This is a genomic window from Bradyrhizobium sp. Ken51 (assembly GCF_055807435.1).
In genome coordinates this window covers 1-57,236 of the sequence record NZ_JBVVPB010000032.1, presented here as the reverse complement: position 1 = coordinate 57,236, position 57,236 = coordinate 1, and the positions used below count along the sequence as shown (strand labels likewise).

52 protein-coding genes and 3 pseudogenes are annotated in these 57,236 nt (G+C 60.9%); 12 read left to right on the top strand and 43 right to left on the bottom strand.

Going from position 1 to position 57,236, the window contains the following annotated elements:
• Window positions 1-1,672 precede the first annotated feature (1,672 nt).
• The gene (locus AC0L27_RS34230) at window positions 1,673-3,193 is read right to left on the bottom strand and encodes a porin (RefSeq protein WP_473322161.1); all 1,521 of its coding nucleotides are present in this window, start codon (window positions 3,191-3,193) and stop codon (window positions 1,673-1,675) included.
• A gap of 459 nt (window positions 3,194-3,652) precedes the next feature.
• Here AC0L27_RS34230 and AC0L27_RS34225 point away from each other — a divergent pair, with 459 nt between their 5' ends.
• Window positions 3,653-4,135, top strand: coding sequence for a MarR family winged helix-turn-helix transcriptional regulator (locus AC0L27_RS34225; protein ID WP_473322160.1), 483 nt, complete (start codon window positions 3,653-3,655; stop codon window positions 4,133-4,135).
• 63 nt (window positions 4,136-4,198) lie between these two features.
• Here AC0L27_RS34225 and AC0L27_RS34220 read toward each other — a convergent pair whose 3' ends face one another.
• From AC0L27_RS34220 to ald, 3 genes are all read right to left on the bottom strand, one after another.
• Window positions 4,199-4,525, bottom strand: coding sequence for an acetate--CoA ligase family protein (locus AC0L27_RS34220; protein ID WP_473322159.1), 327 nt, complete (start codon window positions 4,523-4,525; stop codon window positions 4,199-4,201).
• 481 nt (window positions 4,526-5,006) lie between these two features.
• Window positions 5,007-6,050 carry an alpha/beta hydrolase family protein gene (locus tag AC0L27_RS34215; RefSeq protein ID WP_473322158.1) on the bottom strand — a complete coding sequence of 348 codons (1,044 nt, stop codon included), beginning with the start codon at window positions 6,048-6,050 and terminating at the stop codon, window positions 5,007-5,009.
• A gap of 431 nt (window positions 6,051-6,481) precedes the next feature.
• Window positions 6,482-7,594, bottom strand: coding sequence for an alanine dehydrogenase (gene ald, locus AC0L27_RS34210; RefSeq protein WP_473322157.1), 1,113 nt, complete (start codon window positions 7,592-7,594; stop codon window positions 6,482-6,484).
• 1,300 nt (window positions 7,595-8,894) lie between these two features.
• Here ald and AC0L27_RS34205 point away from each other — a divergent pair.
• From AC0L27_RS34205 to AC0L27_RS34195, 3 genes are all read left to right on the top strand, one after another.
• On the top strand, window positions 8,895-9,623 hold the full coding sequence (locus AC0L27_RS34205; protein WP_473322156.1) for a helix-turn-helix transcriptional regulator: 729 nt from the start codon (window positions 8,895-8,897) through the stop codon (window positions 9,621-9,623).
• Between the two features lie 94 nt (window positions 9,624-9,717).
• Entirely contained in the window at window positions 9,718-10,350 is a 633-nt protein-coding gene (locus tag AC0L27_RS34200; protein ID WP_473322155.1) for an acyl-homoserine-lactone synthase, read from the top strand.
• Window positions 10,351-10,419: 69 nt separating this feature from the next.
• Window positions 10,420-11,370 (top strand): LysR family transcriptional regulator, encoded by a 951-nt coding sequence (locus AC0L27_RS34195; RefSeq protein WP_473322154.1) that lies wholly within the window; start codon window positions 10,420-10,422, stop codon window positions 11,368-11,370.
• Here AC0L27_RS34195 and AC0L27_RS34190 read toward each other — a convergent pair.
• The 15 genes from AC0L27_RS34190 to AC0L27_RS34120 form a co-directional block, all read right to left on the bottom strand.
• A complete protein-coding gene (locus AC0L27_RS34190) occupies window positions 11,343-11,585 on the bottom strand; it encodes a DUF2274 domain-containing protein (RefSeq protein WP_473322152.1) in 243 nt (80 codons plus the stop codon). The two genes, AC0L27_RS34195 and AC0L27_RS34190, sit on opposite strands and share 28 nt — an antisense overlap.
• Window positions 11,585-12,793 (bottom strand): TraB/TrbI/VirB10 family type IV secretion system protein, encoded by a 1,209-nt coding sequence (locus AC0L27_RS34185; protein WP_473322150.1) that lies wholly within the window; start codon window positions 12,791-12,793, stop codon window positions 11,585-11,587. Before AC0L27_RS34185 ends, AC0L27_RS34190 begins: the two co-directional genes overlap by 1 nt.
• The gene (gene trbG / locus AC0L27_RS34180; protein ID WP_473322147.1) at window positions 12,790-13,764 is read right to left on the bottom strand and encodes a P-type conjugative transfer protein TrbG; all 975 of its coding nucleotides are present in this window, start codon (window positions 13,762-13,764) and stop codon (window positions 12,790-12,792) included. The genes AC0L27_RS34185 and trbG overlap by 4 nt, the downstream gene beginning before the upstream one ends.
• 2 nt (window positions 13,765-13,766) lie before the next feature.
• Window positions 13,767-14,447: a conjugal transfer protein TrbF gene (gene trbF, locus AC0L27_RS34175; protein ID WP_473322145.1), complete on the bottom strand. Its 681-nt coding sequence runs from the start codon at window positions 14,445-14,447 to the stop codon at window positions 13,767-13,769.
• Between the two features lie 51 nt (window positions 14,448-14,498).
• Window positions 14,499-15,734, bottom strand: coding sequence for a P-type conjugative transfer protein TrbL (gene trbL / locus AC0L27_RS34170; RefSeq protein WP_473322143.1), 1,236 nt, complete (start codon window positions 15,732-15,734; stop codon window positions 14,499-14,501).
• 3 nt (window positions 15,735-15,737) lie between these two features.
• Window positions 15,738-16,109, bottom strand: coding sequence for a putative entry exclusion protein TrbK-alt (gene trbK-alt / locus AC0L27_RS34165; protein WP_473322141.1), 372 nt, complete (start codon window positions 16,107-16,109; stop codon window positions 15,738-15,740).
• Window positions 16,109-16,843: a P-type conjugative transfer protein TrbJ gene (gene trbJ, locus AC0L27_RS34160; protein ID WP_473322139.1), complete on the bottom strand. Its 735-nt coding sequence runs from the start codon at window positions 16,841-16,843 to the stop codon at window positions 16,109-16,111. The genes trbK-alt and trbJ overlap by 1 nt, the downstream gene beginning before the upstream one ends.
• Complete coding sequence (trbE, locus tag AC0L27_RS34155; protein ID WP_473322137.1) at window positions 16,840-19,281, bottom strand: conjugal transfer protein TrbE; 2,442 nt, start codon at window positions 19,279-19,281, stop codon at window positions 16,840-16,842. Before trbE ends, trbJ begins: the two co-directional genes overlap by 4 nt.
• A gap of 10 nt (window positions 19,282-19,291) precedes the next feature.
• On the bottom strand, window positions 19,292-19,555 hold the full coding sequence (locus tag AC0L27_RS34150; RefSeq protein WP_007600323.1) for a VirB3 family type IV secretion system protein: 264 nt from the start codon (window positions 19,553-19,555) through the stop codon (window positions 19,292-19,294).
• Window positions 19,555-19,881 (bottom strand): TrbC/VirB2 family type IV secretion system protein, encoded by a 327-nt coding sequence (locus tag AC0L27_RS34145; RefSeq protein WP_473322135.1) that lies wholly within the window; start codon window positions 19,879-19,881, stop codon window positions 19,555-19,557. Before AC0L27_RS34145 ends, AC0L27_RS34150 begins: the two co-directional genes overlap by 1 nt.
• Window positions 19,878-20,798 (bottom strand): P-type conjugative transfer ATPase TrbB, encoded by a 921-nt coding sequence (gene trbB, locus AC0L27_RS34140; protein ID WP_473322133.1) that lies wholly within the window; start codon window positions 20,796-20,798, stop codon window positions 19,878-19,880. Before trbB ends, AC0L27_RS34145 begins: the two co-directional genes overlap by 4 nt.
• A gap of 246 nt (window positions 20,799-21,044) precedes the next feature.
• The gene (locus tag AC0L27_RS34135) at window positions 21,045-22,364 is read right to left on the bottom strand and encodes an MFS transporter (RefSeq protein ID WP_473322131.1); all 1,320 of its coding nucleotides are present in this window, start codon (window positions 22,362-22,364) and stop codon (window positions 21,045-21,047) included.
• Window positions 22,365-22,437: 73 nt separating this feature from the next.
• The gene (locus tag AC0L27_RS34130; protein ID WP_473322128.1) at window positions 22,438-23,100 is read right to left on the bottom strand and encodes a ribbon-helix-helix domain-containing protein; all 663 of its coding nucleotides are present in this window, start codon (window positions 23,098-23,100) and stop codon (window positions 22,438-22,440) included.
• A gap of 388 nt (window positions 23,101-23,488) precedes the next feature.
• Window positions 23,489-23,911, bottom strand: a complete 423-nt coding sequence (locus AC0L27_RS34125) for a CopG family transcriptional regulator (RefSeq protein ID WP_473322126.1) — start codon at window positions 23,909-23,911, stop codon at window positions 23,489-23,491.
• 10 nt (window positions 23,912-23,921) lie between these two features.
• Entirely contained in the window at window positions 23,922-25,898 is a 1,977-nt protein-coding gene (locus AC0L27_RS34120) for a conjugal transfer protein TraG (RefSeq protein WP_473322125.1), read from the bottom strand.
• 1,045 nt (window positions 25,899-26,943) lie between these two features.
• Here AC0L27_RS34120 and AC0L27_RS34115 point away from each other — a divergent pair.
• Window positions 26,944-28,101, top strand: a complete 1,158-nt coding sequence (locus AC0L27_RS34115; RefSeq protein WP_473322124.1) for an aminotransferase-like domain-containing protein — start codon at window positions 26,944-26,946, stop codon at window positions 28,099-28,101.
• A gap of 68 nt (window positions 28,102-28,169) precedes the next feature.
• Here the strand turns inward: AC0L27_RS34115 and AC0L27_RS34110 are convergent, their stop codons facing one another.
• The 9 genes and pseudogenes from AC0L27_RS34110 to AC0L27_RS34070 all read right to left on the bottom strand — a co-directional run bounded on the left by AC0L27_RS34110 (window position 28,170) and on the right by AC0L27_RS34070 (window position 35,697).
• Window positions 28,170-28,301: a hypothetical protein gene (locus AC0L27_RS34110; protein WP_473322173.1), complete on the bottom strand. Its 132-nt coding sequence runs from the start codon at window positions 28,299-28,301 to the stop codon at window positions 28,170-28,172.
• Window positions 28,302-28,622: 321 nt separating this feature from the next.
• Window positions 28,623-30,269: a thiamine pyrophosphate-binding protein gene (locus AC0L27_RS34105; protein WP_473322122.1), complete on the bottom strand. Its 1,647-nt coding sequence runs from the start codon at window positions 30,267-30,269 to the stop codon at window positions 28,623-28,625.
• Between the two features lie 107 nt (window positions 30,270-30,376).
• The gene (locus tag AC0L27_RS34100) at window positions 30,377-30,466 is read right to left on the bottom strand and encodes a hypothetical protein (protein ID WP_473322121.1); all 90 of its coding nucleotides are present in this window, start codon (window positions 30,464-30,466) and stop codon (window positions 30,377-30,379) included.
• Between the two features lie 312 nt (window positions 30,467-30,778).
• Window positions 30,779-31,729 carry a LysR family transcriptional regulator gene (locus AC0L27_RS34095; protein WP_473322120.1) on the bottom strand — a complete coding sequence of 317 codons (951 nt, stop codon included), beginning with the start codon at window positions 31,727-31,729 and terminating at the stop codon, window positions 30,779-30,781.
• A gap of 356 nt (window positions 31,730-32,085) precedes the next feature.
• Complete coding sequence (locus AC0L27_RS34090) at window positions 32,086-32,769, bottom strand: aspartate/glutamate racemase family protein (protein WP_473322119.1); 684 nt, start codon at window positions 32,767-32,769, stop codon at window positions 32,086-32,088.
• Window positions 32,770-32,854: 85 nt separating this feature from the next.
• Complete coding sequence (locus AC0L27_RS34085; protein WP_473322117.1) at window positions 32,855-33,064, bottom strand: hypothetical protein; 210 nt, start codon at window positions 33,062-33,064, stop codon at window positions 32,855-32,857.
• A 311-nt stretch (window positions 33,065-33,375) separates the two neighbouring features.
• Window positions 33,376-34,614: a serine hydrolase domain-containing protein gene (locus AC0L27_RS34080; protein ID WP_473322115.1), complete on the bottom strand. Its 1,239-nt coding sequence runs from the start codon at window positions 34,612-34,614 to the stop codon at window positions 33,376-33,378.
• 166 nt (window positions 34,615-34,780) lie between these two features.
• Window positions 34,781-35,014: pseudogene (locus AC0L27_RS34075) on the bottom strand (aspartate 1-decarboxylase); the annotation flags it as partial.
• Window positions 35,015-35,367: 353 nt separating this feature from the next.
• Entirely contained in the window at window positions 35,368-35,697 is a 330-nt protein-coding gene (locus AC0L27_RS34070) for a hypothetical protein (RefSeq protein WP_473322114.1), read from the bottom strand.
• A gap of 5 nt (window positions 35,698-35,702) precedes the next feature.
• On the opposite strand from AC0L27_RS34070, the gene AC0L27_RS34065 reads away from it, so the two are divergent.
• Entirely contained in the window at window positions 35,703-36,332 is a 630-nt protein-coding gene (locus AC0L27_RS34065; RefSeq protein ID WP_473322112.1) for a polysaccharide deacetylase family protein, read from the top strand.
• A gap of 318 nt (window positions 36,333-36,650) precedes the next feature.
• Window positions 36,651-36,920, top strand: coding sequence for a hypothetical protein (locus AC0L27_RS34060; protein ID WP_473322110.1), 270 nt, complete (start codon window positions 36,651-36,653; stop codon window positions 36,918-36,920).
• Between the two features lie 43 nt (window positions 36,921-36,963).
• On the opposite strand, the gene AC0L27_RS34055 is transcribed toward AC0L27_RS34060, so the two are convergent.
• The 4 genes from AC0L27_RS34055 to AC0L27_RS34040 all read right to left on the bottom strand — a co-directional run bounded on the left by AC0L27_RS34055 (window position 36,964) and on the right by AC0L27_RS34040 (window position 40,806).
• On the bottom strand, window positions 36,964-38,691 hold the full coding sequence (locus AC0L27_RS34055; protein ID WP_473322109.1) for a relaxase/mobilization nuclease domain-containing protein: 1,728 nt from the start codon (window positions 38,689-38,691) through the stop codon (window positions 36,964-36,966).
• 241 nt (window positions 38,692-38,932) lie between these two features.
• Window positions 38,933-39,832, bottom strand: a complete 900-nt coding sequence (locus AC0L27_RS34050; protein ID WP_473322108.1) for a lytic transglycosylase domain-containing protein — start codon at window positions 39,830-39,832, stop codon at window positions 38,933-38,935.
• A 3-nt stretch (window positions 39,833-39,835) separates the two neighbouring features.
• A complete protein-coding gene (locus AC0L27_RS34045) occupies window positions 39,836-40,342 on the bottom strand; it encodes a S26 family signal peptidase (protein ID WP_473322106.1) in 507 nt (168 codons plus the stop codon).
• Window positions 40,342-40,806 (bottom strand): DUF2840 domain-containing protein, encoded by a 465-nt coding sequence (locus AC0L27_RS34040; protein WP_473322105.1) that lies wholly within the window; start codon window positions 40,804-40,806, stop codon window positions 40,342-40,344. The genes AC0L27_RS34045 and AC0L27_RS34040 overlap by 1 nt, the downstream gene beginning before the upstream one ends.
• 279 nt (window positions 40,807-41,085) lie before the next feature.
• Here AC0L27_RS34040 and AC0L27_RS34035 point away from each other — a divergent pair, with 279 nt between their 5' ends.
• Both AC0L27_RS34035 and AC0L27_RS34030 read left to right on the top strand, forming a co-directional pair.
• Window positions 41,086-41,211 (top strand): hypothetical protein, encoded by a 126-nt coding sequence (locus tag AC0L27_RS34035; RefSeq protein WP_473322103.1) that lies wholly within the window; start codon window positions 41,086-41,088, stop codon window positions 41,209-41,211.
• 120 nt (window positions 41,212-41,331) lie between these two features.
• The gene (locus tag AC0L27_RS34030) at window positions 41,332-41,739 is read left to right on the top strand and encodes a transposase (protein ID WP_473322101.1); all 408 of its coding nucleotides are present in this window, start codon (window positions 41,332-41,334) and stop codon (window positions 41,737-41,739) included.
• A 587-nt stretch (window positions 41,740-42,326) separates the two neighbouring features.
• Here AC0L27_RS34030 and AC0L27_RS34025 read toward each other — a convergent pair.
• The 5 genes from AC0L27_RS34025 to AC0L27_RS34005 all read right to left on the bottom strand — a co-directional run bounded on the left by AC0L27_RS34025 (window position 42,327) and on the right by AC0L27_RS34005 (window position 44,835).
• Entirely contained in the window at window positions 42,327-43,229 is a 903-nt protein-coding gene (locus AC0L27_RS34025) for a replication initiator protein A (RefSeq protein ID WP_473322099.1), read from the bottom strand.
• A 3-nt stretch (window positions 43,230-43,232) separates the two neighbouring features.
• Window positions 43,233-43,511 (bottom strand): helix-turn-helix transcriptional regulator, encoded by a 279-nt coding sequence (locus tag AC0L27_RS34020; protein ID WP_473322097.1) that lies wholly within the window; start codon window positions 43,509-43,511, stop codon window positions 43,233-43,235.
• A 124-nt stretch (window positions 43,512-43,635) separates the two neighbouring features.
• Complete coding sequence (locus tag AC0L27_RS34015; protein WP_473322095.1) at window positions 43,636-44,157, bottom strand: DUF2285 domain-containing protein; 522 nt, start codon at window positions 44,155-44,157, stop codon at window positions 43,636-43,638.
• A gap of 58 nt (window positions 44,158-44,215) precedes the next feature.
• A complete protein-coding gene (locus AC0L27_RS34010; protein WP_245286103.1) occupies window positions 44,216-44,338 on the bottom strand; it encodes a transcriptional regulator domain-containing protein in 123 nt (40 codons plus the stop codon).
• A 218-nt stretch (window positions 44,339-44,556) separates the two neighbouring features.
• Window positions 44,557-44,835, bottom strand: a complete 279-nt coding sequence (locus tag AC0L27_RS34005) for a DNA -binding domain-containing protein (protein WP_473322093.1) — start codon at window positions 44,833-44,835, stop codon at window positions 44,557-44,559.
• 162 nt (window positions 44,836-44,997) lie between these two features.
• Between AC0L27_RS34005 and AC0L27_RS34000 the strand changes: the two genes are divergently transcribed.
• The gene (locus AC0L27_RS34000) at window positions 44,998-45,249 is read left to right on the top strand and encodes a helix-turn-helix domain-containing protein (RefSeq protein ID WP_473322092.1); all 252 of its coding nucleotides are present in this window, start codon (window positions 44,998-45,000) and stop codon (window positions 45,247-45,249) included.
• 206 nt (window positions 45,250-45,455) lie between these two features.
• On the opposite strand, the gene AC0L27_RS33995 is transcribed toward AC0L27_RS34000, so the two are convergent.
• Window positions 45,456-45,776: a DUF736 domain-containing protein gene (locus AC0L27_RS33995; RefSeq protein ID WP_473322090.1), complete on the bottom strand. Its 321-nt coding sequence runs from the start codon at window positions 45,774-45,776 to the stop codon at window positions 45,456-45,458.
• A 395-nt stretch (window positions 45,777-46,171) separates the two neighbouring features.
• On the opposite strand from AC0L27_RS33995, the pseudogene AC0L27_RS33990 reads away from it, so the two are divergent.
• Window positions 46,172-46,339: pseudogene (locus AC0L27_RS33990) on the top strand (DUF736 family protein); the annotation flags it as partial.
• A gap of 185 nt (window positions 46,340-46,524) precedes the next feature.
• On the top strand, window positions 46,525-46,881 hold the full coding sequence (locus AC0L27_RS33985; protein WP_473322088.1) for a hypothetical protein: 357 nt from the start codon (window positions 46,525-46,527) through the stop codon (window positions 46,879-46,881).
• Window positions 46,882-46,950: 69 nt separating this feature from the next.
• Here the strand turns inward: AC0L27_RS33985 and AC0L27_RS33980 are convergent, their stop codons facing one another.
• From AC0L27_RS33980 to AC0L27_RS33960, 5 genes and pseudogenes are all read right to left on the bottom strand, one after another.
• Window positions 46,951-47,871, bottom strand: a complete 921-nt coding sequence (locus tag AC0L27_RS33980) for a DUF2493 domain-containing protein (RefSeq protein ID WP_473322087.1) — start codon at window positions 47,869-47,871, stop codon at window positions 46,951-46,953.
• 327 nt (window positions 47,872-48,198) lie between these two features.
• On the bottom strand, window positions 48,199-49,260 hold the full coding sequence (locus AC0L27_RS33975; RefSeq protein WP_473322086.1) for a DUF7146 domain-containing protein: 1,062 nt from the start codon (window positions 49,258-49,260) through the stop codon (window positions 48,199-48,201).
• Entirely contained in the window at window positions 49,260-53,582 is a 4,323-nt protein-coding gene (locus AC0L27_RS33970; protein ID WP_473322084.1) for a strawberry notch-like NTP hydrolase domain-containing protein, read from the bottom strand. Before AC0L27_RS33970 ends, AC0L27_RS33975 begins: the two co-directional genes overlap by 1 nt.
• 184 nt (window positions 53,583-53,766) lie before the next feature.
• Window positions 53,767-55,883: pseudogene (locus AC0L27_RS33965) on the bottom strand (ParB/RepB/Spo0J family partition protein).
• 108 nt (window positions 55,884-55,991) lie between these two features.
• Entirely contained in the window at window positions 55,992-56,948 is a 957-nt protein-coding gene (locus AC0L27_RS33960) for an ArdC family protein (protein WP_473322082.1), read from the bottom strand.
• Window positions 56,949-57,236 lie beyond the last annotated feature (288 nt).

The window sequence follows — 57,236 nt, the reverse complement described above, 5'->3', positions numbered from 1 at the left end:
TGACTGGAACAGCCCCGTGCCCGGCTTCTGCGAGGTCGACATGGTCGCGCATGGCGGCACGTCGGTAGCCAGCTCGTTCATCCAACCCCTGACGATGTCGACGTCGCCACCGGCTGGACGGAGTGCCTGCCATTGCTGACGCGGGAAGGTTAGCTCGTCGTCGAGGCGATCAACCGCGGCCCAGAGCCTGTTCCCCTAGTTGTTGCGCGGCGTGGACCTCGACAACGACAACGCCTTCATGAACGATGTTGTTGTGCCATGGTGCCAAAGCTCGAAGTCACGCGCTCGCGCGCCTACAAGAAGAGCGATCAAGCGTTCATCGAGCTGAGAATGGTTCCGTCGTCCGCCGGCTCATGGGCTATGGCCGCTTCGATGGCGTCGAGACGGCCCGTGTGATGGGGCCGCCTCTATGCGGCGGCACGGCTCTACGTCAACTTCTTCCAGCCGTCGTTCAAGCTGAAGGAGAAGCGCCGCGAAGGGGCTAAAGTGATCAAACGGTATCATCTCCCATCGACGCCCTCTGAGCGTGCATTGGCGCTGCGATCGGTATCGCTCGCTCGATCCGGTCGTGCTGTAGGCCGAGATTCGCGCGACCCAGGACAAACTCGGCAATCCGCGTCGATCGTCGTGCCGGACAGGCGCGCGGCCTGCAATGCCCCAGCACGATCTCCACCCGGGGACCGCAGGCACTTTCGCGAGGACGCTCGCCAAGACAGTGACTGCCGGTGAGCCGCGTGCCACGCACCGGCGAACTCATCGGCCCATAAAACCAGGATTCGCATGCCGTCGAAGCTCGGCCCACATTATTGCTACGATCGAGGGCTGGCTGGCAGAGCAGCCGCAGCTGACGGCGCTCGCAATCGTCGGCCGGCTGAGCGAGAATCACCCAAGGAGTTCGGGGACGAGACAGCATTCGATCGTGCAGCGCCTGCTGAGGACGCTTAAACGGAAGACGGCCGAGCAATTGGTCGCGGAGGAGCCGCTTGCGGACGCCACGACCGCTGCCCCACCGCCCGAGGTTGTGGACGGCTCGGGCAATGTAGGGCCCGACCCCGCCCACAGCCCCTCTCGTCGAGCAAGCCGGGAAGCCACTTGGCGCCGCCGATCAGTCGAGCTCGCATCGACCTGTGCAATGGCGCCATCAGGGTATTATTCGCTCATGCGGCAATACGAGGGGTCGATATTCGGATCCGCGATACCCTAAGCGCTTCAAGCGCTCGAGACATTAGGCCATAGACAAAAAGCCAATTTCTAATCACGCGCTTAATCTCGTTACACGCGTAAACAGCAAACGCTGGCGTCCGTTCGGCCTACGTGTAGGTCAGCGTCGGTGGCTAAGGTGAGCGAAATCGAGTCGCTCGCGCGCAGTTTCGCTCGGGACGTCGCGCATCGATCTGAGTATCCGCGCAGCCGATCATGCGCCAATGATCAAGGTGATCTGGCGAATGGAGGAGGCGTTCGACTTAAAGCTCGCATCTCCCCCGCTTCTTCCAACGTCAAAGATAGCCACGGCAATTATGGGATCCTATCACTTGCTTGGATGACCAGCCCGGACAGGAGAACTTAGCTACGTTCCAAATCAAAGGCCCTCGGCGGGCATGCCGAGGGCCTTCTTGGAGGTTTAGCGCTGGATTTATCGAACCTTTGTCTCTCCTTCCGCTCGTTTGAAAACTTACCAGTTGCGCTGCGCACGCAGCAGCAGCGTAAGCGCATTTTGATCCTTGAGCTCGTACGCGGTACCGGGCTTGGCGATACTAGCTTGCAGCGGCAGCGCCACGGTGCTTCCGCTCGCATACTTCTGATCGAGCATTACGTATGCGAGGTCGGCTGTGAAGGTGAGATTTTTGACGGGAGTCCAGCGCGTGACCAGACCAACGACACCGTAGTTGAAATCTGGGTTACAGCCGGCGAGACCGCTTGAGAGCGCGAGGCTCGCGACGACGGCACCACAGATGTAACCCTTCGCGGTATTGTTGTATCGCACGGCGCCCAAACCGCCATAGACGCTACTATTCCAGTGGGGATCCCAGTTATGGGTGTAACCGCCCTGGAATCCGTAGGTAGTCGTCAACTGCTGGCCAGCGCCGGTAACGAACACCGAGTCGGATAGACCAGCAAGACCGACGCTCTGGTAAGTTCCGGTTGCGCTTGCGCCGCCATACATCGCGACGGCGCTCGACATATAGGACTGGAAGTTGTAGCGGCTCGCGCCATTGGTATAGACGCCGCTCATATTGATCGTGTCACCCGCGCCAGTCGGGATGTTCTTGATCGAAAGAGCCAGTTGACCCGCCCAGCCCCACTTGTCGCTAGGGTGACCGGTCGTTTCATCGGCGCCATAGTAGCTGGCATGATTATCATGCGCGGCGGCCGATGCTTGGAAGAGACCCCAAGCCTGATCGACACGCAGCATTGCGACAAGGTCCGGCGCGCGCGTGCCGCCGAAGTCATTAGCACCATAGGCCCCGGTCGCGAGGCCTGCAGCGGTTGCGCCGCTCACGTTCCAAATGTTCGTTTGGTAATTGGCAACCTGATCCTGAGCCGAGAAGGAAGCACTGATGCCCTGACCAAAGTCGGCCGTATAGGTGAATTGAGTGATAGGCTCCCAGCCTCCACCGCCCGGCATGCCGTCAAAGCTGTTCGCCGGATAGTTTGCCCATGGTGCAGTGAACTGAGACTGAGCCTTGCCGATCGTCAGTCCGGCAAATTGGATGAAGGCGTAATAGACCCCAAGCGAACCGGCAGAAACCTGAGAGGCAATCGAGGTTGTATAGGAAGTCGCGCCATTAATCGCCGTTGTGCCGGCCCCGCTGTAGCCGCCGGTTGTCCAGGTGTTCACGCCTTCCCAGTAAGTACGCACCACGCCGTACTCGGTCGCCGTGCGCGTGTCGACGCTAAGGTCGACACGGGATTGAGCAGTGTAATAATTGCTGAGGCGGTTTCGCGCAGCGCCAACCCCGCTGTCTGGAGTCGAATAAATACCGTTAGTCCCGAGACCTAGTGAGGCGCGCAAATAGCCCCCGAGCTTGATGCAGGTATCGGTTCCAGGGATGTAGTAGAATCCCGCACCATACAGCGAGCAGATCTTTACATATTCAACTGCCTTCGCCTTCACGGGAAGATCCGCAGCCTGTGCGCCGGCGGCCGCAAACATTGCTGCGGAACCAAGCAGAACGCTTCGTGTCAGTTTCATGAATAACCTCCAAGTTGAATGTCGTCACCGTCTTCAAAGATCCGCTGGCGTTAGCCCCACCCGACCGAGGGGTGCTTGACGGAACGACTTCGAGGCGCCCCCTCGCTGTCCACCTACGTCTAGATCGTCATATTACATACTACAATTAATTAATGGACGTAAGCACAAGTTCAGCGCACATCGTTGTAAATTTGCAACGGTTCTTCGGGCGAGAGCGATCGCAGGCGCTCCGACTCAAAAAAAGAGCCCCAGGGGGCACCCCGGAGGCTCTTCTTTGGAGGTTTGACGTGATCGCCGGTAACCTACCGTACGATCTGCCAAACTAATACCCTAAACTGATTACACCAGTCAATTAATTTTTTACATGGGCCCATGCTGTAAGCAGCCTTTTGCGCGCATCTCAAGCGGGATAGGTAAAACGCTGTGCAGCGGCAACTAAACCGAAGGTCAACCGAACCGATGCCCGAACAAGAACACTCCGATAAAGCCGCCATGGACTTCATCTGGAATATCGCCGCAATTCACTCACAGCTCGAAGAGATCCATAAGGGCTGGGCTCGGCTACTGGGAATTACTGAACCACAGTGGTTGATCCTGATGGCGATTGGCGAGCTTGATGAAGGTCGCGGCGCTTCTGGAATAGCCGTCGCGAACAAGCTGCGCATCCATGCTCCCTTTGTCACCACTCAAACGAAGCTGCTTGAGACTTTGGAGTTGGTGACGCGTGCCCCATCGCCTGAAGACGCACGTTTTGTCCAGATGTCGTTGACTGAAAAGGCGCGAGTTGAAATCGCGAAGCTGTCTATCAAGAGGCAAGCTCTAAACGCTACTATGTTTGAGGGACTGGATCAGCCCTCCATCGAGTATCTCAACAAGCGGCTCTCCTTGCTGGCCAAGAACACTCGATTGGCATCTCAAAAATTGAGCATCGGCGCACTTTAAGCGATTAATTGGCAGCGGCGGAGCTTGCGGCACTTTGTTTGGTGACGCCGCGAGGGGCTACTATCATCGGTACGTACGAAGACATGCTCCGCTGGCGAGATGGGCTTGTGGGGCTGCATCGCTCGAGCTCTTTGGTCGCCCAGCGCCCTCGCTTGAAGCATTCTTCAATACGACAGCGTCCACCGCAATGCGTTTTCTGGTCGACACCAAAAACGGATTGACGTCGATCGAAGCGATCCCGCCGTTCGCGTCCGCAATCAAATTGGAGAGCCCCACCCGCGCCTTTACCACAGAGCTTGGATGTAACGGCGGCCTTCCGCCCTTCCCCCGGAAACCTTCAAGTTTTATCCAGGCTTTAGTCCGGCCGATCAGCCGGCGCGCCTCCCTCATCGATCGGCGCGCCTGCGAGCGCGACCTCCTTCATGAACTCGATGTCGACACCTCTGGATCCAAACAGGACCGGACCCATTTCGGCTTCAGCTAGGCCCCGGGACAAGCTCCAAGTCAGCGTTGACCTGCTGAGCGATCAGGACTCCCTCGATTCTCGGGGTGGTCCTTGCCCTTGACGGCATCTGCACGCCGCGCCGAGGACCACTTATTGGATGAATGGAGCTTGGTCGGAACGTGGGCTTCCATTGTCGCAATTCTTTTTCTTAGCTGTCCCAGGATAGTTTTCACAAATCGTTCACGCTAGATCAGCCGGCAGGACTCATGTTGTGCAATGACGTACCGCGGAGCTCACCGGCAGAAGCGAGAGTAGGAGCGGGCCGCCGCGATTCAATCGCCCATCTTAGAAACGCATCGATGCGAGCGTTCGCTGATGAGGTTCACAGCTCCGCTTGAAGATCTCTCCCCGGCAAAATCCGAGGTCTTACTTCGGCAGCAGCTCATACGGACACGAATTGTTTCCGAGCTTGTGCTCAAGCCATCGGAAGATGTAGTCATCGGATGTTAGGAAGTTCTCGACCTCGCCCACTGGGGAGCTACTCATTTTGGGTATTGTTAGCTCCATATCGACATCAGCTGCCGCGCAATCGTGTTGCAATTTGATAGCCTCGGACAAGCTGACGGTGCCGCGGCCACCAGCGACCACGAGAATTGGGCATTTCAACCGCCGCACTTGTTCGGACCGACGCGCCGAAAACGCGTCCTCCTTCGGTCTATCTTCTGCTCTCGTCATCCAGTCGATAGAGGCGAGCATCCGCGCCCAGTTCCAGAGCCCACCGTCGCAAACCGCCGCAGCAACGCGGGAATCCCACGCGGCAAAATCGGTCGCAATGGACGCTGACAATCCTTCACCGTAGACTCCGATTCGACTGGCATCGACTTTCGCTTGGCCTGAGAGGAAGTCCAAGCAGCTCGACAGCAAGAGTTTGGAGGAGGCGCTCGAATGGCTCGAGACATCCTCATGAGACACAGCAAGAATCGCGACGTTTCGGCCGATTATGAGGGGCAAGAGCCGCCCCATTAAAGTCGAAACAGGCTCGTCTTCTTTTGAGATACAAATCACCGCAGGAGCTGCTGCCGGTGCACTCGATGACAAATAATACCCAGGAAGCTCGGATTGATCCCAGTATTCAACACGAACCTTCTCGAGCTTCTGCTCAAGTGTTGATCCGACCCGCTGCACTCCAGCCTCGATGTTCGCCGAAACTCTTTCAATTTCAGAGCTGTCTGGATCCACTAGTCGCCTTGCAACTTCAAAGGCTGTTAGAGCACAAAGGCAAGCGTCCCGCGCCTTATCGATTGCGCCCTCTGCGCTGTTAACAGCGCCGCGTTGAAAGTGGTAGTCGCCAAGCCTTGCCCACTTCTCGCCCCACTCTCGCCAATCCGAAGCGTCAGGACTACGGCTAAAAGACAGATTGTCCAGAAACGCTGTCGCGCCTCTTCGTGTGGACGCAAGATTGCCCGACACGCCAGACCATCCAGTACAGTCCATCCGGTTGCCCCCTTGGTAAACCCCTCACCTCTCGCTCGCGACGCTCAGCCCTTGCGTCGCGAGCAAGGACCAAAGTCTGTCCACGAGACAGATGTTTCAGTTTTGTGGCCCCTTTATCTGCAGCCGGAGCATACAAGCGCTCAAAGTCGAACTTCCCCGATCTGGGGCATGGATCGGCAGAAATAGTGCAGTTAGTTCCAGATTACGGAGCTTTTTCGTATTGAAGAAACATTTTAGCGGCGGGAGCAACTCTCCCGGCGTTAGATGATGACGAAGCTGGCCCGGTCATGTCATCGCCTCCACGAGGTCGTCCACCTAGCGGGCGGCTGCGACAAAAAAAGGGGCCACCCCCGAAGGAGTGGCCCGCCAAGTCAGGGAGGAAATGCCCCCATGGGAGGCCTCGGGGATCAGGCCGCAGCCTGATCGATCGGTGAGCATGGCAGGCCGAGACTCTCGGCCACGGCCTTGTAAGTTAGCCGGCCACGATAGACATTGAGGCCTGCTCGCAGATGCGGGTTTTCGAGCACGGCTGCAAACCCTTTGTTGGCGAGAGCCAGTCCAAAGGGCAGCGTGGCGTTATTCAGGGCGTGGCTCGACGTAAGCGGGACAGCCCCGGGCATATTAGCAACGCAATAGTGAATTATCCCGTCTACTTCATAGGTTGGTTCGGCGTGTGTGGTCGGACGAGATGTTTCGAAGCACCCGCCTTGATCGATCGCAACGTCAACGATCACCGAGCCCTTTCGCATCGAGCTCAACATGCTGCGGCTAACCAGTCTCGGCGCGCTCGCTCCGGGAACGAGCACGGCCCCGATTACGACGTCCGCGGCAAAGACCTCTTCCTCAATGGCATCTATGGTCGAGAACCTGGTACGAGCCCGCCCTTCGAACAGTTCGTCCAGTTCGCGAAGGCGAGGGATCGACCGGTCAAGGATTGTAACCTCGGCTCCCAAGCCGACCGCCATTCGGGCTGCGTGGGTACCGACAACACCGCCTCCGATCACCACGATGCGCGCTGCCTGAACACCCGGCACACCGCCGATCAACAGCCCGCGACCACCTGCATACCGCTTCAGGGCCGCACCAGCCGCCTCGATCGAAAGCCTACCTGCGACCTCACTCATGGGCGCTAGTAGCGGAAGTCCGCCATCTGCATCAGTCACTGTTTCGTAGGCGATCGCGGTACATCCGCATTTCATAAGGCCCTTGGCCTGCTCAGGATCCGGCGCCAAGTGAAGATAGGTGAAAAGAATCTGATTCTCTCGCAGCTGGGACCATTCGGAAGGCTGGGGCTCCTTGACCTTCACGATCATTTCGCTCGACCCAAATACCTCGCGAGCAGAGGTCAGGATTGTTGCACCAGCCTTGCGATAAGTTTCGTCTGTCGCACCAATGCCAGCCCCCGCATTGGTCTCAACCGCTACGCTATGGCCGGCGGCAACATACTCGCGGACGGCTCCAGGCGTCAGACCCACGCGGTATTCGTGTGTCTTGATTTCCTTGGGAACACCGACCTTCATTTGCAATCTCCTCGTTTGATGACTGTTTGTAGTCGGAACAGCAGTACTAACGAGCCGCGGAGATGGTGAAGTGGCGCACAAATTCAGCTTTTTTTTGCACGTTTGCGCAGAAATCCAGAGGACCAGCGCGAGGGGTGCGTGTCCAAGCCTATCAGAACGGGCAACCAACGTGAGTTAGATGGGTTCGCCATGTAATGATGCTTGCGCGCTTGCATTCAGTAAAGGTCAGCGTGCTGCAACTTTGTCTCGCCCATTACGGACCGGTTTCGACGCGCCGGTCTTCCTGGCGCTGGGGCTCAGCCGATCGAAACGGCACTCGACTGGACCGATCACTGTTTAGCAAGTGGCTCGTCAACAATGGATGGTAAAAGGTCGGCGCTCGCCCGAAGACGGTCGAACGCGGAAGGGCTTGAGTACATCGGCAGCATCGAACTTGCTTTGAAGGAGCAGCCGCGCTCCGCTTGCCAGCGCTACGTTCAAGAGATGAATGATCTGTGGCTGTGGAAGATCGGTAGAGCGGGGAGGAGGACGTCCCATGCGGAGAAGCCCAGAGTTCGCTCAACGTCTGCGCAGAGTACGAGGGTGCACCATGGCAGATGAGAGCACGTTTAGGGCGTTAGAGAAGCCCGGCCGGGGCGGTGCCACTCAGCTCACGCGTGAACGTCTGGCCGGTCTCGAGCTCGAAGACCGCGTCGGCTGGCCCGAGCGCCGCCTTCCTGACTTCGCGGCCTTATGAAGTCTTGCACGCTCCTGCCGCCGAGAGGGCGCGGGGCGTTGGCTGTCGGGTCCAATTTCGCGTCACCGAGCAGACGTATGGTTTATTACGCCTTATGCAGGCCGAAGTGCTGTCCCGCCGGCATGACGATCATTGTGTTAATCGCCCGATCCCGAATTGCGGACGGAGCGCTAGCACTGACCAAGTTCACTTGATTGCTCGCATCATTCCTCAGCGCCTTCTCGATTGATCGTGCAGTTTCTTAGATCATTCGTACTGGCCCCGGCAATTGCACAACTGAGTTCAGCCTCCAACAAGGCAAGGGACGCAGCAATCCAGCGATCTTCTGCGCGCTCTTGCAGGATTTCGAACAGACGACGGAGTTCGCGGACGTGGTAGCGATGAGATCACAGCGTGCGCGCGTGGAACTCGGCTGACGCGATACCCCTCAACCGCCGATGCAGGGTCTCGCGATCAATATCCATCGAAGCTGAAATAGATCGACGTCTTCGTTGTTTTGCCCCATTCGCAGTGATGCTCGAGGCGATAATGCAAGGAGCGCCTACCATGGAGGCCCGTGGGCTCATGCGCGATGGTCGAGTTTTTCAACGATTTGCTGAGCAATTGACCGAAAGCACGCATCGAGACGCAGCTCAGCAGAGCATGGCCGAGGTCGCCGCTGCGCTCGAACTGTCGTGCTTCGCATATCTCGCTTTTCCGCGTAGGCCGGGCAGTGCTCCTAATCTGATATCGACATATCCACCCTCCTGGACTGCCATCTATCTGCAGCGCGGCTACGAATCCGTCGATCCGGTGGTACGCCGGGCAATGCGCCAGCCTAAACCCTTCCGATGGGGACTTGGATTGGAAGCGCGAAATCGGTCGGAGGCAGAACGCGCTTTGTTCGAAGAAGCCGCCAAATTTGGGATTAGCTGCGGATTTACATTCCCTATCCACGATGACAAAGGCGCGATCGCCGCGCTGAGCTTTGCAAGCGACGATCGTCGAACTGGTTTCGAGCGCTCGCTGATCGAGCACGCCCAGAGCCTGCGGTTAATCGCAACGTTTTTCCATGCACATGCAAAACGCTTCTGGACGATAGATCGCATGGTCGGTGGGGTGGTGCTGTCTCCTCGCGAGTACCAGTGCCTCGAATGGTCCGCGCGCGGCAAATCAGCTGGGGAGATTGGGATCATTCTCGGCATCGCAGAGCGAACCGCGGGATTTCACCTGGATAACGCGCGCGCGAAGCTTGGCGTCAGCTCGCTCCGTCAAGCGATCGTGCTGTTGACCGAGTCAAAATCTCGAAAATAGATCAACCTCAAGGTGCAAGCACCTGTGCAACTCCACAGGATGTGCTCTCCTGCTTTCTCTGCTTGCTTGCCTGAAGCAAGGCAAGGAGGCAGGAATGATGCAGCTCATCACGCCGGAGTACTACGGCGAATTCGTCGACGATCTCACCGAGATGCACAGGCTGCGGTATCGCGTTTTCAAACAGCGCCTGGACTGGAACGTCGAGGTCAGCGACGACATGGAAGTCGACGAGTTTGATGTCCTTCGACCCGTGCACCTCCTGAACCGCTCGAACGCTGGACGTCTTCAGGGTTGTGTCCGACTTCTGCCTTCGGCCGGTCCAACCATGCTGAGAGACACCTTCCCGATTCTTCTGGACGGCCAGCCGGCGCCACGAAGCGACCGGATTTGGGAGAGCAGTCGATTCGCGCTCGATGTTCCTCCTGATGCGCCGAAGGCAAGTGGTGGACTTGCTGCTGCTACTTACGAACTGTTTGCGGGCATGATTGAATTCGGCCTTTCGATTGAATTGACCGAAATCGTAACCGTCACTGACGCCCGGATGGAACGCATTCTTCGCCGCGCGGGCTGGCCGCTCCGCAAAATCGGAAAAGCTCGTCCTCTCGGAAACACGACGGCCATCGCCGGATACCTAGAAGTCTCGCCGGCTGCGTTGATCCGGATCCGCAAAGCCGGAAACATCTCAGGACCCGTGCTCTGGGCCCCGGTCATCCGGGCGGCGGCCTAGGCCTGGCGCAGGTACGATCGCAGCATTGCTGCATGTTTGAAGAGTTTTTCGTTCGCCTCAAGACTCACGATGCAAAAACCACGAACAGGACCTTCGGTTCAGGCCAGCAGATCTCTCGAACTGAAACACCTGCGATCCGCCGTTGCTGCAGGCGACTGCGGCAGCTTCCGCGGAGCCGCGGAGCTGTTAAGGTCGCAACAGTCGAGCGTCAGCCGACGAATCGAGGAGATTGAACACCATCTGGGCATCACTATCTTCGAGCGCTATAGTGGAGGTGTGCGCCCTACACAGGCGGGCCGGAACGTGCTGCGGTTGGCCAGGATCATTCTGGAAGAATTCGACGCGCTCATCGCCACCGCAAGATCCGTCCACAACAACGAAGCCGGCCGTCTGGCCATCGGCTTCTGCACTTCGCTTTCGGCAGGTAATCTGCAAGCCTCGCTGCTCGGGTTCAAGGAGAGATTCCCGCAAATCATACTTGTGACAGTCGAACGATCACGGACGCGGCTGGCAGCGGCACTTCGAAACGGCGCGCTCGATGCTCTGATCGTGCCCGGGAGCCTCCCATTGCTGGACACTGAAGAAATGCTGCTTTGGAGCGAGCGTGTCCTTGTGGCGTTGCCCCATGATCATCCGCTTGCCGGGCGAGAGACTGTTTGCTGGACTGACCTGCGTGGCGAGACAGTGCTGCTCAGTCATTACGACCCAGGCAAGGAGCTCGAAGATCTTCTGATTTCGAAACTGGTTTCGCCTGAGCATCGCCCCAAAATCGAGCGCCATGACGTCAGTCGGGGCATGATCAAAAGTCTGATCGGCATGCACACAGGCATAAGTCTGGTGCTGGAGTCCGATATGGGGGCAAATTTTGCCGGCCTTGTCTACCGAGAGCTGCGCGATGACATGGGGCCGAGCCGCTTTGCGTTTTCAGCCCAATGGCGCACCGATAATAAAAATCTAGCCCTGCAGGAGTTCCTTCAGCTGCTCTCTGAACGCTATTCCCCGCCACCTGTTGGGCGTTGACGCGCCCGTCGAGCTTTCCGGAAACTCCGGTCCGCTGCCATGAACCGCGCCAACATCGGGGCGATAAGCTTGGCTGGATCCGCAATCGCGTGGCCGGTCTCCTGCGCGAGAATATCGGCGTAAGCGATAAGATCCCGATGGATGCTCGCGGGTAGTTCGTGCGTGACTTTAACCGGCTTATCGTTCTCGATCGCACCGAGTTTTAGCTTGGCCATTATCGTCCCCTGTACGGCTCGAGCACCAAGTCGCGGTTAACCATCACCCGCACCGGAAATCCCGGACGGATCGTCAAGGTCGGCTGGATGTTGAGATTCCGGCGGACCACCTGTTGGCCCGTCTGATTGACCGAATCTCCTGCGCCCCGACGAAGCGCGGCAATAAGGTCGCTGTTCGTGCTGCCCGTATCCGACCCGGAATTCACCTCGGTGCCGACGGCGAGCAGCGTTGAAAGCGCTGCTGCCCCCAACAGCTCCTTCCAATGGTTGTCGACCTCATCCTCAAGCCCAGAGTAGCCCGCGGCATCTGCGCCCGGCTGCCGCTCCAGCACGATCGACCGCCCATTTGGCATGATGAGGCGCGTCCACACCAGGAGCACGCGCGATTGGCCAAATGCGACTTGGCTATCATACGTCCCGATCAAGCGGGCTCCTTGCGGGATAAGGCGAGCTCGCCCGGTAGGGGAATCGTATACCGCTTCTGTGACTTGGGCCGTGATCTGCCCGGGCAGGTCGGACCGAATCCCCGTGATAAGAGCAGCCGGAATGACCGTTCCCGCCTGGACCACAAAGGGAGAGACCGGTCTTGCCAGGCGATCGGGACTGGTGGTTCGACGGTCAACGGAAGCACTGACGAACGCAAGCTTTCGATCCTGGCCATTCTGGGCAAATGCTTCGTCGGATGATGGCGCAGCATTTGATGGGGCTTCACTTGCCGATGTGACAGGGGCCTGTGCGCGGACGTTCGTGCCGGCAAACACCTTGCTGGTGCGTGCCGCCTCGCTCTCCTGATTGACGCGCTGCTGCTCAGCGTCAACACCGAGCGGGCTGGCCGTCGAAGAGCCCTGTGCGGCAACGATCGGGCGGCCAAGGTCGCCGGGTAAAGGTGGTCCAAGGCGCGGCACCTCCTTCGGGATCTCAGTGTAGTCCTTCGGCAAGGTTGCAAGCTGATCGGCGACATTGTGGTGGTCGGTCGCGTAAAGCTCCTCGGCGGCCGGCGTGCGCGATCGCTTCTCTTGCAGAGCCCAGAAGACCGCACCAGAGATGAGCACCAGCAAAAGGGCGCTGCCACCCGCAAGCACCTTGCGCGATAGGCGCGTAACTTGCGGCCGATCTGGCCGGAGCCGAAGGGTTTCGGCGATATTTTCCGGCGGCTTAACCTGAGGAGCGTCCTTGGGTGTGTCATTCGGCTGGCCGGTCTCTGTCACAGCGACCTCCCGTCGGTTCGGACGATCCTGACCTTCTGCTGGTGCTCCTCGCCGAGCCTCAGTTCCGCGGCCGCGAACAGCCGGTCGACGATCAGCACATTGCCGTAAGCGCGATAGTTGACGAGCTCGGTCTTGCCATCAGGCCCGATCACGAACAGCGGCGGCATCTCGCCCTGGCCGACGCCGGGCGAAAACTCGATGTAGACCTTGCGCCCATCGTCATAGGCATTGACAGGACGCCAGGGTGGGCTGTCTCCCGCGATGGCGTAGCGGTAACGGCGCTGCGCCTGGTCCGGGATGACGGGTGTGGGCGGCAGAGCTCGACCACGCGCGGTCCGGTCCTCCGGATAGAACCACGCGACCGAGGGCATGTAGGGCTTTTCCCGGGAGCGGAGCTCGATGAGGTAAGTGCGCCGATCGGTGTTGACGACGAGATTGGTCTCGATCGCCGGACGTGTCGGCTTCACCATGATGTGGACGCGTCGCGTGTCACCGCTGCCGCTGTCGGTGTCGCCGACCACCCAGCGCACGGTATCACCCGCGGCAACTGGTCCCGACCCGATCAGTTGCTCGCCGGGCTCCAAGGCGATGTCGGTGATCTGCCCCGGCGCGGCATAGATCTGATAGAGAGCGCCCGGACTATACGAAAACACCTGCACCGCATTGAGGTAGCCGGCTTTGCGCGGCTGCACGCGTGCCGCGTCATTCGCGGTCTCAATCCGCTCGACGGGCTCCTTGGCTTCCGCGTTCTTGCCGCCGCGCGCTGCCTTCCAGGCCGGTGGGACATGCAGCGGCCGCGGCCGATCGTCGGCAAGCGCCGGCAGATCTGGAGCCGGCGGGACATCGCTATCGTAACTGATTTGCGGCGGCTTGAACGTGGTGCACCCGCCAAGCGTGGACACACCAATGACGAGAGCCAGAGCCAGGCTCGGGCGGACCCTATGTGACGCAATAACGAGACCTGACGGCATTGCTAACCCAGCTCCTTCGACCAGTTGATGGCGTTGACGTAGATGCCAAGCGGATTCTTGCGGAGGCGATCGAGATCGCGCGGCATCTCCACGATGATGCTGAGGATCGCGCTCCACCGCTCGGTTGCGGCAAGCTGACCGTTGTCGTAACGGCGTTCGACCCAGGCGAGGCGAAAACTCTCAGGGGACGCCCGGATGACGCTCGAGACCTCGATCGCAATTTGCGTCTTGCCGAGCTTGGCGAATGGATCGTTGTTGCGGGCGTAGTCATTCAGCGCGACGGCGCCGCGATCGGTTGTAAAGTCGTAGGCGCGGAGCCAGTTTTCGCGAAGGACGATGGCGTCCATAGGCAGGCCACGCACATGCTCGATGAAGCGCGCCAGATGAAAGGCTATTTGCGGATCGGTCGGTTGATAGCTGGCATTTGCTGGAGCAACGGCTTTCGCTTCCCCCAATTGATCGACCTCGACCACCCAGGGCGTGATCGTCCCTTGAGCGGATTGCCAGACCAGGGCGCCGGCAAAGCCGGCTGATAAGAAGAGGCAGCCAAAGGCCATCAGGCGCCAGTTCTTGGCCTGCACGCGCGCAGATCCAATGCGATCGTCCCAGACCTGAGCTGCGCGTTGATAGGGAGTGACGGCCTCTGGGGTGCGGCCGTAGTGAACAGCCGATCGTTTGAACATTGCTTGACCTCAAGTGGCGGGTGAGAAAACGGATTTGGCCGATCAGAAGTCTCAGCGATCCTCTTGCGAGAGGTCGACAGATCCGCCGCCGCCGCCGTGATCACCTGAGCGGATCGCGTGGGTTGCCGCTGATGCGCCATGACTGATCGTCTGCGCTCTCTTCATGCGCCGAACCCAAGCGGGCGCGCTGTCGGAAGCTCTCGAGGAATCCCCTTCCCCCGTACCGGCATTGCTCGCCGTTCCACCATGACCAGCTGCGACCGAGCGCAAGGGGCTTGCAGCACCGGACGCGCTCGCCTCGGAGCCGGACTGACTCCCCGCCCGAAACACGCTCATGGTGCCACTTGCAATCGCACTTCCACCTCGTAGCGAGCCTGCAATCGCGCCGCCGGCGAGACCGGCAGCGCCGGCCGCAAGGCCAGCGCCAGCCGCAACGACTCCACCGGCGGCAAGTCCCGTCCCAACGGCGCTACCTGCGCCGAGCTGCGGACCTCCGGAGACGATGCCGTTGGCAATCCCGGGTCCGAAAATGCCGAGGCCCAACAGGGCGAGCGCGCCCAGCACCAGCGCCATCGCGTTCTCGATGGTCGTCTGATTGCCGCCGAAACCTGCCGTGAACTGCGAGAATAAGGTCGATCCAATGCCGACGATGACGGCGAGGACCAAAACCTTGACGCCGGAGGAGATGACGTTGCCCAGCACCCGTTCGGCCGCAAAGGCGGTCTTGCCGAACAAACCGAAGGGGATCAGGACGAAACCTGCAAGCGTCGTCAGCTTGAACTCGATCAGGGTGACGAAGAGCTGGATGGCGAGAATAAAGAAGGCGAGCAGCACCACGATCCAGGCGAACAGCAGGACCGTGATCTGGACGAAATTTTCGAGAAAGCTGACATACCCCATCAGGCCCGAGATGGAGTCCAGGATCGGACGGCCGGCATCGAGCCCCACCTGCGCGATCCGACCTGGCCGCAAGAAATCCGCCGATGACAGGCTCGTGCCCGAGGCTTTGAGTCCAAGACCTGCAAAGCTCTCGAAGACGATGCGGGCAAGGCTATTCCAGTTGCCGATCAGGTAGGCAAAGACACCGACAAACAAGGTTTTCTTGACGAGCCGGGCAAGAATCTCCTCATCACTTCCGAGGGACCAGAACAGGCCCGCAAGCGTGAGGTCGATTGCGGCCAACGTCGTGGCGAGATATCCGACTTCGCCCCCGACCAGGCCGAATCCGGAATCGATGTAGCGGGTGAAGGTTTCCAGGAACTGGTCGATGACGGAGGTGCCACCCATTGCTCACTCGCTCTGGCTTGGAATGGAGGGAGAGCCGGACGGGAGGCGGCTTTCGTCCTTGCGCGGCACAGGCGAGGAAAATGGCGCGGCGCCTACCCCGCTATCACCGTCTACCGATCCACTTTTCCCCAAGAACTGGCTGCGCCGTTCGGCCCAGATCCTCTGGCATTCGAGCAGAGCCTCTCTCTGCTCGTAGGTGACGGTGCGGCATTGCTCGAGCTTTGCCGCCGCCGGATCGGGCTTCGCAGCGAGCGAGGCGGAAGATTGGTTCGCGCTGTCGTCGCCGCGCAGGCGAACGGCGCAGGCGGCGACGACCAGGACCGTGAGGCCAACTGCCACCGCGATTGGCAGCCGTTCAAATCTGTTCTTCATCATCAGTGAAACATCTGCACGGTTGTCGGTTGATAGCCCTGCCCCTGGGTCAGAAAGCGCCGCATCTGCTCCCTCCCCTGATCCTGGGCACTTGCTCTTTGCGCGGCTTCGAGCGTTTGTGCGCGCCCCTGCGCGGCCATGGTCGCGGTGAGATCAGCAAGCTGCTGGGCTTGAAGCGCAAGGAGCTGGTTGCCGGCCTGACTTGCCTGCAGAGCACCTGACGCGCCCTGGCTTGCCGTGACCAGGGCCGACATCTGGGTGCGGTTGGTATCGAGATTGCCGACGACGGTTGCCTGCACCCGCATGGCGTCCTGCAGCCCGGCGACTGCGTTCTGCCAGCGTGTCTGGGCGTTGGCGACGAGGAACCCATTGGACATGCTCGCGGATGCGGGCGCATAAGTTGTTGAGAACGCGCGATCGATCTGCTGGACATCGTAGGCAATGCGCTGCGCTTGACTGAGCAGCTGCTGCGTGCGCTGAATCGATTGCTCGAGCTGCTGCAACGACGAATACGGCAGGCTCGCCAGGTTCTTCGCCTGATTGATCAACATCTGCGCTTGGTTTTGCAGTGAAGTGATCTGGTTGTTGATCTGCTGCAGCTCGCGCGCGGCCGTCAGCACATTTTGCACGTAGTTGTTGGGATCGAACACGATCCACTGTGCCTTTCCTTCTCGGGGCGCTTGGGTCAGGCTAATTGCGACGATACTTGCTGCCAGCAGCGGACGAAGACGTTTCATGACAAGCCACCTTCCTTGGCAAGCTGCGGAATGAGATTGCAGGCCCAGCCGAGGTCGCGCGCCTTGAGCCAGCCGGTGACGAAATCGTCCCGTCCGTGCTCCTCAAGAACCCGCTCGATGAGGGCCTGATCGGACTTGGACGACGCGGCCGCAAAGGCGAGCGCGATCTCACCAAGGCCGAGCTCGAACAGCCGGTTGCCCCGGCGCGACTGGCAGTAGTAGTCGCGCTTGGGCGTCGCGCGGGCGAGGATCTCGATCTGCCGATCATTCAGGCCAAAGCGCCGGTAGATAGCCATAATTTGGGGCTCGATGGCGCGGTCATTGGGAAGAAGGATCCGGGTCGGACAGCTCTCGATGATGGCCGGCGCAATTGCGGAGCCATCGATATCGGCCAGCGACTGGGTCGCAAACACGACGGAGGCGTTCTTCTTGCGCAGTGTCTTCAGCCATTCGCGGAGCTTGCCGGCAAAATCGGCATCGTCGAGCGCAAGCCAGCCCTCATCGATGATGAGCAGAGTCGGACGGCCGTCGAAGCGATCCTCAATCCGGTGGAACAAATAGGAGAGAACCGCCGGCGCGACACCGGTCCCGATCAACCCGTCGGTCTCAAAAGCCTGGACGAAGCCCTCTCCCAGCCGCTCACCTTCCGCATCGAGCAACCGCTCAAACGGACCGCCGAGGCAATAGGGTTGCAGCGCCCGCTTCAAGGCATTGGACTGGAGAAGAACGGACAAGCCAGTCAGCGTCCGCTCCCGAACTGGCGCCGAGCCGAGCGAGGTCAAGGCCGACCAGACATGATCCTTGGTCTCGGGCGTGACCTCGATGCGCTCGCGCGCGAGGATCGATGCAATCCAATCGGCTGCCCAACCGCGCTCCGCGACATCGTCGATGCACGCAAGCGGCTGGAGAGCCACGAATTCTGCCGAGTCTCCGCCAACCGCGCCGCCAAGATCATGCCAGTCGCCTCCCATGGCGGTCGCCGCCGCGCGGATCGACCCGCCGAAGTCAAAGGCAAAGATCTGAGCGGCCGGATATCGCCGGAACTGCAGTGCCATCAGTGCGAGCAGCACCGATTTCCCGGCGCCGGTCGGTCCAACGATCAGAGTGTGTCCGACATCGCCGACATGGAGCGCAAAGCGGAAAGGGGTCGATCCTTCCGTCTTGCCGAAGAACAGCGGAGGCGCCTTGAAATGATGGTCCCTCACCTCTCCCGCCCAGACCGCAGAAAGCGGGATCATGTGGGCGAGATTTAGCGTCGACACCGGCGGCTGGCGCACGTTTGCATAGACCTGTCCCGGCAGGCTGCCGAGCCAGGCCTCAACGGCATTAACTGTCTCGGTCATGGAGGTAAAGTCCCGGCCCTGGATCACTTTTTCAACGAGGCGTAGCTTTTCGTCCGCCGCGTGCGGATCCCTGTCCCAGACCGTGACGGTTGCCGTCACAAAGGCCTCTCCAATCTGATCCGAGCCGAGTTCCTGGAGCGCGTGATCTGCATCCATCGCCTTGTTGTGGGCATCGGTATCCAGAAGCGTGGACGCCTCGTTCGTCATCACCTCCTTCAGGATCGCGGCAATCGACTTGCGCTTGGCAAACCATTGCCGCCTGATCCTGGTCAGGAGCTTGAGAGCATCCGTCTTGTCGAGCATGATCGCCCGCGTGGACCAGCGGTACGGGAATGCGAGGCGGTTGAGATCATCGAGGATCCCGGGCGTCGTCGTCGTGGGAAACCCCACAACCGTCAGGACACGCACATGCGCGTCACCCAGCATCGGCTCAAGCCCGCCTGTCAGCGGCTGATCGGCAAGCAGCGCGTCGAGATACATCGGGATTTCCGGCACCCGAACGCGATGCCGCTTGGTCGAGACCGTCGAGTGGAGGTAGGTGAGCGTTGCCTCGTCATCGAGCCAGCCGCATTCCGGCATAAAGCCCTCAACGAGCTGCAGCACGCGGTTGGTCCGGTCGACGAAGCCACTCAGCACCTCGCGCGCATCCGCACCCGCGCTGCGATGGCCGCCCTCGTACAGGAGACGCTCTGCCACAGCTGCACTCTCTGCAGGCGGCAGATAGAGGAAGGTCAGGTAGTAGCTCGATTCATAATGGCTGCCGGCCTCCTCGAATTGCGCTTTGCGCTCCGCATCCACCAGGGCGGACGCGACATCGGGGAATGTGTCGGGCGGATAGCGCCCTGCCGAATGCCGTTGCGCCTCGACGAAAACCGCCCAGCCCGATCCGAGACGCCGGAGCGCATTGTTCAGCCGGCTTGCGACCGCAACAAGCTCAGCCGGCACGGAACTGTCGAGGTCCGGTCCCCTGAACCGCGCCGTCCGCTGAAGTGAGCCGTCCTTGTTCAATACAATTCCCTCGTCGACCAGAGCAGCCCAGGGCAGGAAATCAGCAAGGCGCGTATTCGAGCGGCGGTATTCGGCAAGATTCATCATGGGACTATTCTCAAGCGCTGAGGTGACCGGGAACACGAACGTGCCGGCGCACGACTTCGACGAATTCCGGATCGCGTTTTGCGGCCCAGACCGCGGCCATGTGGCCGATGAACGCCAGCAGAAGGCCTGCCAGCCACAAGCGCAGACCGAGGCCGAGTGCTGCGGCCAATGTTCCGTTGAGAATGGCAACCGATCGCGGTGCGCCGCCCATCAGGATCGGCTCGGTCAGCGCACGGTGGACAGGGGCGACAAAGCCCGGGACTGGCTCATCCATCAGATCACCACCCCGCCGCCGAACGAGAAGAACGACAGGAAGAAGCTCGAGGCGGCAAATGCGATCGACAGACCAAACACGATCTGGACCAGCCGCCGGAAGCCGCCCGAGGTGTCACCGAATGCGAGCGAAAGACCTGTCACGATGATGATGATGACTGCTATGATCTTGGCCACGGGTCCTTCGACCGATTGCAGGATCTGGTTAAGCGGCTGCTCCCAGGGCATGTTCGAGCCGGCGGCCCAGGCCGGTCTACTCACCAGGTACAGACAAGCGAATGCCGCAACTGACGTGAAGCCTCGCCTGATAGATGATCGTACGTTCATGACTGATCTCCGATTTTCGAAAGGGTGTAGTCGCCTGATGACCCAAGCCCGGTGACAGAAGCGAGTTCGCTCAAACGCCGTTCGGCACCACGGCCAGAGAGCACGGCGATGACGTTGATGGTCTCGGCGATCAGCGCGCGCGGGACCGTGACGACGGCCTCCTGGATGAGCTGCTCGAGCCGGCGGAGCGCGCCAAGCGCGGTGCCGGCGTGAATCGTGCCGACACCGCCGGGATGTCCAGTCCCCCAGGCTTTGAGCAGATCGAGCGCCTCGGCTCCGCGCACCTCGCCAATCGGGATACGATCAGGGCGCAGGCGAAGCGACGAGCGCACAAGTTCGGACAGCGAGACGACGCCATCCTTGGTCCGCAGCGCCACGAGGTTCGGCGCCGTGCACTGAAGCTCTCGCGTATCTTCGATGAGAACGACGCGATCCGAACCTTTGGCCACTTCCGCCAGAAGCGCGTTCGTGAGCGTCGTCTTGCCCGTCGATGTGCCGCCCGCGACCAGGATGTTCTTGCGTGTAGCGACCGCATCGCGGAGCGCGTTCGCCTGCTCCAAGTTCAGGATGCCGGCAGCGACATAGTCGTCCAGCCCAAACACGGCGACCGCAGGTTTGCGGATTGCGAAGGCCGGCGCTGCAACCACCGGCGGCAGCAGGCCTTCGAAGCGTCCCCCGGTCTCCGGCAGCTCAGCCGAGATTCGGGGCGAGCCGGCATGAACCTCAGCGCCCACATAGTGCGCGACCAGCCGGACAATTCGCTCGCCGTCGGCAGCGGATAGACTCTCGCCGGTATCGGTCAGGCCGCTCGACAGCCGATCGATCCACAGCCGGCCATCGGGGTTCAGCATCACCTCAACGATCGACGGATCTTCCAGAAAGCCCGCGATGGCAGGCCCCAGCGCCGTGCGGAGCATGCGCGCTCCGCGCAACTCGGCTTCCGAATGAAATGAATGGATCGCCACGACCGCCCCCCGGTTGACCGAGGCAGCTAGCGTCTAGCCGCCTCACATGAGGACAACTAGAAAAAGCAGAACCTGCGCGACAGCAACAATGAGACCGTGTCAATCGTAGTCTGGCGTAGAAGAAGAAAGATTCGGGACGATCGCTTCTGACGCGCCGAACATCATGATCCCGGACATCAGCCCGGCGATATGCTGCCCTCACCACTCCGCATGATCATCCGCCTCCAGGATGGCGAGTTCGGCTGGTGGAATAACGGCCTCAACCGAGTTCCAGCCCGCCGCCGGTTGACCTGTGACCGAAGCGCCAGTCTTCCGTTTCCGGCGATCGAGCCACGGGACGGCGGCGAACCAGACCAGCGCTGCCACCTGCAGCAAAACGTTCACACCGAACGCTGTCTGATAGGCCGTTAAAGGATAATGCCCCGCCTCTAGAGGCCATTGCTCCAGAACCAGTCCCGTCCCGTACTGCACGACGAAAGCCCAGCCAAACTGCAGGACATTGAGACCGCCATTGGCGCGCGCAACCAGTTGGGGCGGGAAATAATCCGCTATGATGGCGTAGGTCAGAGCAGTGGCTGATCCGGCCATCGACAGCACGCACCACGGCAGGAGTGATGGCCAGGGCGGATGCAGGATCAGCACAAGCTCCGCCACAATCAACATCGCCGCGACCAAGCCAAACAGAGCCTCGGTCCTCTTAGCCCGACGGCGCACCCAGTTGGCAAGGACGCCCAAGACCAGAGCGCCGAGACTCAGAGCGACCGCCATCACGAACAATTCGTTGACGAGTCTCGTTCGATCCAGCCTCTCCACATCGGAAAGCCAGGGCGCCGCCCATAAGGATTGCAGTGCCCAAGCGGACCCGATGCAGGTCGCCGATAAGGGCGCCATTCTCCAGAACCGCGCATCCGAGTAGACGGTTTTCAGAGTGGCGGGCGTCCTGGTGCCCTGTGGCCCAGTGGTTCGTTCGGGAACCACGAGATAGATCAACATGGCAGCAAGCGCGCTTGCAGCGGCCAGCACGCCGAATAGACCCCGCCATCCGATCCAGTCCAGCAGCGCCTCCGCAGGAGCCGTTGCGGTGACCGCGCCCAATGAGCCCAGCATGATCATATAGCCATTGATCAGCGCCAAACGTTCTCTTGGAAACCAGAGGACAATGATTTTTAGCCCGGACATCAGGGCTGCTGCGCTCCCAAGTCCGACAATCGCGCGAGCAAAAAGAAGCGAGAAGAATCCCGTCGATAGCCCAAAGAGCGCGGCACCCCCTGCAGCAACAGCCAAGAGCACGCTCTGGACCCGGCGCGGCCCAAAGCGATCAAGTAACATGCCGATCGGAATCTGGGCCGCCATAACGACCAGAAAATAGATTGACGTGAGCAGCCCGATATCGGCAGCGCTAAGCCCGAGATCAGAGGCGAGGCGGCCAGCAATGAGTGTATTGATCGTCCGGAACAGGTACGAAAGGTAGTACCCGGCCGCGAAGGGAAGAAACACGCACGCGATCAGCCGCCACACAGGAACTGGCTCAACTCGTGCCACCGGCAATATTTGCGACCCAAGCTCGTTCCGCACGCTTCTGGCGGCCGGCCTAACAAAAGGAGTTGGGCAGGTTTCGAAAGTTTGGAGCGCTGCCGCCCTCCATGGCGGCAGCGCTCGGCTCGGAGTTTCCATCCGCCGCGACTGCGGACAGACCTTCCTTTCTTGGCTGTTCTTCTGCCGCGCGCTGTGACGCGCCGCCAAGAGCTTCACCGGCAGGTCGACCGCGCCTGCCCAGCCGATCGATCGTCTCCTGGATCAATGGCTGACCGAGCCGTACCCGCCGTTCGACTTGCTCCGCCAATACCTTAAAACGCTGCTGCCCGAGCAGGCACGCCTCCCGCTGCCCGGATGGCAGCATGGGCAGCGTCACGGTGAGGTGATAGCGCGCATGCAGGGCTACGGTCTCGGCGATGATCGCGATCTCGTGCTCGAGCCTGGCCATCTGGCCATTTATCCGGTCCAGAGCCTCATGAACGCGCCCCTCGATGGGCGGTGCAGGCATCAGGAATCGTTCAAGCGCCGTCTCGACGACCATGCTCTTGCCGAGGCCCGGGCGTTCGGTCGCAACTTCAAGCCGCTGAAACATGCTCTCGGAGAGCTGAACGGTAACCTTCTTGGTTCGCGCTCCTTCGTTCGGGCTCGGCTGCGCATCGCTGTCGGCTTGATTCACAATCGAGTTGGGCTGGCCTCCAAGCTCTCCATCGACTTGCACTGCTTGTTCACTCCCAATTTGCGGCCGCGACCTGCCCGCGCACCGCGGCACGCGCGGCGTCGATTTCGGAATCGAAACGGCTGAATCGCCCCCAGCGATGATGGCCTTGACACAAGGGCCAATCCGAACGTCACTTCAACCGCACCGACATCTGCGTCGTAGTCTGGCGTAGCCAAAGAAAGACAAGGCGGTCTCAAGAAGAGCGGGATTTGTAAGCCTGTGTCATTCGCGCGCAGCTAACGGGCTGTTGCAGCGGGCTCGGGCGCCTGGAGTGACGCGCCGATCGCTTGTTGCTTCGTGGCGTGCTGCCGACCTGCAGTCTGCTTGTCTGATTCAGCGCCGCATATTGCCACAAGCTGCGAGGGGGCATTTGGGGCGCGCGTACTGATTACTCGGGCGTCTCAGAGGCGTGCATGTCGATGCTCACCTCTTTCAGGACGGTGGATCCGCTTGCAAGCCGCCGTCCGAGCGCCTCAACAAAGCGATCGTAACGTTCCGCGCCCTTGGCGCGCGCGGCGGGCGTCGAATGTTCGGGGAGCGCCGGCGTTGAGGTCAGCCAGAAACGGATGAAGAGCGCGATGGTCTCAAGCGTGATGCCACCATTGCGCTCGAGGCGCTCGAGCACGCACGCGATCCGATCCAGACGCTTGGCGATCGCCGCCTCGCGCCGATCGGAATCATCGGGAGAAAGAAAGGCGGCAATCGCTGCCTCGGCGACCAGGGACTTGGGCTGCCCCCGGCGTTGTGCGAAGGCCTCGAGGGTTTTGAAGGTTTCCGGATCGAGATAGATACTGAGCTGAATCTTTTTCACGCTGCCCCGATCATAGGTCCATCCCATCGTCCGCGTCGAGGCTGACGGTCCGCGCAACGCCCTGCATCGAGCGGCTTAGAGCTTGTGCCTGGACGGCATCGGCATCACCCTCATCGAGGTCGGTGTCGAACTCGTGTTCGCCGAGCGGCGCCTTGACCTCGATCTCCTCATGTTTCGGCAATTCCGGCTCGCGACGCAAACCACCGTTCGCCTCGTCGCTCCTGCGCTTGCGTCTGGTCAGTAGCTCGACTGATGGCGGAATTGGAGCGCCGGCCGACCAGTCATCCGGTCCTGCGGACAAGGTACGCGGTTCGAAACGGGGCGGCTTCAACACACGTCGCTGGAACTGCGGATCCTCATAGTAGCGGACTTTGGTGGCGCGCACCGGGTGCACCCCGGAAATCATCACGACTGCATCTTTCGGCGAAAGTTGCATGACCTCGCCCGGCGTCAGCAGCGGCCGCGAGGTCTCCTGACGGCTCACCATGAGATGTCCAAGCCAGGGGCTTAAACGGTGCCCGGCATAGTTCTTCATGGCGCGCAACTCGGTCGCGGTTCCGAGCGCGTCGGAGACGCGCTTGGCGGTACGCTCATCATTGGTCGAGAAGGCGATCCGGACGTGGCAATTGTCGAGGATGGCATGGTTCGGCCCATAGGCGCGTTCGAGCTGATTGAGGCTCTGGGTGATCAGAAAGCTGCGGATGCCATAGCCTGCCATGAACGCGAGCTGGCTCTCGAAGAAGTCGAGCCGGCCGAGCGCTGCAAATTCATCGAGCATCAGAAGGAGTTTTTGCCGGCGCCGGTCTGGATCCAGGCTTTCGGTCAACCGCCGCCCGATCTGGTTGAGGATGAGCCGCATCAAGGGTTTGGTGCGGACGATGTCGGATGGAGGCACCACGAGATAGAGTGAGACGGGCTCGGCGCCGTCGACGAGATCGCGGATGCGCCAATCGCTTCGCGCGGTGATCTTGGCAACCACCGGATCGCGATAGAGCCCCAGGAAGCTCATCGCGGTTGAGAGCACGCCGGAGCGCTCGTTCTCGCTCTTGTTGAGAAGCTCGCGCGCGGCCGAAGCGACAACGGGATGAACGCTACCTCCAAGATGCGGGGTTGCGAGCATGGCGTTAAGCGTAGCGTCGATCGGGCGGGAGGGATCAGACAGGAAATTGGCGACGCCTGCGAGGGTTTTGTCGGCTTCGGCGTATAGGACATGCAGGATTGCGCCGACAAGCAGGGAGTGGCTGGTCTTTTCCCAGTGGTTGCGGCGTTCGAGTGCCCCTTCCGGGTCGACAAGGATATCGGCGATGTTTTGGGCATCTCGCACCTCGCAATCACCACGACGGATCTCAAGAAGCGGGTTGTAGGCAGCGCTGGCCGGATTGGTCGGGTCGAATAGGAGCACTGGCCCAAATCGCGCGCGCCAGCCGGCAGTCAACTGGAAGTTCTCGCCCTTGATGTCATGAACGATCGTGGAGGCCGGCCAGGTCAGAAGAGTCGGGATGACAAGGCCCACGCCCTTGCCCGAGCGCGTCGGAGCAAAGCAGAGCACATGCTCCGGTCCGTCATGCCGGAGATAGCGCCCCTCAAAACGTCCGAGCACGACGCCATCAGGCCCCAACAGCCCTGCGCGCCTGACCTCGCGTGAATCGGCCCAGCGCGCTGAGCCGTAGGTGGTGACGTCCCTCGCCTCATGGGCCCGCAATACCGAGAGCATCATTGCCAGCGCGATTGCCGCAATTCCGCCGCTTGCGGCGATGGCGCCGCCCTCAAGGAAGATCACCGGCGCGTAAGCATCGAATTTGAACCACCAGGCGAAGAAGGCAGCCGGCTGATAGATCCGCCAACCCCCGAGACTGAACCAGGCGGGTCCAAGCTGCGGCTGGAAGGCAAGCCGCCAAGCGGTCCATTCGGTCGCCGCCCACAGGAGGGTGAGCACAACCAGACAGACCAGGATCACCTGATGCCAGATGATTTTTGTCGCGGACATGGGATGGCGATGTGACACCATCCATGTCCGCGCACAACGACAGTCTCCCACGCATCGCAGTCGCGCGCGTCGCAGCGCAGAGATCGGCTGGGTCAGAGCGACAGGCCCCGTTTGCGCCCAAAGCTCCAATCGACCCTGCCGGCAGCGGCGATGCCGCCGACCCGTTTGCCCAATTCGCGCTCAAGCGAGGGTCGCTCACGAACAGATCCATCTGGCGCGACGGCCGCGATTGTCGACCGTGTCGGTATCTGTTCCCTGGCACTGACATGGCCCTCTCCCCGATTCTGGTCGGGAGAGGCTCTGGATGTGCCGAAAAGCAGGGCAGCTGATGGCGTTCAATCCTTCAACGCTCAGGGCATGCCGTCCGGTCGAACATCCATGCTGGGAGCGTGCAGCGAAAAACGACATAACCAGCCTTGTCGCCCCCATGAACGCAAACTCGGTGACCAAACCAAAAACGAGGCCGATAAAGAACCTCGCGAAGAAACGGTCCTGTGGGCGTTTTTAAACGTTGTTGTGCAATCCCGCGCAGCGTCATTCGACGCTCGGTTAGCTGAGTCCCGTTCAGCTTGAGGCTGCCGGATAGACAGCAGAACGCTCTCGTATGCGCGGAATATGTGCGGCAGCAGGCGCCAGGGTTGGCTCGCGCGAGATGTACAACAAAGCATCGAGCACCCGAGCAACGTTTACGGGGCGGCTGCAGGAAGTTCTGGCGAGCAAGAGAGGCGCTAGGATCGCCCACGCCTCACAACCGTGTCATAAAACCTGGGCTGTCATGTCCCTTCAGAGGCGCGATTCGGTATTCCAGACATTTTCTACCAGCGAACACAGAACCGCCGCCTTCCTCAATGCAACATCCCTCACCTTCCGCCATAGCTCTAATCAGGCGAGCCATAGCGCTCAGGCATAGCTGATAGCAGTCGACAAACTCTCCATTTGCGGGACTCCAAACTGCTACTATTCAGGCCGCTTGCAGTGGCCGCGACCTACACGGTCGGCCGGTAGGCCGATCTGGGGCTTCTGCGGTCGGGGATTGAAGCCCTTTATGAAGGAAGCGATTATGTCTGATCGGATCAATTTCGCGCGCGGTGTCCCAGCGGAAGCCGCCTTCCCGCGCGCTCAAATTAAAGCGTGTGTGGAATCCCTTGCTTCAAAGCCTGACGTGGCCGCCTTCCAGTATGGCCCTGCGACCGGTCCCTCGGAAATTCGGGAATGGTTGGCCGATCATCATGGCGTCAGCTTGGAAAGTGTCATGGTCGGTGATGGGTCCGTTGCGCTGTTCGACATACTGTGCCGGATCTGGCTGAAGAAGGGGCAGACGATTCTAGTCGAAGAACCCTGCTACGATCGAATCCTTCATCTGCTGCGTTACTACGGCGCGAATATCGTCAACGTTCGGGTGGGCAACGACGGTCCGTCCATTGAAGCCTTGGAAGAGGCTGCCCAGGGTTCGCCGCTTTTCTTCTACGCAGTTCCTGACTTCCAGAATCCGTCGGGATGCGTGTGGTCGGCCGAAAAGCGCCACCATCTTGTGAGCCTCGCCCGACGAGGCAACTTCAAGATCGTAGAGGATAGCCCTTACCGTCTGCTCCGCTACAAGGGAGCGCAGCAGCCTTCATTTTTGGACATCGGGTCGGACGTCACTGTCCAACTTAATTCTTTTTCGAAGATCATTTTGCCAGGACTAAGGGCGGCTTACCTCATCGCGACACCGGAGACCATCGCAGCTGCAAGCAAGATGGCAGAAAACACCTATGTCACTCCAGGCAATTTCGCTCTATCGGTTGCAGGCGAATGGCTCCGCCGCGGGTATCTCCCGGAGCAAGTCGCGGGTCTGAAACGCTTGTATGGCCCCCGGGCAGAGTCAATGGTCTCGGCCTTGGAGGAGTTCATGCCCTCCCATCGTTTTACTAAACCTGAGGGTGGATTCTTCGTTGGCGTGACGTTGTCGGATCCTATGGATCCGGAGCAACTGCGGACGCAAGCAAGGCTTGCTGGTGTCGATCTCTCCGATGGTGCGGGCTTCTTTCTCGACGCGCAGCCGACACCGTTTCTGCGTTTGCCGTTCTGCTCGATGGATGAAGACACCGCTCGGTACGGCGTTCGCACGCTCGCGACGGTCATCAAACGCTGCCTCGCCACGAGATCAAAATCGCGGACGTCCGTTGCCGATATTCCGACCGAAGCAGCCCATCCAAGATAGCAGAGGACAGCGTGTGCCGACAAGGCGCGGGCTTGCATCTCAGGATCTGGAGGTCTCTCACGTCCTAACTAGCGGCAACCGCGGAAACCGGGCAACGCGTTGAACTCGTGCACCTCGTGCGGCACTTCGACTTCTCTCGGCGCGCCGCGTCCTCCGATTTCCTCCATCTCCACTTCCGAGAGCGGCAGGAACTCGTGCACCGACGGATCGTGACCGGCAGCCTGCTCACGGTGGTGAAGAGTTCGGTGAAGTCTTTGCGCTGCATGAGGAGGAGCTTCGCGAGCGCGGCGCGGCCGCCGGCCCCGTCATCGGCGAGGATGATCTCGCGCACGGCGCGGCAATGAGATACCTGTCGAGATTGTAGCCCTTCGTCGAGCAGTTCCTCGGACTAGTGGTGAGGCAGATCAAGGGTTGGAATACATGGCAATGAAGCGCCGGTACGAGTCATAGGCCAAGCGCTCGTTGCCCGCACGCTTGGCAAGGGCACTGACGTCACCGCCGAATGTCGGAATTCTAGCAATTCACTCGGCAGCGTCACGTGCTGGGGCCGGTTTGGGCAGAATGGCCTTCACGCTCGTATCCACGATGACGAAATGTGGTCCGGGAGCTTTGAGGATCTCGGTTAGCAACGCGAGCTGCGCAACCGTCCTGATCCGTGTCGTAGGAAAACCAAACGCCTTACCCATCAGATCAAGATCAGGATTGACAAAGTTCGTTCCGATGCTCCGTCCGGGGTAACTTTTTTCCTGGTGAATTTTGATGGAGGCGTATACCCGGTTCTCGGACACGATGATTTTAAGCGGCAGCTTTCGTTCGATCGCAACTGTCAGTTCGCTACCAGTCATCAGCAAGCCGCCATCACCGACAAAGCAGACCACGTCGCGCCCCGGCTCACGTAAGCAACCTGCGACTGCTGCAGGTACTCCGAACCCCATGGCGCCGGAGATTGGGGCGATCAAACGCTGCGGAGGCCGAAACTCGATGACTCGGTACACCGGCGCGGCAAAAGTGCCGGCATCGAGCGTAACGATGGCGTTTTTCGAAAGATGCCGCCCGACGTGATCAACGACGAGCTCGAAAGGCACCCCATCATCGACATCGAAGCTACGCACCGCGGCAATCTTGCGACGTTCCGCTCCGAGCTTTTGAATCCAGTCGCAGCGGTCGGGAAGCACGCCATCCGGCCGCCCCAAAGTATCGATCAAGGACACCGGCGAGCAAGCGATCGAAAGATCGCTCGCGAAGTGCGTCCCAATGACCGACGGGGCATTGTGAATATGGACCAACTTCTGGGCTGGCCGCACCAGATCCGGGAATGTATAGCCTTGGGTGGTGATGTCGCTCAGGCGAGCACCGAACACCACGATCAGGTCTGCCTGCCTCAGCGCACCCATCTGAGACGCTGGATTGCTCAGGCCCATATCACCCGCATAAAGGCGATGGTTGTTCGGAAGCAGGTCCTGACAGCGGAAAGAAACGACCGAGGGCAATTCCCAGGCTTCGAGGAAAGCGAGAAGCTTTTCGCGCTCACCGGGCTTCTCGATACCGCTGCCCGAGATGACCAGCGGGCGCTTTGCCGAGGTCAGGAGATTGCGCAACTCGGTCAGCGATGCCGCGCTTGGCGCAGAAGTGATCGCCGCCTGAGGCCTTACTACCTTTGTTGAGCATTTGGCTATCAGAACATCTTCTGGTATGGCCACAACGACAGGCCCCGGAACTCCGGTGGTCGCAGTCTGCAGGGCGCGCAGCATTGTTTCTGCAGCACGTTCGGGATCGGTTATTTCGGCCGTCCATTTGGCAATCGAGCCAAACATCGCGTCATAGTCGATCTCTTGAAAAGAATCCCGGCGAACGTCGCGCGCGGCGACTTGCCCAACCAAAAGGATGAATGGAACTCCGTCCTGCTGAGCTGTATGCACCGCGATTGTGGCATTCGAAGCCCCGGGTCCTCGGCTAACGCAGGCAACGCCAGGCCGTCCCGAGAGCCTGGCGTCAGCTAGTGCCATGAAGCCCGCTCCGCTCTCGTGGCGGCATACGACTGTATCGATGTCACTTCTACCATAAAGTGCATCAAGCAGGCCGAGATAGCTCTCGCCAGGGACGCAGAATACGCGATCAATGTCATGCGCAGCCAAGGTCTCGACGATGAGTTCGCCAACTGTGGTCACGTTCGAAGCTCCAATGGGCTAGCGGCAGATCAAGCTATTCTGCTCGTCGCTCGTATCCAAACACGTCATACGTAGTTCCAAACAACCGTGTGGAACGTGTGTTCTGATTAGATTCCGCCGGTGCAGACGTACTTGGACTCGGTGAACTCCCGCAGACCTTCGGAACCGCCCTCGCGTCCGATTCCAGACTGCTTCACACCGCCGAACGGCGCGGCTTCGGGTGGACATCACGCCGCTGGTAATGCCGGCGATGCCGAACTCCAGCGCCTCCAACATCCGCCAGACACGGCTGAGTCTTTGGCCATAGAAATAGGCCGTTAGTCCGCACTCGGAGCGGTTCGCCCCGTCAATCAAGGCAGCCTGCCGAAACAGCTCTTTGTCCTTGATCTCAATTTGAGGCAGCATCCCAGAACTCCTAAACCACGCTGGGACTTTCGACGTTTTCGCCGTAGCGCGGCAGGTGGTTTGACCGAAAAGAAGCTATGCTCTTTATGAATAGGGCGGCGATTTCACCTCATCCAAGATGAGCGATCCATTCGTCCGACCAGCCGACCGTCAACGGCCGCTTTCGCAAGCTCGACCCGCACCCGCCTTGCCAGTTCACGCATTGCGAGCGTCGTCGGACGCTGCAGAGAAAAAGCCAACATGAACCGTTGGCTAAGCTCGGGCTCGACGAGACGACGAAAGCCGAAATCGTTGCCTTCCATTTCGGGCAGGATGACACCGTGCGGCAGAACGGTGAAACCATAGCCTTCCCGGACCAACTGCTTCAAAGGACTCAATGCATCCACTTCTGCCTTGACATCGAGTTCGACCCCGAGCGTTTGCATGGCCCCGTCCAGCTCGCGGCGAAGACCATGGTTTCGTCCGACGAGCAACATCGGCAAGCCAACGAGATCCCGCGTGGGAAAGACGTCCGTGTTTGGCGCCAGTGCCTCGATTTCGGGTTTCCGCCCAAACAAGAGAAGATCAACTTCAAGAAGCGGGTCCATGCGAATGTATGGCGCCTTGCGCGCATTGTTAATCACCGCCATGTCAACGCGACCAGCGGCAAGCCACTCATTAACATAGCCCGAGAGACCATCGACCAAGTGCAGCTTAACTTGCGGGTAGAGGGAAAAGAATTGCTTCACGATTTCAGCGCCGATCGCGGCGCTCATCGACGGCGGCATCCCGAAGGTAATAGTCCCGACGGGGACACGGGCTGCCTCACCGAGATCAGACTTAATTTGATCCAATTCTTGCAGCAAGGGATCAATGGAAGCGTGAAATTGAGCACCTTCCTCGGTTACGCGAATACCACGACCGTGCCTGTAGAATAATTGAACACCAAGCTCTTCCTCAAGTTGCCGTATTTGTCGGCTGAGGGCCGGTTGTGCGACACCAGCGATGCTTGCAGCCTTGGACAGGGAACCGGCCGCTGTGACTGTTAAGAAGTATTTTAGCTGCCGCAACTCCAAGCTGACCCTCTCAAATCTCACAGTTGCGCAAAGCCGAAGCCCCAGCGCCTGAAGTGTGGCGTACCATCGGAGATCTGTGACTTGTTCAAGCCTCAGGAGTGCTGAAACTATCTTAAGGCCGCCGGATATACGTCCGCATTGTCCGATGCTGAGGCACAAGTGCGTCTCCCGCCGAGACCATCACGCAGATTCCACTCTCGTTTGGCCAGTGAATGACGATGATGTGCGGCCTCCGCCTCTATTATTCGAGCATCGGACTATTGGATTTGGGGTCGCAAGCTTGAGCGGCGTTTCTGGAAAAAGCCGCCGCTTATAGCGGCAGCTCTGCGAGTACCATGGTAACGGTAGATACATTGTTAGCCGACCGTTGCCATAAGGAGCGCTGCGTTGTTGGCCGCGTCATAGACTGGCAATCCGGTGGCCCCTCGTATTCTGGGCGAGACTCGCGGAAATATTGTGCACTCGCATAGAATAGCTGCAACGTCGTCATGCTTTTGCACCCGGGCAATGATGCCGTCGATATCGGCTAGAACGTCGGCGACATGTACATTACCTTTCTCGGCCAACAGGTAGTCGTAGGTCGCTGTACCCTCCAGCCCTTCGATGACCAAGCGCGATGGGTCTGTGATACCCAGCCTCGCAAAGATGCTGGCATCTAGATATTGTGAGTCCGCAGTGAGTACCGCGACCTTCTTGCTCGCAGGCACATTGGCAAGCAGGGTTGGAAGCAAAAGCAGGCTTGAAGTCGATACGGGCACCGACACGGCTGCTGCAATCGCCTGCTGGTACCGCACCGTAAAACCACAGTCACACGTGATTGCGTCGGCTCCTTGTCGTACAAGCTCTTGAGCGGCTTTTACATACTCACCTTCTAATGCAGGGTCACCTAAGACAACATCGCGGGCCCATCCTCCTGGGATTTTTCTCAATATTGGCGAGGACTCATAACGGCTCGGATGGCCAACCCCCAGACCAAAGTCTGGATGGTTCCCGTGATATTCGCCGCTGTTCAACAGGGACAGAATCCCTAAAATTTTCACGTTGAATCTCCTTCAGAGAGTATGTTGCTAATGATTGCTTTTCAGGGCAACCCGGTCGGCGACGCCATTGTGCGATCTGCTGCGTTTAACAGATCATGGTTCGGCTGCGACGGTCATGGATCGGCTTCTGGTGATAGACCTCGCAGTAGAAAAGCTTGCGCTCCATTTTCGTCAGGCGCTTGGCGCCCTTCGGAGTAACGACGACGGTTTCGCTAAACGGCAGGCCATGCGCCGAAGTATACATATGGAACACCTGGTTTTGCAGCAGCTGCCAGTCGCTGTCACCCAGGAACACGCGGGTGAAATCACTGGTGCGAGGATGGCAGCGCGCAATGCTGCGAGGCGCGAGCGGAGTTCGTCGACGGGAAACGGCCGCGGGAAGAGTAGAGGCTGTTTCATCAAATCACTCCTGTGTAACCAATTAAACGGCTTTGGGGACGCCGGGATGGAGAATATCACTCACATGATCTAGCTCCAGGATCGCTCCCGCGAAGCAACATGACTTCAAGGAGATGTTCATTGCCAATCGCATCGCGGATAATCTGACCTGCGTGCGGCATCGACTCAAGGTGGTGCACGCCGGCACGCGCTTGCTCGTCTTACAGGCTACGCGCGCAACATCCGCCCCAGAGCTAACATCTGCGGCATAGTAATTACATCGCTGGCGGCGGCCGACGCCACCGGATGCGACGCGAAGCGCGCGACCACCATCTCCGCTTTGGGCGCGATATAGAGGCGCTGGCCGTGGATGCCACGGGCTTCAAAGGCGCCGAACTCGTTGTGTGTCACCCACCACATGCTGCGGTACGAGTAGCCGGAGGGGAGCTTGGCGGGGTGGTCACCCTTTTGCACATCGTGCACGGCGGACGCGGGGATGAGCTGCTTTCCATTCCACTCGCCCTCGCGAAGCATCAGCTCACCGAAACGCGCGAGGTCGCGCAGTGATGCTGACATGCTCCCGCTTGCCCGTGGCATGCCCGCGGAATCAACGCCGACATACCCATCCTCCTCGCAGCCGAGCGGGGCCCAGAGGCGTTCATGTAGCAGTTGCGCGAACGAGCGATCTGTCACGCGCGTCATAACCCAAGCCATCACCTCGGCGTTGACGGATTTGTATGCGAACACCTCGCCGTGCTGGCCTTCTTTCTTCAAAGTGCGCAGGTAGTCGCACAAGGTCTGCGGACCGTTGTAGCCGACCGGCCGTGGCCGTCTGCCGGAGGCACTGTGATACTCGCGGATGCTCGAATGCTTATCGGCGTAGTCCTCACTGAAGGCCAGGCCAGTCTGCATGTCCATCACCTGGCGCAAGGTGGCGTCGTCCCACGCTGTGCCCCGCATTTCGGGAAGGTAATGCGGGATCGGCTTCGAATCGTCGAACACGCCTTCGTGCGCGAACGCTGCGGCAAGCGTGCCGGCGTACGATTTCGTGATCGAGTGGCACGCATGCGGAAGGTGCGGTTCGAGTGCCCCGAAGTAGCGCTCGTACACGATGCACCCGCGATGCAGCACCACGATGCCATCGGTATAGGTGTCCAATAACGCCTCGTCGAAGCGACGGTTGCGGCTGTGCACGTCGTTAAAGGTGAGCACATCAATTTCGGCGGCCTTGTCGCTGCGCCCGAGCGGCGACGGCCCGCCCCGGCCGCGCCACACGTTGACCGTCGCCCCGAGCTCGCGCATGTGCGACAGCGACCAACGGATCTGTGGAAAATCGAGAAAAGCATCGCTTTCGAAAGTGATGCGCTTGTCAGCCGGTGGCGGCGCGCCAAGCATCCAGCCGAGCTCCCGCGGATCAGACGCGCGGCCGTCAAGGTACTGATGTCCGTCGAATTCAAGCATGCTCATTCACAGTCGTCCTATCCTCAGGTTGTCGCCGCGCCGAAGTCGGTATTCTTTCCGAACGGGTCGAATTCATTCGTTCCCTCGCGGATGAACCAGCGATCGCAAAGGAAGCGTTATCTCGTCGTCTTGGGCAAAAGAGATTGGCTTTGGGATTCCGCGCCCAACCCAGCAAAATACGATTGTTCCGGTCCACTCGCACCGCGCGCGGTCTGAAGAGCTTCGCTACTGCCGCATCAAACGGGGGATTTGCAACAATACTGATCTTGTCTCCGGGCAATGCCAACCGGGCTGCCGCACCGGTCAGGTCTATGGCGCCGGATCCTGGAGGCGCTTCAATGACATAGGTGGCAAATCGCGCCCCCTTATCATTGTAGATCTCGACACGCTCGTTGATCAGGAAGCCGGGCAGGCTGCCATTCTCTGCGATCAGGTGCGCTCTTCCGGCCATCGTTCGCTTCCACGCCAGTCGCAATTGGACCCCTTAGTAAATTGCGGGGCTCCCCCTACTACTGAAACTGTACGTGCTCCCTTAAGCAGAAAATCGACGACTTCTGGTCAAAGGCGCACATATCAAGCGGCCGTTACCGCATTAACGCAGTTCCTCCTCGCAGGATTAAGCTCTTTCCCTGGTGAGTTGCCGCGCCGAGCCCTTAGGATCTTGGCTCGTAAATGACTGCTAGGAGCCTGTCCGAGTAATGGACTTGGGATCAAGCGATGCGAGTTCTGAAGCGGCTTTTTGGGGAGACAAGTTTCTCGTCAGCGTTCGGCTGCGAGTTTTGCGAGGTTGTGAGCGATGCAGATCATGTCCCGTTCGGCTTTGACTTGTCGATGCTGCGCAGGAGGAATTAGCGGAAGCCTCTTGCCTGCTTGATCTGGCGGAAAACGGGCTTGACGATCTGTTTTCGCAATCGATACCGGCTTCGATAGCCTGCGCGCTTGAGCTTTGTACTCGTTCTGGCGATCAGTGTGCCGGATTTGAGCTTCCTTTCTGTCGTGGCCGTGCCGTGCTTTTGCTGTCCGGTGGCGACGTAGCCCTCGAACCGGCATCGGATGAGCGTGCGAAGATTTAATCGCCAGCATCGCCATGGCGATTGCAGCTAACTGCCCGCAGCCAGGTGCGCTCGGCACTTCGCGAGTGCTCGCTGTTCGATGCGAACGCCCATCCACGCGTCGGCTTCGGGAGTTTTCCAGAGATCCTTCCTCTGGCAGACTACGAGGTCGTTCTCACCCTTGACGACGGGCCGCGGCCGCCGAACACGCAAGAGGTTCTGACGGCACTCGAGCGGGGATGTGTCAGGGCCGCTCTTTTCCTGGTCGGCAGATCCGCCGCACAATTTCCTGAACTCGTCCGGCGCATCGCCTCCAAAGGCGACACCATTGCGCACCACAGCTCGTGGCATCCAATGATGTCAAAGGTGCCTTTCGAACAGGCAAAGGGAGATATCGACCGTGGTATTGCGGCTGATGAAATGGCGCTCAGGACGTATCGAAACAATCCCGTCGAGACCGTTCTTCCGCTTCCCTTATTTCGACGCGCCCCTGCGATGCTCCAGTCCCTGCACTCGCGCGGCATCTTCGCGCTGACTTCTGGGCGAGCATGCCAGACTTGCACCGCCGCGATGATACGGGGCTTCCTGCATTACCCGCATGACAAGGGCTATCGGGTTGTGCATTTGACACCCGCGGCCTCGGCCAGGACGAACGCCGAGATGGCCCGTTGATCGTGGCCCCGGGTCGCGGTGGCGCGCACACCGCGCCACAGAATTAGCGTGTCAAAGTGAAAGGCCGCTCTTGCCTGAGCTGGCGACCGCCACACGATCGCTTGTCGATCTTGGTGTCCTCGCTGGACGCGACGACGGCTCTCACTCTGGCGGAGCAGAAGCATCGGCTCCAGCCGACATTCCTAGTGCGCCCTTTGTGCCGCAGCAGGAGTCTCAAAAATGGCCCGCATCTTGCTTCGACGATCGCTTATGAAACGGGACTCGTGAAGCCGACGACCGAACCCAAAGCGCATATCTTGCAGCACGGAGATGAAAGGAATGAACGATGCAATGGCCGATCTGTTTTTTTTGGCCGCGTCGAGCGGAGGCGAGGTGGCTAACCCGGTTCGGGACAAAAATCTGAATCGTCTTGCTGCCAAGGAGCGCGCGTTGAGGAAAGGCTGGGTCGTGCTCAAGGGCAAGATAAGAGATCCGGCTTGTGGTGGGCAGGTCGAGGTCTTCCGCGTGACCGACGCCGGCAGAGCGCGCCTGGAGGAGCTTGGTGCCCGCAGTGGTACCGTCGAGCGCTTCAAAGCGATGTTAAACTGAACGATTGGCCGCCAGATCACGGATCCCCGCAGAGATCGGCGGATCAAATCGAAAGTCCGCGCTTCCGACCAAAGCTCCAGTCCACCCCTCCAGGACCAGCAATACCGTTCACCTGGTGACCCAGTTCGCGCTCTAGCTTGGGTACCCAGGGCACGAGCTGAAAGCCGAGGCCATTGTCGATCATGGCAAAGCGGCCCGACGCAAGTGGTAACCTTCGGCGATAGATTCCGGAAACGGATTCGCCTGCCTCCGCAGGCAAGTATGCCAGCCCCGTCTCGGAGGCCAAACGCCGGCCTACCCCCTCGAGTTCGCGGCGGCGGAGTGTCTCGATCAAGTTGCGGCCGAGCATCACCTTGTCTCCCGCCCGACGTGCCAGCCCCTGTCCTGCCAGCACGTCGATGCGCCGATCAAGCGCATGCCGCACCTCGGCACCAAAACCGGCGCGCGAGAAATCGGCAGATTGGCGCGCCACAAGCTGCCGGTCGAGCCACGTCGCGCCTTCCGCTGCGACCTGCTGGTCAATGGCGAGTTCGGAGCGTACCGCGAGCGCGATCCGTGTTCGGCCACGCGCGTCCTCGAACCGCCGGAGCTCCACAATCCCACCGATCGGCCCATCGCCGGCCGCCTCTATCTCCGAAAGCTTCAGGTGATGCACGCGACCGTCGACACCGTCGACGATGGCAAACGCCGTGCCCTTCAGCTCGTCATCGTGGCCGCGTGCGAGGAGACGGCCGGCAATCGGCTCGCCGTGGCGTTCGGCTTCAAGCGCCCAGGATGATGGTGCGCGCGCGGCGCCGTCTTTCGCGAGGCTCTTGTGAAGCCGCTTGATGATATCGCCGCGCTCGCCCAGGTTACGCAAACGCGATTCCGCGTCCCCGGGGAGTACCCAGCGTGCAGGCCCCGCAGGCTCCGCCAAGCCGAGCCGCTCGAGCGTCCGCATCCGCCCGATTCGTATCCCCCCTAACGGATCGCGCCCGGCATCCCGGTCTGGCCTCAAATCAATCACTCCGTCCGCCGCGCCAGCTTCCCGAGCCAGCGCCCGGTCAAGCCTGGTCCAGCGTTCGGCCGTCACCTCCGCTTCAAGGACTTGGCGGATCTCGAGTTCCGATCGCGGGCCAAGCTCGCGCGTGACGAGATCGCCAGCGCGGGCGCGCAAGCCAGTTGCGAGATAGTCGCGGCTGATGACGAGGTCTTTTCCATCATCGGCCCGGCCGCGCACGAGAATATGGATGTGCGGATGCTCGGTGTTCCAATGATCGACCGCAAGCCAATCAAGGGGCGTGCCGAGGTCGCGAGAGGCCTGATCCATCAGCTCACGCGTGAAGCTGCGCAAATTGGCGAGTTCACCCGCATCGTCGGGCGAGACGATGAAGCGGAAGTGATGCCGGTCGTCCTCGCAGCGCTCGGCGAACGCGCGGCCGTCGGCGTCATCGCCCGCTGCGTCAAAGAGCTTGCCCGGTGTCCCATCGCGGGTGACCCCGTCGCGCTGGAGATAACCGATATGCGCGCGCAGCGCGCCCGGCGAACGCATCCGGCGCACGACCCGCGCCTTGACCATGGCGGTTCGCGCGCGGTTGTTGAGGAGCCGCGTCGCTGCAAGGCTCGCCGCGCGACCGCGCCCAAACTTGCTGCCACGGCTGAGGCTGCCCCGCGAGAGACCGCCGGCCTTCTGAGCAGCCTTGAGCGCCTGCGCCAAGAACGGCTTTGTCCGAGGCGCGCGCGTCGAACGGATGCGGCCTGGGCGGATGCGGAAATCGTCGTTACCGGTCATCTTGCCCGCCGGAACGTGTCGAAAACCGAGCGACAACGGTGAGTTGCCGCAAATCGCAAGTTGCGTCGGCCATTCGCAATGTTTTCCGGATCATTGAAATCGATGCAGTTTCGCCGACAACCGACCGGCCGCACCTTGCGGCTTTTATCCTGCCCTCCCCGGTCGCTCACTCCCAGCTCTCTGCCCACCACTCTCAAAGTTGCGACTGGCTTCGACATCATGCGACGAAATGCGATTGCGATCATCGGGACTGCACCTGGTCTGATCGCCGCACAAACAGGCCCGTCGCGCGAGGGACGAGTGCAGTTGCACCCGCCCTAGGCGGTGCTTTCGACGAATTCATTGTGCGGACACCGGATGCCGAGTTTGTGTCAGTCGACAAGCTCTTGGACCGCACAATAACGAGTGGCGCTTGCTGCCACGCCGCCAAGCGTCTGGCAGCCGAACCACCGCTGTTGCGCTGCTCAATACCGATCAATGGTGCGAGTGTAGCGATGTAGATCTGTGTTTCATCCGGAAGCGCTCGACCGGTGGCCAGGAGGTGCTCCTCGTACCGTTTTGGTCCAGCATTGTAGGCTGCGAGAAACCCTGCTGATCCGAAACGATCGAGCATCTCGCGAAGGTACGCTGCCCCAGCCATGATGTTGTCGTGAGGATCAAACGGATCGATACCGAGATCGTAACGAACGCTAAGCTCGACCCAGGTCGCGGGCATGATTTGCATCAACCCGAGCGCTCCCCGAGGTGACATGGAGTGGGCATTACCACCGCTTTCGGCCTGCATGACAGCACGGATCCAACGCTCCGGGACCGCGAACCGATGCGCGGCTTCGGTCACGAACGCGGCATATGCCAGGCCTGGAAGCTGGTTTGAAGAGCGCGCAGCTTGTGCGCGCGATCCAACCTCCGCTCTCCCGGCCGATGGCGCTCCGAACGTCAGCAGAATTGCCAAAAAGCACGCAGCGGCTCGAGATAGCAATGCGCGGACAGCCGCCAAGGACAGAGCTCTTCCCGGCCGGCACTGAGCCGGCGCGAGACGGCGGCGAGGGGCGCCGATTGCCGACAATTCGGCCGGGATGGAGGAATGACGGTGCGATCGGTCGAATAGAGAAACCGCAATCCAGTGGAGAAATGCCGGCATTTGTCAGTCCTCCCTGGTCCACACCGGTACCGCTTGCCCTATGACGGCGGATCTCGGGAGCGGTCCGAAATATCTGCCGTCCAAGGATTCGGCCGACTGCCAGTTCATGAGAAACACTTGGTCCTCAGCGACGACCCGGCAGCCCTGCCAGGCCGGCAACGGCCTGCCACGGCGGTCGCGCTCGCGTGCCTGTCCCATGTCGATGCCGTCGACGACGATTGCGAGTCCCGTTCTGCAGACGGTTTGTCCGGGCAACGCCAGCACGCGCTTGAGCATCGGAAGACCGCTCGGCAAATAGCCGTTGAAGTCGAGGAAGCTCGCAAGCGGTTCTGGTGCCCGAACGGCCACGAGCTCAGTGATGTGCAATCGTGCGGTCCCTTGCAAACGGTAGAGGCCGATCGGCACACTTTCGGAAGCGTTCCAGATGTACGATAGTGAGGTGTCGGTGACCGGCCAAAGCGCGAGCGTTGTGGCTCCAGATATCGCAAGGATGATCCTTAGCCGTCCCATCAGAACACCATCCTGCGGCGGTGGAGCCACCCCTGGTGGCGCGCACGCGTATAAGGTCGTGGCGTTTCGTTGACGGAAAGACGGTTGTGGACGTGATGCCAGTATTCAGGGGCCGCATCGGCTGGATCGATGCCGAGTGACTCCACGGCGTCGATCAACTGGAGAACGCGCTCGACCTTTCGCCAGCCAGCCAGTCGCAGCAGGCTTTCGCCGCCGGGGCTGACCCAAGGCACGGTCGAATACCGCTGTCCCGGCGTGATCGCGCGCAGAATGTCGATGCGAGACAGGATGGTTCCGAAATCATTGGAGGTCCAGCGCACGAACGCAAAGATGCTGCCGGGCACAAACGAGAGAATGCGGCGGTGCCGGTCAATGATCTTCTCCGATACAGGCTTGCCGAACCGGATTCGGTTCTCGATCCGCTTCTCGAGCCACAAGAGTTCTACAGTTGTGAGGTCGCTCACCTGGCCACTCCATAGTTTTGAGAGGAATGTTGGACATGCCAACGGGTACGCTGTCGCCAGCGCATCGACGTCAGCGCCTTGGTTTCGGCAGAACGATTGTGATGAAGCGCCGATGATCGGCTTGTCGAAGCGCTGCAACGCTCCTGCTGCTGTTAAGGATCGCAGCCGAGTGCTCCAATTCGTTAGAAGGAGTCCGAAGGATTCCAGGTTTGCCGGGGTACTGACCGGTGCCCCATTGCCGGTCGCATTGCGACGATGATGCATCGCAACGATTCGCGAATGAAACGCGCGGTGCGTTCCGGCAGTCGGCAACGGAGGCGCATGATGGACTTCTATGTAGGGTTCGACGTGTCGCTGGAGGCGTCGAACATTTGTGTCATCGACGGCGACGGCAAGGTCGCCTGAGAGGCGAAGCCGGACACCGATCCGGACGCGATCGAACTGTTGCTGGCAGAATGAGGAATTCATCTCAAGCGCGTCGGCCTGGAAGCGTTCGTCGCGCCGCTGCTGGACGTCCGCAGCGCCATGCGCCAGCAGTTGGCAAAACTGCACCGCGTGGCGCTGACGTTTCGCGCCATCGTCGATGACCCGCCGGGATTCAAGAAGTCGACCAATGTCGGCGCCCATTTCGGGCTGACGCCGCGGCGCTATCAATCCGGCCATGCCGACCGGATCGGCAGCATCTCCAAATGCGGCGATGAGCTGACGCGGGCGATGCTGTACGAGGCGGCGATCGCGATCCTCACACGCATTCCGACGAACTTTAAGCTGCGGCTGTGGGGCCTGCGGCTGGCCAGGATGAAGGATCTGAAGCGCGCGGCGACCACAGGGGCGCGCGCGCTCACCGTGCTGCTGCACAAGATCGGGATCGATGGCACCACGTTCCGGTTTGGCGCCGGCGGCAAGCGCGGCCGGCTCGTTGCGGCGGCTTAATGGCCTCCGCGACCCAGCCGCTTCCACGCGCGCCTTCTCCTTCCGCCACGGCGGAGTGGCATCTCCCGAGGGGACGGGGATCAGGGTGAGATAGCAACTTTTCTTGCCGGCGGCCTCATGCAGAGCTGTGAGGCCAGTATGCACGACACTGGTTAGCCTGACCGCCCATTCTCCAGCTGCCGGCATGTGGTGGCCGTCGGGCCAACCACGGACGTTCGCGAGTTCTCCTCGACGAGCGAACTGCCGCAAGGGAAAGCGACGATCGTGATGCGGCGCTGCCGATGCTGGTGATCGCGCAATTTTGCGCGCGATCGCGTACGCGCGCGCATCTTGGAGAACAGATTCGCATTGCAGGACGGTCTTGCGCGTGACAGCATAAGCGCATGACGCATGCTCGTTGCACGCACGACCGACTTGTTCACAACGCACTGATTCACAACAAGAAGTTAGTGTCAGTACGTTAGTAAAGTTACGGGAGCAGGAAGTCTTGACGCTGCAGAACCTTAGCTCTGATTCCGGTCCCCGATAGCACGAACATCGGGTCCCCGATGGCACGAGGGTTCTGGTCCCTGTTAGCACGAGCGAATTCACAGCTTATCCCCAGCAGGAAAAACGAGACCGCGCTTGAGCAGTCGCTTGCTCAACGGACCGATGGGGACTGGAGCGAAATTCAATCGCTCTGCGCCATTCGGATGATGCGTGATGGTGAGCCGATAGCCTGGCAATGTCTGACGACGGACGATCTGACGCAGGTCGTAGGCAAAGTGTTTAAACGGCGACAGGCTCCCGGACATCGCATGCAAGTGCACGAGATCGAAGCTCCAACCGCCATTCTGACGGCCGCCGTGCTTGCGGACGAGGCGATAGAGCCAGCGCTCCAATCCACCGGTCAGATCGAAATAGGCGCGGTCAATCGTCAGCACGAGCGCTTCATCGAGAACGCCCGTGTAGAACCAATCGGGCAGGATCAGCTCGATTCCACGGGCGTGCCCGTGCAGATCGGCTGTCTCTTTCCATTCGTTGATCCAGGAGAAGCGATGCCGCCGGCGTTCGCTCGGCTGCCGGATCGATGTCATCACAGTGGTCGATTGCAGCCGGTCGAGCGCGGCCTTTAGGCGGTCGTAGTCGCGCACGCTGGTGCCGCGGCCGACGAAGGTCAGGATCTCGTAAGGGGTCGCTGCCATCAGGCGGGACGTTTTCAGGCCGGCATCACGGGCTTCGACAATCTGCGAGGCAGCCCAGATCAGAACGTCCGCGTCCCAGATCGTCGCCATGCCATGTTCCGGCACGGCTTCGACACGAATGGTGATGGTGCCTGCGCGGAAATCGATGGGAACAATGCGCCTCGACTTTGCCAGCGAAAAGAACGGATACGCCATCAGGTCTTGCGCGTCCCGTGGCGCCAGATCGCCAGGGAGGGCGCGAAACAGATCGAGCTGGTCGCGCTCTGATCGGCGCCTGCTGCTTGCAGTGGAGTTGCTGTCCGGCATGGGTCAGCGCCGCTCCTTGCCGGCATACGGAACGGGTGTGTGCCGTTTCGCGGGCAGGACCGTGCCTGTGCCGGGATCGCTGGTGGACGTTTTGGCGCCGCGGTCAACCCACGCCTTCAGGTCCTCGATCGCATACACAACGCGACCACCGAGCTTGCGGTAGGTCGGGCCTGTCCCATAGGTGCGGTGCTTTTCCAGGGTGCGGCCGGACAGTCCGAGAAAGCGCGCCGCCTCGGGCGTGCGCAGGTATCGCGGCGGCAGGCCGGCGCTCGGATCGGGCATTTGCGAGGCTCCGTGGTCGTCTGGAGCGCGGCCGGCTCGGCCCGCGCGTCGACGGTCACGATGGCGCAGTGAGCGTGCTTAGGGGGATGCCGAAGATCGAGCGATGATTTTCGGCACCCCTGCTCTACTCCTTGCGAGATGAGGGACGTAGCAATGCGCGATAGCCGCCACGCATCAGAGCCAAGCCAGCCTGCACCAGGCGGATCGTCCGGCTGCGCAATTCGTGGGTTTTCCAGGCGCGCTCAGGGATGCGTTTTCGGCCGAACAGCACCTCGGCGATGAGGCGATAGGAAGCACCCTCCATGTGTCCATCGAGCGCTCGCAGCACCAAGACGAGTCGTTCGCGCCGCTGCGCCGAAAGCTGATGAAGGGGAGGTCCCGGCGGGCGGCCGTTGATTGCGCGCCACAGCCGATGTGAGGCGTGGGCGCGGATCTCAAAGTCCGCATCGAGCGGCAGTTCGGCCGCATAAGAGATACCAAACTGCGGCGCCTCTTTCAGCCAGAGATGATGTTGTGCTCCTTGAAGGCGCAATACGGCATGCCAGCCGTCAGATGCCTGTCGGATGGCGCCCGATGAAAGGTCGGCAAGCTGTAGCCCCGCGCCGACCGCTTTTGAGCCGGACGCGCTGCGAACGACCGGCACCACCGTCGGCAGCGCCTCAGGTGCCCAGAAGATTGTCTGTTGGTGAAAGGACCCCTGCGGGTCATGGGCGAAAGCAGACGCCCCATCTCCTTCGGAATTCGGAAGTCATCTGCGATCGATTTTCACGATAGGAAGCTCGATAGTTGGAGCTGCGCCGCAGTGACTCCCAGGCAAAATCCGCCATCTCGCCCGACTTGATAGCGTGCTGATACGCCTCTGGTGAGCGCCAGTCGAACTCGGACATTGCTGTGATCCCCTGCTTTAAGACGATTGTGGCGCAATGTCTATGAAGCTTGGGATTGCTCCGGAAGTCGCCAATTATGCATTGCGTGATGCATGCAGGCGATCACGCGTCAGCGGGGAAATCTGTTCTCGGGTTCGAATTCTTCATGACAGATTTTTCTATTTAGGCGCGCCGCCGCGAAGCAAGTCGCGGTAGCCGTGGTCTGCCATCCATTTTGCGCGGGCCAGATGACTATCAAACGCATTGCGGGCGCGAGCTGGTTCGCGATCCGGGTCGATGTGCAACACGATCCGGGTCACCTCTTTCCAATCTGCGCCATCGGCTTCGGCATCAAGAAGTCGCCAATACGTCACGAGATGCTGCTCGTCATAGGTCGTCAGCACCGGCTCATGCGGCGCGACATCGGCGACATCAGGATCTAGCTGCGGCTTCGTCATGACCATCCCAGCAAACAGCGAATGATTCTAACCTCTCTGAACGGCCGATTTTGTTTAAGCGTCCAATTTTAGCCCCATTCCGGGCCGGCCGGCCAGCGAGGACCGAGAATTACATACTATAGGAGATAAACCTCATAGTATGTAAAGAAGCAATTTGCGCTAATGGACATGCGCAAGTTGGTCGGCCGAAATTTCGCAAGATTGCGGAAGCAGAAGCGCTTCACGCAGGAGAAATTCGCCGAAAAGTCCGGTTTCACCCAACAGTATATCAGTGACCTGGAACGTGGGCGCCGCAATCCAACCGTAGTAACCTTGTTTGAACTCGCCAGCACGTTGGGCATTAGCCACGTTGATCTCGTCCTCCCGGACGAAGAGGCTCGAAACGAGCGATCGAAGCCTGCCAGGCGAAAGTGAGTTGATTCGGCCAAACGAGACCCGGCACCTTCGCAAATCGCGCCTCAGAGATGACGCACCGGCCTCTCATCAAATGTAGTTGCCCGTCAGCTGCGCAGCAATCAAACCTAGCACAATGGCGCAACGGCCTGTCAGTCGATGCGCGGACTGGGTAGGAGTTTAGGAAGCCCCGCCCGGCGGACCGGGCGGGGCTTGGTGGAGCGATCTTAGTCGCCGTTCTTGCGGGGCCGCGACCAGAGCAAGGTGTAGCCTTCGCCACCTTCCTCATCGAACAGGTTCGCGTAGATTGGTGCGTTGAACGAGGGGTCGTCGAGCTTGAGCGAGAGGTAGTCGCGTCCCTCTTCGGAGCGCTTCGACCACGCTGCCCCGATCTCCGCCCGGCCTACATAGATGCGGTGGCTGGGAGCGTTGTCGTTGGAGCGGTTGGTCTCGGCGACGATGCGGACGCCTTTGGCCTGCAGGCTCAGGGTGATGATCTCGCCCTGGAAATCGTTGCCGACTTTCTTGAAAGAACCGATGTTAGCCATGTCACTTCTCCTGTTGTGTTTCGAGCCCGCGACCACCGCGGCCTCGATGGCGATCTAGAGGCCGAAGACGATCGGCGACGCACCCGCTCGCGGGCCGCAGCGCAGCGGAGGACGTCGTTGTGGCGACTTTCTTGTCTCGCGAGGAATGGGCAAAGCCCAGGGGAAGAAAGTCGCATCAACGGCGTTGCGGCTCAGACGATCGAGGCGCAGCCGGGTCTTCGGCCAGATCAAGCCATCAAAGAGGCCACGTGGTCCGCGTGCTGAACCGCAATCTTAAGGAGAAGACTTGGCGAATCTCGGTTGTGCTGAACAGAGGCCGGTACGGTTCGGCGCAGAAAGAGAAACAATCTGCCGCAAAGGGCGGTATCGTCCCGGAACGAATGATCGAGCGCGGCGCACCGCTCCACCGCAGCTATGTGGGCCAGACAGAGATTGGTAGTGCTCTTTTAAAGCGCTCCGAGGAGAAGCGCTGTTACTTCTCGCTCAAGCTCGACGACCCCTCGTTCAACGTGGCGCCCTGTGCGACCTTGCTCGATGATGGCCACGAAGCATCATCGCTCATGCGGCGCGGCTGTGAGAACTGGTTGCGGCATCTTCTCCACCACGCCAGCCGACTCCAACGGGCGGGTCTCCGCGAAAACGGTCAAGCGCGTCCATGCCGTGGCTCCAATGCAAACCGCACCTCCGCAAGCGAAGGCCTCGCGCCAAGCCAGCGAAGGCACCCGATCCGCGACAGGCCGAACATCACATGATAGCCAGCGATAGCCGCAGGGACGGCGAATGCGGCTGCGATCGCGATGCGCAAGGTGCGGACCCGACTGACCGCGACGGCGACCTGACCAGCGGCAAGCGTCAGCGCGCCAGAAGCAATTCCGATAAGCAGTGCGCCGAAGACGCCCGCGCCATCACGAAATGCCAATATCCCGACATTAAGTGCGACGAAAAACGGCAGGGCATACACCGCGAGCGCAAGGATCGCCCAGCAAAACAAGCCAATGCCGAGTGTGTTGAGAACAAGCCCAAGCGCGAGCATGGTGGTGGCTCCATGTGCATAGATGTACCGGTCGCGCCTTCCACCACCACCACGGCGCGGCTTCGGACGTAAAATCGAAACGAGGCGGAGTTGCGGCGTGCAACTCCGGCTTGGTTGTCTCGATGTCAAGAACGACGGCGCTCACGCGCCGCCGAACCTCCAGACGGGGATGCCGAGCCGCTTCGCCTTGTCGGCGAGGTTGTCCTGGATTCCCGTGCCCGGGAAATGCATGACGCCGATCGGCAGGAGCTCGAGCAGTGCATCGTTGCGCTTGAAGGGTGCTGCCTTGACATGCTTCGTCCAGTCGGGCTTGAAGGCGATCTGAGGCACCTTGCGATTGGTCGCCCATTTCGAGGCGATCAGTTCCGCACCCTTCGGAGATCCGCCATGCAGGAGTACCATGTCGGGATGCTTGGCATGAACCTTGTCGAGGCGATCCCAGATCAGATGATGGTCGTTGAAATCGAGCCCGCCAGTGAGTGCGATCTTCGGCCCCGGCGGCAACATGACCTCAGTCTCGGCGCGACGTTTTGCTGCGATGAAGTCACGGGAGTCGATCATTGCCGCGGTGAGCGTTCGGTGATTGACCAATGATCCCGACCGCGGACGCCAAGCTGAGCCGGTGTGGACCTCAAATTGCTCGATGGCCTGATCCCGGAAGAGCTCCAGGCAATTGCGGCGCTCAATCAGCGTGATGCCTTCGGCAGTCAGGCGCTCGAGTTCGACCGATCGCACTTCCGAGCCGTTCTGCTCGCGCTGGCTCTTGTGCTGCATTTGCTCGTTGTCGTCGAGCTGCCGTTCGATGCGGTCAACGGCACGATGGAACAGATTGACGGTCGACCAGAGCAGATCGTCAAGGTCCGGCTCAAGCCGCGTGTCGTTCAAGGTCGCAACAAGGGCGTCAAAGATATCGACCACGGCGCCGACGATCATCTTGCCCTCCGGGAGCGGTCTTGGATCGAGCTGGTCGAAGGGACGATAGCCGAAGAGCTGTAGTTCGGTGAGGACGTGGTCGGTTGGAGATGTGGCGTGCGGCCGTTCGATGTCGTCATGGTCGGTCATGAGAAGAGGTCCTTTGCCGGATCGGCCGCGACCATCGCGGCCTTCGTGGCGATCCTCTGACGGTGGGCGGAACGGGCCAGCACCCGAAAGGGCCGAAGCGGCAGCGGAGGATGGCGGAGGCCGGCTATTTTGCTTTGCGATGCAAAGCGCGCGGTCAGATGGCTAATTTGCCTTATCGTTGGCGCGCGGCGGAAAATAGCCGGACGCAGCCATTGCCGGCCCGGGCCGCTTGCCGTCCGATCGCCCTCCAGAAGGCCGAGGTCGCGTCCTCTTCCGGTATTTGCCTCGCCTATGACCGACCTGGCAGCATCGATCGCACACCGAAAGCTATTCTGCGACGGCCCTCGACGAATGCAGGAAGCGAACGACGTCCTCTGGCACGAGCTGAAGCCGCAATGCTGCCCGTAGGGAATCGAGGCCGAATACATGCAGATCTTCGTTGAAGTCGCCCAACCGCGGCGACAACGTGATCGCTTCGATGCCGGCGTCTGCTGCGCGCTGGCTGAGAATAGCCTGCACTGCATCGCCGGCGGCATCGGCGTCGCGCGCGATGTAGAGCCGGCGCAGGCCAGACGGCAGCAACATGGCAGAGAGGTGATTGGCCGATAGCGCAGCCGCCATCGGCATGCTCGGCAGCACGGAACGCAACGAAAGCATCGTTTCGATACCCTCGCCGGCAGCGAGCACGTCGTCCACCACGCCGAACCGAACGGCGTTGCCGAGAAGATCGCCCATAGCGCGTCGTGGGGTATCGATCGGAGCCTTGCCGAGTCGAACACGATCAAAGCCATCCGGATCGAGCCATGTGCGGTGCACGCCGGTAATCCGATCATCGAGATCCGTGACGCGGGCGATCATCGCGGGCCAGGTCTCGGTCGGCAGGTGTTCATCGGGCCGATAGTAGCAGCGCGGATGGAAACGCAGACTGCCACCATGGTGCACTCGGGCTATGCCGCGACGCTGCAAGTACGTTTCAGCCACTGTCCCCTTGATCGGACCAGATATCGCAAAGAGCCGACGAGCAGCTTGCTGCGATCCGGGCGGTACGACTGAGGGAAGAGGTCTCGGTGCGGGTTGCTGCTCAGAACGTGGAAGTTTGAGAAAGCGCCTCGCCTCTTCGGCAACGTCACGAAAGTCTCGCAAGGCCAGACTTTCGCGGATGATGTCGAGGAGATCGCCATGGCCTCCTGTTGCGGCATCGGTCCACTTGCCCGCCGGCCCCCTCGGCGAGTCCTGGAGCCGCACAAATAACGAGCGACCCGGGGTGTTGTGGACGTCGCCGACCAGCCAGTACCGCCCCGCCCGCTTGCCATTGGAGAGATAATGTCGGCACACCGCCTCGGCCTCGCGCGCGAGGCGGCGTGCCAACTCAGAGGCATCGCGGGACATCACGCGGCCTCCCGCTCGCTGATGCGCGCGACGGGATAGCCGTCGAGCACCTTCGCCAGGATCTCGACGCCGCTCGCGTCCGTGGGCACGAACATGCGCAGCTTCCAGGAAATGATCTCGCCGAAGAGGCCGTATGCCCGCAAGCGGTCGCGCATCGTGTCGTTGAACCCAGACAGTTCGATGCGGTAAACGCCCATTACGCGGACGCGGCGAAGTTGGAGCCCTTCCGCAAGCTCGAGGACGGTCCGTCCCTCCATGAGCGCGGCAAAGGCAGCGTCCGGCGTCAACGCCGGCGCGTCAGCCGCAAGGGCGTTCGCCACCCAGGTAGTCGAGACCTTGCGGCCGATGATGCGCTCGCCCGCGTCGGTCTGAAGCCGATAGACCCGAGTCGATTCGTTCGGCAGCCGCTTCCAGATGGACAACAGCAAGCCCGCCACGAGGTGGATCGTGCTTTCCGTGAACTCGGGGACTTCGGCAAGCTCCGCCAGCCAGGCCGTAGCAAAACGTTCGCGATCCGCTTCGATCCAGTGGCTCTCCGCCATCATATTCAGGGGGATGCTGTGCTGCTCCATCGGCCGGATCAGGCGGACGCGCCGCTCGATCTCGCCGTCATCAAGCATGAAGCTCGGAGCTGGGATCTGTACGGCGGCACGGCCCGAGCGCTCATTGATCAGTCGGACGGCGGCACGATCGGAAAGACGACCAAGAGCATCATCCAAGCTGACTGGATGATTACGCTGGCGCTGGGTGATCGTGAGAAGCCGGGATTCGGCGCCAGTGCCGGGATGAACGTAAATCGTGCGCCGGTCGGTGACGACAAAGCTCTCGGCGCGGAGCGTTTCCAGCCCGACGTCATAGGTGCCCGAGGCAACCGCGCCTTCGATCCGAGCCGTCAGGAGCTGCTCGAAGACGGTGAACAGGATGTTCTGAAGCTCGATCGTGAGCGCCAGCAACCGGTTCAGGAACGTCGTGATCGGCGGCAGGTCATCCCTGAGACCATTGGCATCCGTCAGCTTCAGGCCGGTCGCATCCTCAAACCGCTCCAGCGAGCAGCCCTCGACCTTGCCGCGGGCGAGCAGCGTGTAGAGCTGACGCAAAGCGTCGCGGCCGTACTGGCTTTCGAGATTGTCCTCGGGCCGGAACAGACCCTGCCCTCCGGTCTGACGTTGGCCGCGCGTGATCGCTCCCAACGTGTCGAGCCGGCGGGCAATGGTGCTGAGAAAGCGCTTTTCGGCCTTCACGTCGGTGGCAATCGGACGAAAAAGCGGCGGCTGCGCCTGGTTGGTCCGGTTGGTGCGGCCGAGCCCCTGGATCGCGGCGTCCGCCTTCCAGCCGGGCTCGAGCAAATAGTGGACCCGCAGACGGCGATTCCGCGCCGATAGCTCGGCATGGTAGCTCCTGCCCGTGCCGCCCGCGTCCGAGAACACGAGAATCCGCTTAACGTCATCCATGAAGGCCGACGTCTCGGCGAGGTTGGCCGAAGCGGCCCGGTTTTCGACGACCAGCCGGTCGCCCTTGCGAATGATGCGGCGCGAGCGGCCGGTCACTTCGGCGACCATATCGGTGCCGAAGCGCTGCACGATTTGATCCAGCGCCCCAGGCACCGGCGGGAGCGAGGCGAGCTTCTCGATCAGACGGTCGCGGCGGGCGACGGCCTCCCGGCTCTCGACCGGTTGGCCGTCGCGATAAGCGGGCCGGGAGCAGAGGTTGCCCTCCTGGTCGGTGAACGGCTCGTAGAGCTGCACCGGAAAGGAATGGGCGAGATAATCGAGGACATATTCGCGTGGGGTGATGTCGACCTGGACGTCACCCCACTCCTCGGTCGGGATCTCGGCGAACCTTCGCTCCATCAGCGCCTCGCCCGTCGAGACAATCTGGATGACGGCGGCATGGCCGGCGTCGAGATCGCACTCGATCGAGCGGATCAGCGACGGCGTCTTCATTGAGGTCAGGAGGTGACCAAAAAAGCGCTGCTTGGCACTCTCGAAGGCAGATCGCGCGGCCGATTTGGCCTGGCCGTTCAGCGTACCGGTCTCGCCCGTGATATTCGCGGCCCGCATCGCGGCGTCGAGATTGTTATGGATAACGCTGAACGCGCCGGCGTAGGCGTCATAGATGCGAACCTGTTCGAGGGTGAGCTGGTGCTCAATGAGCTCGTACGCGACGCCCTCGTAAGATAGAGACCTCGCCGCGTAGAGACCGAGCGCCTTGAGGTCGCGCGCGAGCACCTCCATCGCCGCGACGCCGCCCTCCTCGATTGCCTCGACGAACTCGGCACGGGTAGCGAATGGGAAATCGGTGCCGCCCCACAATCCCAACCGCTGGGCGTAGGCGAGATTGTGGACCGTCGTGGCACCGGTCGCCGAGACGTAGACGACGCGGGCATTCGGCAACGCGTGCTGGAGCCTCAGCCCGGCACGCCCCTGCTGACAGGCCGCCTGGTCGCCGCGCTCGCCCTTCTGGCCTGCCGCGTTCTGCATCGCGTGGCTCTCGTCGAAGACGATCACTCCGTCGAAGTCGGAGCCCAACCATTCGACGATTTGCCCAACGCGTGAAAGCTTTTCGCCACGCTCGTCGGTGCGCAGCGTAGCGTAGGTGGTGAATAGGACGCCTTCGGCGAGCCGGATCGGTGTGCCCTGCCGGAAACGTGACAGCGGCGTCACGAGTAGCCGCTCCATGCCGAGGGCGGACCAGTCGCGCTGCGCGTCTTCGATCAGCTTGTCGGATTTACTGATCCAGACGGCACGGCGGCGGCCCTTCAGCCAATTGTCAACAAGGATGCCAGCGACCTGCCGCCCCTTGCCCGCACCGGTGCCATCGCCCAAGAACCAGCCGCGGCGAAAGCGGACAGCATTTTCTGCATCGTCGCGTGCGGCCGCCACAACATCAAAGGTCGCATCCACGGTCCAGGAGCCCGCAAGAAAGTCGGAATGCGCCTCGCCGGCATAGATGACGCTCTCAAGCTGGGCGTCGGACAGGATGCCAACCGCCGTGACAATGGCCGGCAGATGTGGCCGGTAAGACGGCTTCGACGGCGCGACCGAGGCCATCGCGGCGGACTGCACGAGTTTGGTCGGATGCGCATGCGCGTCCGGAATACGGATCGCCTGCAGTGCGTATTCCTCGTAAAGCGCGTCGGTCAATCGAGCGCCTTCGGGCGGCGACCGTTCGACCGTCTCGTAGATCAGTTCTACGCCTTCTGGCGCTGCACCGCTCGAAGTAGACGATGGGCGTGGCGCAGAAGCGCCGACGGATCGTGATATCGCAGGGCGCATGATGACGTCGACCACGACCGGCGCGACAACAGGCAGCCTCGGAGGCACATGCTGGGTCACCCGTTCAAGCAAGGTGGCGACATCGCTCGCCATGCCCAGTGAAGAGGGAAAGACTTTCGGGTCTGCGGCGGGCTGCTTGTCGATCACAAGCAGTCGTGTGTCGGTCTGCGTTCCGTGTTTCGCGTAGACCACACCATCGATTGCGGCAGAAAACACGACCCGCCCGCGTTGCTGGAGGCGAACGAAGGCGTCTCGCCATGCCGGATTGTCCGGCGCGAGGCTTGCGCCGGTGATGGCGACGAGACGCCCACCGTCGCAAAGACGTGCCAAGGCTGATGCGATATGCCGGAGAGCCGCGTCCGCCATCCGCCGATCGACGTTCGCCAATGCCGAGAACGGCGGGTTCATCAAGACGACGCTCGGTACGACACTCGCATCGAGGTAATCATCGGTCTGGGCGGCGTCGAACCGCGTGACCTTAACGTTGGGAAACAATTGGTCGAGCAATTCTGCGCGGGTCTCGGCCAGCTCGTTCAATACCAAGCCGCCGCCGGCGAGTTCGGCAAAGATGGCGAGCAAGCCGGTCCCCGCGGACGGCTCCAGAACCCAGTCGGACATCGTGATGCCGGCCGTGGCGCATGCGGCGAGCCCAAGCGGGATCGGTGCCGAGAATTGTTGAAGGGCCTGGCTGTCCTCGGAGCGCCGCGTGTGGGTCGGCAGACAGCGCGCGATTCTCGCGAGCATCGGCAGCATCGCGGCGGTCGAGCCGGCTTTGACGCGGATAGCCGAGCCAAACTTGCGAAGGAACAGAACGGTTGCCGCCTCACACACATCATAGGCGGTCTTCCAGTTCCAGACGCCAGAGGCGTCGGAAGCGCCGAAGGCAGCTTCCATGGCACCGCGCAGGACAGCGGCATCGATGCGACGGCCGCGCTCGAGATCAATTACGAGCTGTCGCGCGGCCCTGACGGCGGCGGAGGTGAGAGTTGCAGCGGCGCGCATCGAGAGCTGCGCAGCGGCAGTGCCGCCGGCGAGAGATTCGGTCATGACAGGATTTCTCTCGGAGAGCAGGAATGGATCGAACCATCAGGCGCTCTCCTTCAGACCCGACGGCTCAAACCCTTCCCGGCCCGGCTCTCCCTCTCGGCGCTCGCCCATATGAACGGGGACCGGTGCGGCACACCGGTCCCCGAACAACTGTGGGACGGCGGGAGCCATCCCGTTCTAGACGTCACTCAGCTGCGTCGAGCTGTTGCGGATCATCGTCGCTCGCGTTGTCCCGATCCTCCTCCTCACCGAGAAATTCGGGCAGCGGGCCCGCTTCACTCTCCTGCTCCCCTGACGCCGCATCGGGATCGACCAGACGCAGCGGCTCCGGCAACCAGCCCGAACCATCGAGCAGACGCTCAGCCTCCTTGGCCATGTCCGCCTTCTTCAGGTGGTCGATCAACTGCGCAGACCACTCGCCCTTGGCTTCCCGCACTGCCTCCAGAATGCGAGGCTTGGTGACCCGGCCGAGATAGTTGTCGATGGAGGCCTTCCACCCGGCCTGAACCATGTCGAGGCCGACCGCACGTGCCAGAACATCAGCTTGGTCGAGCCGGGTGGGGACGCCGTGGGCGGAGACGCGGCCCTGATTGTAGCGGCTGGCCGGCTCATAGACGGCGTTGACCGCAAATGACGCGCAGTGGGCGAACAGGGATGCCTGTGCGGCGCCGTCGAGGACTGTGAGCGCATCCCAAAGATCGTTCTCGCTGTCCGGCAATCGTACTTTCCAGGACTCATGCCGCGCCTCAACGGCCTTCGCGGACGCGCTTTCCCTCAAGCCAGGCGCTTGAGCCGGAAAGGTCGGCGTGCGAAGGCCGATCTCAAGGCAGCTTCCGGTCGATGCGAACCGGTAAAAGGCCGTCAGCACGAAGTTGTGCAGCACCGCCTGGAACGCAATTGCAGGATTTTCCGCCAGCGCATCCCGCAATGCCAGCGTGCGATGGGCTGTCAGCTCCGTGATCAGGCGATCCGGCAGCGGTTGGTCGCGTCCTCGTCCTCGTCTTCGGTATCAGTAGCGCCGCCAGCCAACGCGATGACCGTGCGCTGGACGGAAGGGCCAGCCGCCTTCCCCTCGATTGACAGTGTATCGGCGCCCTGCCCGACATCGGGCTCGGTTTCCGACAAATCGTCCTCCGGCCGGACGTAGCCCCGATCGACCGAGAGGCGCCCTTCGGAATCGATGCTGACGAAGACGCCAGCGCGGGCGATCTCGGCCGGATCGTAAATCATCGGCCGGTCCTCGAACGCGATCAGTGCCGTCTCGATTTCGCCGAGACGCTGATCCACCTCTTCGGGCAACTCGTCGGCATCCTGATAATCGGATTCAAGCTTGGCTTGCTCCGCGTTTAGGGCGTCGATGGTCGCCAACTCCTCCGGGGAGAGATCGACAGGTTTGCCTTCCAGCTCCCGCAGCCCATCCGTGTGGCCGTAGGGGAATTCGACGGCGAGCGAAATCCACGTCCAGCCTTCGGCTGCAATCGTCTCGGCTTCGGCTTTGAGCTTTTCTGTCACGAGACGGTCGAGCAAAGCAACGTCCTGGAGCCAGCCGCCATCATCATGCTCGAACAGATCCCGCAAAACGCCGCCGCCAGCCTGCTCGTAAGCATCCAGTCCAATGAACTGAACGCGGCGATCGGACGCACGCACGGTATTTTCCGTGAGCATTCGCCGGATCTGATACGGTTCGTCATAGCCGGATCGGCTGACGTTGTCCCAGACCTGCTCCTGCCTGGCGTGGTCGGCTGTAACAGAGAAGGCCATGAGCTGCTCGAGGGTCATGCCGTCTTCGGCATAGACGTCGTGCAGCTTTGGCGACACGGACGCCAGCCGGAGTCGTTGCTTCACGACGGCTGGTGTCACGAAATGCGGAGCAGCGATATCCTCGTCGGATAATCCGGAGCCACTCAAGGTCTGGAATGCTCGGAACTGATCGAGCGGGTGCAGCCCTACCCGTTCGTCATTCTCTGCAAGCGAATCGTCCTCGGCGATGCCCCCCTCTCGCACGACACAAGGAACTACCTGCGCCTTTGCCATGCGCTTCTGCCTGACGAGAAGTTCCAGTGCGCGATAACGCCGGCCGCCGGCCGGCACCTCGAACATGCCGGTCTCATTGCCTTCGGCGCCCACGACCGCCCGCACGTTGAGACTTTGCAGGAGGGTACGTTGCGCGATGCTTTCGGCGAGCTGCTCGATGGAAATGCCCGCCTTGACATGCCGGACGTTGGACTGGCTCAGGACCAGCTTGTTGAACGGAATGTCACGTGAGGGGGACAGCGTGATCTTTTGGACAGCCTTCGTCATATCGATTCTCCACGACGGGCGGCCGGGAGCCTCTCTCTCGGCCTCCAACCCGTCGCGAAAACCGCCGCTCCCCTCTCACTCTCTTGTTCGAGGCAACAGGTGAGAAACTCACGCCACCTCCTGCTCCGCTCTCTCGGTCGTCATGTCGACAGTCACTTCCGGCAGGAAGCCAAGGAGATAATCCGCAACCTTGCTGGCCTGCGAAGCAGCTCGCACGATCGCGCGACTATCCTCTCGCAACACGTCAAGCCACGAGCCAATATAATCGGCGTGCCGCACCGTCGGCACGATACCGAGCGAGGCGCAACCGAACGCAGACGAGATTTCCGCAACCAACTCCTCAAAGGCGTACTTCCTGGTACCGTAGCTGCCAGACAAGTCGCGGTTGAGACGCGATGGATGGCCACTGGCATGCGCCAATTCGTGCAGGGCCGTTCGATGCCAATTAATCGGTTCGAAATAGGCTTGGGGGGGCGGCACCTGCACATAATCTTCCGTCGGCGCATAGAAGGCGCGGTTGCCGCCGATGCGGAAATCGATGCCGGTCGCCTTGATCAGGTATTCGACCTGCGGCTCGATCAGGCCTGGCGGCGGAGGCGGCGCCGTTGTTGCGATCTCTGGAGGCAAGCCGTCGCATTGATCACTGTTAAAGACCGTGAAGCGCTCGAGGAACGGAATGGCCTGCGCTTCGTCACCGCTCTCGCTCGCGCGGCGTTTTTCGTCGACCGGCACAAAGCGGTCGGCATAGACGACGGTCGTGCCGCGCTCGCCCTTGCGGACGTGACCACCGAGCGACAGCGCCTGACGGAATGTAAGCCAGCTCTGACCTGTGAATGCGCGCTCAATGGCTGCTCCCCAGAGAATCAGAACATTGATTCCGCTGTATTGGCGGCCGGTAGCGACGCTTCTCGGCATGGCCAAGGACGCCTTCGCAGCCGCGGTACCCCAAGGCTGCACCCATGGCACTCGGCCAGCCTCCAGTTCGGCGATGATCTTGTTGGTGATGTCGTCATAAAGCTTTGCCCGGTCCTCACCGGTGCGCCCCCGAGGATGGTGTCTGGACATCGCGGATCTCCGCGACGGGCGCCGCGAGCCTCTCTCGCAGCCCATAACCCGTCACGGCAAAACCACGCGACACTCTGACTCTCACGCCTCCAAGTGAGAGAATGCGAAATCTGCGACGCAGCCCGCCTCCCATCGGTGTTCATGGGAAGTGCGTTGATCTACCTAGGGCCGCAGGCCCGACCAGGCGTGCGCCAGGGCGCATCGCCTCAAGGGAAAATGGCACCCGGAGAGCGTGAGCATAGCGACCCGAAGGGGCACGCGGGTCCGAGTGCAGCGACGAGACCGGTT

Coding starts and splice junctions, on each gene's coding strand:
- AC0L27_RS34230 (WP_473322161.1), bottom strand. CDS start 3,193: ATGAAACTGACACGAAGCGTTCTGCTTGGTTCCGCAGCAATGTTTGCG.
- AC0L27_RS34225 (WP_473322160.1), top strand. CDS start 3,653: ATGCCCGAACAAGAACACTCCGATAAAGCCGCCATGGACTTCATCTGG.
- AC0L27_RS34220 (WP_473322159.1), bottom strand. CDS start 4,525: ATGAGGGAGGCGCGCCGGCTGATCGGCCGGACTAAAGCCTGGATAAAA.
- ald (WP_473322157.1), bottom strand. CDS start 7,594: ATGAAGGTCGGTGTTCCCAAGGAAATCAAGACACACGAATACCGCGTG.
- AC0L27_RS34205 (WP_473322156.1), top strand. CDS start 8,895: ATGCGCGATGGTCGAGTTTTTCAACGATTTGCTGAGCAATTGACCGAA.
- AC0L27_RS34200 (WP_473322155.1), top strand. CDS start 9,718: ATGATGCAGCTCATCACGCCGGAGTACTACGGCGAATTCGTCGACGAT.
- AC0L27_RS34195 (WP_473322154.1), top strand. CDS start 10,420: ATGCAAAAACCACGAACAGGACCTTCGGTTCAGGCCAGCAGATCTCTC.
- AC0L27_RS34190 (WP_473322152.1), bottom strand. CDS start 11,585: ATGGCCAAGCTAAAACTCGGTGCGATCGAGAACGATAAGCCGGTTAAA.
- trbG (WP_473322147.1), bottom strand. CDS start 13,764: ATGCCGTCAGGTCTCGTTATTGCGTCACATAGGGTCCGCCCGAGCCTG.
- trbF (WP_473322145.1), bottom strand. CDS start 14,447: ATGTTCAAACGATCGGCTGTTCACTACGGCCGCACCCCAGAGGCCGTC.
- trbL (WP_473322143.1), bottom strand. CDS start 15,734: ATGGGTGGCACCTCCGTCATCGACCAGTTCCTGGAAACCTTCACCCGC.
- trbK-alt (WP_473322141.1), bottom strand. CDS start 16,109: ATGATGAAGAACAGATTTGAACGGCTGCCAATCGCGGTGGCAGTTGGC.
- trbJ (WP_473322139.1), bottom strand. CDS start 16,843: ATGAAACGTCTTCGTCCGCTGCTGGCAGCAAGTATCGTCGCAATTAGC.
- trbE (WP_473322137.1), bottom strand. CDS start 19,281: ATGATGAATCTTGCCGAATACCGCCGCTCGAATACGCGCCTTGCTGAT.
- AC0L27_RS34150 (WP_007600323.1), bottom strand. CDS start 19,555: ATGGATGAGCCAGTCCCGGGCTTTGTCGCCCCTGTCCACCGTGCGCTG.
- AC0L27_RS34145 (WP_473322135.1), bottom strand. CDS start 19,881: ATGAACGTACGATCATCTATCAGGCGAGGCTTCACGTCAGTTGCGGCA.
- trbB (WP_473322133.1), bottom strand. CDS start 20,798: ATGCTCCGCACGGCGCTGGGGCCTGCCATCGCGGGCTTTCTGGAAGAT.
- AC0L27_RS34120 (WP_473322125.1), bottom strand. CDS start 25,898: ATGTCCGCGACAAAAATCATCTGGCATCAGGTGATCCTGGTCTGTCTG.
- AC0L27_RS34115 (WP_473322124.1), top strand. CDS start 26,944: ATGAAGGAAGCGATTATGTCTGATCGGATCAATTTCGCGCGCGGTGTC.
- AC0L27_RS34080 (WP_473322115.1), bottom strand. CDS start 34,614: ATGAGCATGCTTGAATTCGACGGACATCAGTACCTTGACGGCCGCGCG.
- AC0L27_RS34070 (WP_473322114.1), bottom strand. CDS start 35,697: ATGGCGATGCTGGCGATTAAATCTTCGCACGCTCATCCGATGCCGGTT.
- AC0L27_RS34060 (WP_473322110.1), top strand. CDS start 36,651: ATGAACGATGCAATGGCCGATCTGTTTTTTTTGGCCGCGTCGAGCGGA.
- AC0L27_RS34055 (WP_473322109.1), bottom strand. CDS start 38,691: ATGACCGGTAACGACGATTTCCGCATCCGCCCAGGCCGCATCCGTTCG.
- AC0L27_RS34050 (WP_473322108.1), bottom strand. CDS start 39,832: ATGCCGGCATTTCTCCACTGGATTGCGGTTTCTCTATTCGACCGATCG.
- AC0L27_RS34045 (WP_473322106.1), bottom strand. CDS start 40,342: ATGGGACGGCTAAGGATCATCCTTGCGATATCTGGAGCCACAACGCTC.
- AC0L27_RS34035 (WP_473322103.1), top strand. CDS start 41,086: ATGAAACGCGCGGTGCGTTCCGGCAGTCGGCAACGGAGGCGCATGATG.
- AC0L27_RS34030 (WP_473322101.1), top strand. CDS start 41,332: ATGCGCCAGCAGTTGGCAAAACTGCACCGCGTGGCGCTGACGTTTCGC.
- AC0L27_RS34025 (WP_473322099.1), bottom strand. CDS start 43,229: ATGCCGGACAGCAACTCCACTGCAAGCAGCAGGCGCCGATCAGAGCGC.
- AC0L27_RS34020 (WP_473322097.1), bottom strand. CDS start 43,511: ATGCCCGATCCGAGCGCCGGCCTGCCGCCGCGATACCTGCGCACGCCC.
- AC0L27_RS34010 (WP_245286103.1), bottom strand. CDS start 44,338: ATGGCGGATTTTGCCTGGGAGTCACTGCGGCGCAGCTCCAACTATCGA.
- AC0L27_RS34005 (WP_473322093.1), bottom strand. CDS start 44,835: ATGACGAAGCCGCAGCTAGATCCTGATGTCGCCGATGTCGCGCCGCAT.
- AC0L27_RS34000 (WP_473322092.1), top strand. CDS start 44,998: ATGGACATGCGCAAGTTGGTCGGCCGAAATTTCGCAAGATTGCGGAAG.
- AC0L27_RS33995 (WP_473322090.1), bottom strand. CDS start 45,776: ATGGCTAACATCGGTTCTTTCAAGAAAGTCGGCAACGATTTCCAGGGC.
- AC0L27_RS33985 (WP_473322088.1), top strand. CDS start 46,525: ATGATAGCCAGCGATAGCCGCAGGGACGGCGAATGCGGCTGCGATCGC.
- AC0L27_RS33980 (WP_473322087.1), bottom strand. CDS start 47,871: ATGACCGACCATGACGACATCGAACGGCCGCACGCCACATCTCCAACC.
- AC0L27_RS33975 (WP_473322086.1), bottom strand. CDS start 49,260: ATGTCCCGCGATGCCTCTGAGTTGGCACGCCGCCTCGCGCGCGAGGCC.
- AC0L27_RS33970 (WP_473322084.1), bottom strand. CDS start 53,582: ATGACCGAATCTCTCGCCGGCGGCACTGCCGCTGCGCAGCTCTCGATG.
- AC0L27_RS33960 (WP_473322082.1), bottom strand. CDS start 56,948: ATGTCCAGACACCATCCTCGGGGGCGCACCGGTGAGGACCGGGCAAAG.